The organism is Candidatus Tumulicola sp. (assembly GCA_035601835.1).
GTDB lineage: Bacteria > Vulcanimicrobiota > Vulcanimicrobiia > Eremiobacterales > Eremiobacteraceae > DATNNM01.
Genome location: DATNNM010000015.1, coordinates 1 through 56,936 on the forward strand (window position 1 = coordinate 1; position 56,936 = coordinate 56,936).

The following is a 56,936-nucleotide window of genomic DNA, read 5'->3' on the forward strand; positions in this document are numbered from 1 at the left end:
GGCCGACGGCGAGCACGAGCACGCCGCTTGCATCGGGATCAAGTGTCCCCCAGTGTCCAATCGGCACGCCGCCGAGCAGATGGCGCACCCACGAGCCGAATGCCGTCGAGGTCGGCCCGGGCGGCTTGAAGGCGTTGAGGAAGCCGAACGGTTCGGGGGGCGTCATTAGTCCGAGCTTCGCTCGGAACGCTACATACCCCCGGGGCTAAAGCCCCGGCACTACATTTAAGTTAATCCGACCTTCGGTCGGATCGCTACATACGTTGGGTCGGAACGGTGCAGATCTCCGGGGCTAAAGCCCCGGCACTACATTCATTTCTTTGCGGATGGCGGAGAGGGCCGTCTGCACCGCGGCTTCCTTTGGACCTGCGACCGGGGCGCCCGCTGCGCGGAAGTGCCCGCCTCCGCCGAGCGCTTTGGCGACGTTCATCACGTTGAAGCGCCCGCGCGAGCGCATGCTGACGCGGAAACTGCCGTCCTCCGCTTCCTTGAACAGCGCGGAGACTTCGCACTTGTCGACGGCGCGCAACGCGCCGACCACATCCTCAAGGTCATCGTGCGTCGCGCCGTGCTCCTCAAGCATTTTTTGAGTGACGACGGTGTAGCAGATGCCGTCGGGCGTCAGCACGGCCGTCTGCAGCGCGAGCCCGAGCAGTTGTTGGCCGCCGAAGGGCCGTGTTTGGTAAAGCTGTTCGGTGATGCGATCCTTGTCGGCGCCGGCGTCCATGAGCGCGGCGCCGATGCGCATGGTGTCAGGCGTCGCGTTGCTATACATGAAGCAGCCCGTATCCGATAAGACGGCGCTGAGCAGGCACGAAGCGATGTCCGGCGTGACCTCGATCTTCAGCCCGGCGATGAGGTGCAGCACGAGCACGCCCGTTGCCGCTTCGGTGTCGCGCACGTAGTTCCAACGACCGAAGTGGGTGTTGCTCAGGTGGTGGTCGATATTGACGATGCGTTCCTGAGGTACCCACGCGAGCGCCTCGCCCGCGCGCTTCTGATCGCTCATGTCGAAGAAGATGAACACCGCGTCGTCACTCACGCCCTCGAACGTGCGCTGCGTCAGCCCCGATTCAGGCAGGAAACGAAGGTTCGGGGGAACGTCGTCGTCGAGAAAATAGACGACGCGTTTGTTCATGCGCTTGAGCGCTAAGCCGAGCGCGAAGCCACTGGCCAGCACGTCGCAGTCCGGGTTCTCGTGCGCGCACATGACGAATTGGTCGTGATCGCGCAAGCAATCGAGCACATCAGTCGCGACGGCCGGATCGACGGGCAGCGTGCGACCGTTACTCTTTGCCGCTTGCACGAGCTTCATCTTTTCGCTTCACCTCATCGATCAACGTGCTCATCTTCACGCCGCGTGCAATCGAGTCGTCGCGCACGAAGGTCAGCGTGGGCGTGCGCCGCATGCGCAAGCGCTTCGCGAGCTCCATGCTAAGAAACCCGGCCGCCGACGTCAAGCCGCGCATGGTCTGGCCCGCTTCGCGTGCCTCGCCCATGGGACTTGCGAACACACGCGCGCTGCGCAAGTCCGGGCTCACCGAACACCCGGTGATGGTGACGAAGCCGACCCGCGGATCTTTCAATTCTTTCAGCAACAGCTCGCTGAGCTCGCGCATGATCTCATGCTCGACCTGCTCGAGCCGCTGGCTTTTGGCTCCGGGCCCTGGCGTCAAGCTACTGTATCCCACACAAATGTTTGCTGTCTAGTCCTGGGCGACGTCTTCATCGTCCTCGAGCCAGGCGCGCGCCTTTTCGTCGCGGGCGATCGAGATCGCCCAAGTTCGGATCGCCTCGGCTCGGTCGGCGTCGCCGCATTCGTTCAGCGTGTCCACCAGCTGCGACGCCGCGGCCGCCCACTGCTCGTCCGGGTCGTCCACCCCGAGCAGCACCGACGCCGCGAGGTGCGCGACCGCGTTGGGCCAGCGTCGCAAGGTTGCGAGCGCAGCGCCGATGTCGCCATGCAGACCTGCCGCGCTTGGAAAGCGTTCAAGACCCTGGCGGAGTAGATGCTCCTCGCGCTCGTCGTTGCCCAGCTCCAAACACAGCGACGCCATCAATTGGACGCCGTCGGGCGACAGCTCGCCTGCGGCCTCGACCGGCTCGAGCAATTCCAGAGCGCGGCGCAGCTCGGTGCGCTGGGTAGGCGTCCAAGGTTCGTCGGCGTCTCCGTGCGCGACGATGACGTTGAAGTAGATCTCGTGGGCTTGTTCGACGACGTCGTTATCGCTCATCATTTCACCGAGAGTTTCCGAGCTTCGCTCGGAACGCTACAGAGGTTTTGCGTTAGGCTGGGGCGGCGACTTGCTCCATCGCGAAGGCCTCGATGACGTCGCCTTCCTTGATATCGTTGAAGTTCTCGATCGCCATGCCGCACTCGTAACCCTCCGCAACCTCGCGCGCGTCGTCTTTGAAGCGCTTGAGCGAGGCCAGCTTGCCCTCGTAGATCTGCACGCTGTCGCGCAGCACCCGGACGCCTGCGTCGCGAGTGATCTTGCCGCTCTTGACATAGCAACCGGCAATCGTGCCGACCTTGCCCACCTTGAATATCTTGCGCACTTCCGCCTGACCAAGCACGACCTCGCGCACTTGCGGCTTGAGCATGCCGGCGATGGCCGCTTTGACGTCGTCGATCGCGTTGTAGATGACGTCGTAGAGCCGCACGTCGACGCCCTCGGTCTCAGCCTTGCGCGAAATCGCCGCGTCCGGCCGGATGTTGAAGCCGATGATGATCGCAGCCGACGCGCTTGCCAACATGACGTCGGCTTCGTTGATGCCGCCGACGCCGGCGTGGAGGACGCGCGTGCGCACTTCTTCATTGGCGAGGCCGTCGAGCTGCGTGCGCAGCGCTTCGACCGAACCCTGCGCATCCGCCCGGATGATGAGGTTGAGCTCTTTGATGCCGCCCTCTTTGGCCTGCGCGAGGAATCCGTCGAGCGTCACCGTGCGGCGCGTCGTCGCCATACGCTGCTCGCGCTTGCGCTGCGAGCGCTTGGCGGCGAGTTCGCGCGCATCGCGCTCGTCGGAGACGACTTCGAGCACGTCGCCGGCGGCGGGGACGTCGGAAAGACCCATGATTTCGGCCGGAATCGACGGCCCGGCGCGTTTGATCGGCTCCAGTTTGTCGTCGAAGAGCGCGCGCACGCGTCCCCAGGTCGAGCCGACGACGATGATGTCGCCCGCGCGCAGCGTGCCGTTCTTGACGAGCGCGGTGGCGACGGGGCCGCGCGAGCGATCCAGCCGCGCTTCGATTATCACGCCTTGCGCGCGGCGATTCTTGTTGGCGCGCAGCTCGAGCAGGTCGGCGTTGAGCAGCACCATCTCGAGCAGCTCGTCGATGCCGGTCTTCTGCTTGGCCGACACCGGAATGAATTGCGTCTGGCCGCCCCAATCTTCGGGCTGCAGGCCGAGTTCCGAAAGCTGCTGCTTGACCCGATCGGCGTTGGCGTCGGGCCTATCCATCTTATTGATGGCGACGACGATCGGCACGCCGGCCGCCTTGGCGTGGTTCATCGCTTCAATGGTTTGCGGCATCACGCCGTCGTCGGCCGCCACGACCAGGATCGCGACGTCGGTCACCTTTGCGCCGCGCGCGCGCATCTCCGTGAACGCTTCGTGACCCGGCGTATCGATGAACGTCACTTTGCGATCGCCGTACTCCACGGTGTACGCGCCGATGCGCTGCGTGATTCCGCCTGCTTCTCCGGCGGCTACCTTGGTGGAGCGAATGGCGTCGAGCAGCGACGTCTTGCCGTGGTCGACGTGACCAAGCACGGTGACGACCGGCGGGCGCGGCGTGAGCGAACCGGCCGGATCCGACTCCACGACGATTTCCGGCAGCGCTTCCTCGCCGACTTCCTTGACGATGAGATTGAAACCGAATTTGCGCGCGACCTGGGAGGCGACGTCGGGCGCGATGTGCTGATTGATGGTCGCCATGATGCCCGTACGGATGAGCTGCGCGATCACCTGGCCGGCCGGTATTTCCATCGCCGCGGCGAGCTGCTGCACGGTGATGAGGTCCGGAATCGGCAGATCTTTGAGAATTTCCGGTTCTGCGACGGGCACGCTGACCTGCGCGGCCTTCGTGCGCGGCTGCGACTTCTTGAGCAGCGCCTCGCGCTCGCGCTCCTTGCGATCGCGCTCGAGCTCCTCGCGCGACTTCTTGCGCGTTCCCGGGGCTGGACCGGCGCTCGGCATCGGTGCGGTGCCCGTGCGACCACCCGGTGCGGGCCGGCCTCCGGCCATGCCCGGCCGGAACGTTCCCGGTCGGCTGACGCCGGGGCGCATGCCGGTTCCCGGACCTGCCGGACGACCCGGCATTCCAGGACGTATGCCTGGGCGCATCGGTGCCGGCGGCGGCGCGGATGCGGCGGGTTTGACGACGGTGGGGATCGGCGCGGCCGGATCAGCCGACGCGGCCGGGATGACTTTCGGATGCGGCGCCGGGCGTGGCGCTTTCTTGTCGCGCGTGGGAACCGGCTTGAGTTTGGCGGTCGGCTCTTCCGGTGCCGGCGGCGCTTCGACCTTCGCAGCTGCAGGCGCGGCCGCTTTGGGCGCGGCGGCGGATTCTTTGGCCTTGGCGGGCGCTTTGGTCGCGGCGGCTCCGTTGCCCGTTGCGACCTTCGGCACGACTTTGACGGTGCGAGCGACTTCCGCGAGATTTCCGGACAGCACGCCTTTGACGATGCGCGCGCGGTGCTCGTCGATGGCGCTCATATGCGTGGACGCGCGGATGCCGACCTTGCCCAGCAGGGCAATGGTCTCTGCGCTGGTGAGGTTCAGCTCTTTTGCGAGCTCGTGTACGCGTACGACTGCCATTTAGATTGTTATTTGGTTTCCTTTTCCGGGGCTAAAGCCCCGGCACTACACCACTGAGCGGGCGCGACGTCCGCTGTCAGCAGGCCCTTATATCGTTTGTTTTTCTTCAAGTGCCCCATGCACTCCGGCGAACACAGGTAAGCGCCCCGGCCGGGCTGCCGTGCCGGCGGGTCGACCAACCAACTGCCGTCATGGGATCGGACGAACCGCAAGAGCCGGTGCTTCTCCGCCCGCGTCCGGCACCCGACGCATTGGCGGAACGGCACGTGGCGGCGGGCGTCGCCGTCACTCTGCAGGTCCACTCTTTTCGGAACCGTCTGCCGCATCCCCCGTCGCGGCGGCCGCCTCGGCCGTATCGCCTTCCACCTCTTCGCCGCCTTCGTCCACGCGCTGCAGTTCCTGCAGCCGGCGGATGAGCGCTTCGTCTTCAGCCAACATCTCCGGCGTGAGTTCGACGCCCGCTTCCTGCGCGGCGACTTCCGCCATCGCGGCGACCTCTTCTTCTTCTTTGGCCTCGTCCACGCGCTGCGATTGCAGCTCCACCCAGCGCTCTTCGTTGTGGATGTCGATGCGCCAACCGGTGAGCCGCGCAGCGAGGCGGACGTTTTGACCTTCTTTGCCGATGGCCAGCGAGAGTTGGTAGTCCGGCACGACCGCTTCGGCCAGATGCTGGCGCTCGTTGAGGTGGACTTGGATCACCTTGGCGGGCTGCAGCGCATTGACGACGTAGGTGGCGGGATCGGCCGCCCACTGGATCACGTCGATCTTCTCGCCGTGCAGCTCGTCGGAGATATTGTTGATGCGCGAACTGCGCGGCCCGAGGCACGCGCCGACCGCGTCGATGTCCTCTTCCTCGGTGTAGACGGAGACTTTGGAGCGCGAGCCGGGTTCGCGCGAGATGTCCTTGATCTCGACCAAGCCCTGCGCCACTTCTGGGATCTCGGTTTCGAACAGCCGGCGCACGACGTTGGGATGCGCGCGCGAGACTACGATCTGCGGTCCCTTGTTGGTGCGACGCGCCTCCATGACGTAGACGCGCACGCGCGTGCCGATGCGATACGATTCGTGCGGCACCTGTTCGGACAGCGGCAGGATCGCCTCGGCCTTGCCGAGGTCGATGAACATGTTGCGCTGTTCGTAGCGCAACACCGTGCCGCTGATCAGGTTGTCGATGCGGTCGTTGTATTCATCGAAGATCATGTCGCGCTCGGCCTCGCGGATGCGCTGCACGATGACCTGTTTGGCGGTCTGTGCGGCGATGCGGCCGAATTCTTTGGGCGTGACCTCGATGTCGAAATTATCGCTGGCCTTGTATTGGGGCCCGGCGTCTGCGAGGCTGATCTCGATCGACGGATCGGCGACTTCGTCGACGACGCTGCGACGCGCGAAGACGCGATACGAGCCGTCGTTGCGATCGATGATGACGACCGGATTGCCGTGCGTCTCGGCCTCGCGCGCGAAGTTCCGCTTGTAGGCGGAGACGAGCGCGGCTTCGAGGGCCTCGATGAGCACTTCAAAGGAAAGGCCGCGATCGCGCTCGAGGTCTTGCAGCGCGGCGATCAGTTCCGGGTTGGCGGTCGCGGGCGCGGCGACGGTCGAGCCGTTCCCGCCGGCGGCAGCCTTCTTGAGCGTTTTGCGAGGAGCCATTTGGTTTGTCGATTTACCTTGACAGAAACGAAAGGAGTGGGCTGTCCCACTCCTCTCGGAGATTACACTCGGTATCCTACCATATGATGGGCCTAAACGCAATATTCAGGGGGTCGGGCCCCGGCACTGCATCACGGCTTCTTTCGGCGCAGGTCGGCGGCCGGCTCGTACACGAGGTGCGCTTTTTTGATCGCTGCGTGCGGAATTTCGACGGTGCCGGCGTAGCGATCGGCGATCGTCACGCTGACCTCGTTCGCGGATTCGATACGCCCGGTGAACTCGACGCGCTTGGCGATGGGCAGCCGTGTGATGATGCGCGCGTCGCGCCCGGCGAAGCGGCGGAAGTGCTCTGGCGTCAGCAGCGGACGATCCAGACCTGCCGACGCGACCTCGATGCGGTAGGAACCGATCGTGGGACCGAGCGCTTCCGCTCGCCGCTCGATGATGCGAGAGACCTGCTCGCAGAGCGTGGTGTCGACGCCGCCATCGCGGTCGATGGTCAGCGCCAATACGTATTCGCCTCGTTCGCGGCGCACGGTCGACTTGAGGATCTCCACGGATTTGAATTCCGCGCCGAAATCGCCGAGCAGCGCTTCGAGTTTTTCTAGCGCGCCGCTATCCTCAGGCGCCTTCATGGGCCCCGCCCTAGGGCTTTGATGGTAGCGCCGCTTTTTTCCAGCGCTGCCCGGACGGCGCGCGCGATCCCCGCCGCGCCCGGCGTGTCGCCGTGAATGCACAGCGTCTGGATGCGCCCGGATTGCGCCAGCTTCAGCGCCTGCTCGGCGGCTTGGACCGGATCGGTGAACACCGCGCCCGCTTTCTCGCGCGCGCGCAGCGATCCGTCCGCCTCGTACGCGCGGTCGCAGAAACCCTCGGCTGCGGTTGGGAGCCCGGCGGCGCGTCCCGCCTCGATCAGCGCCGAGTCTGCCAATCCTACTAAAGTCAGTGTTGCATCGTGGCGTTTGATCGCCGAGGCGATCGCGTCGGCAAGCGCGCGGTCTTTCGCGGCATCGTTATAGAGCGCGCCGTGCGGCTTCACGTGGGCGAGCTTGCCGCCGTTCGCCTCTGCCATCCCCGCGAGCGCCGCGATCTGATACAGCACGATGCGCTCGAGTTCGTCGGGGGCGATGCGCATGCTGCGCCGCCCGAATCCGGCGAGATCCGGGTATGAAGGATGTGCGCCGATGGCGACCCCGCGGCGCAGGGCGGCCTTGACGGTCGCTTCCATCACGGTCGGGTCGCCGGCATGGAAGCCGCACGCGATGTTCGCTGAGGTGACGATATCGAGCAACGTCTCGTCGTCGCCCATGCGCCAAGCGCCGAACGATTCGCCCATGTCGCAGTTGAGATCGATCCGCATGCCGGTCAGGCGCCTTCGAAAAATCCTTGAGCGAGGCTCGCAGCCGCGTCGATGCGCTCGCCGTGCAACCGGCGCATCGTAAGAGCAAGGGCGTGCGCCGCGTCGACCAGCGTCACGACCTCGAAGCGCACGATGTCGCCGGGACGCAATTGGCCCGCTCGCGGCAGATCGGCCGTGATGACGCCAAGCGCGTAGGCGTACCCGCCCGTGGTCTGATGTTCTGCGAGCAACACCACGGGCAAGCCGTCGCTCGTCACTTGCACGCAGCCCGCGCACGCACCCGCCGATGGGATATCGGTCGCACCGTCGAGCGTCAGCGGCTCGCCTTCGAGCCGGATGCCCTGGCGCGTGGAACGGCTCGACACGGTGAAGGAGTGCTCGGTCAGCTGCTGGAGCGCGTTCGTTCCGATACGTTTTGCGTGCGGACCCGCAATCGCTCGCAAGACGGTCGGCGAGGTCCAGTGCGGGATGCATTCCTCGGGGAAGGGGTCGGTTGTTGCGCGGTTAGGTTGGGGGGTAACGGCGAGCGTGTCGCCGGCGCGCAACGGCCGCCCTTCGAAGCCGCCGAAGCCTGCGCCTAGGTCCGTGCTGGCGCTGCCGAGCATCGGAGGCACGGCGAAACCGCCGGCGATGGCAACGTATGAGCGCAGTCCGCGGCGCGCCGCGCCGATCGTGATCTGGGCGCCTTTGGATACTTCGTGCGCTTGCCAGAGCGCCGCCTCGCCGCCGTCGATCTGCAGCGCTCCGTTGGCGCCGGTGACCGCGATCAGTCCACCTGACTCCGCCGCGAGTTTCATACTGCTCAGCGTCGCCTCGATGACGGCGGCACATTCGTCGTTGCCGACCAGCCGGTTTGCGGCGCGCGCGCTGAACCAATCTGCCACGCCGGAGGGCGAAACGCCTAAACGCGCGCAGCCGCGCCGGCCGCAATCTTGCACGCTGCTAAGCGCACCCGGTTCCACGATGCGCAAGCCCTTCATCGGCGCACCAACTCGGCGCGCGCGTCGGACACTTTTCCGACCGAGGCGAAACGCACGCCATCCCCGGGCAAGAGCAGCGTTGCGGGATCGTGCGCAGGATCGAACAATTTCGCGGAGGTCAGCCCCAGCAGACGCCAGCCGCCGGGCGACACGCGCGGATAGATGCCGCATTGCAAGGCGGCGATCGCCACCGAGCCCTGCGGCACGCGGTCGCGCGGCGTGGGCAGCCGCGGTGCCGCTAAGGCTTGAGGCAGCCCTATGAGATACGGGAAGCCCGCGAGAAATCCGAGGAACGCGACCTCGTACTCGGCGCGGCAAAACTGGTCGACATACTTTTTGGCGCTGAGTCCGCACTCGCGCGCGGTTCGTTCGAGATCTTCGCCATGCTCGTCGCCGAAGCGCACGCCGATGCGAAATCGGCGCGGGGTTTGGTCGTGGACCTCAGCCTGCTCTTCTGCTGCACCGCGCAACACCGCCATGACGTAGGCCATCGGCGTGGCAAGTGGATCGAAGCGCACGAGCACCGAGGCGTAAGCAGGCACGACATCGAGGGCGGGGCCGGGGAGGCGTGCTCGCACACGAGCAGCGATGCTGCGTGCGCGGCGAACGGTGGCGGCATCGGGTTGCTCGGCGTCCAGCAGGGCGATGAGCGCACCGTCACCGACGGGCTGGATATCGAATCGGTCCCGCAATAAACTCACTCCCAGCGCGTCTGGCGTGACACGTAATATGCGAGCGCATCTTTTCTGGTCAGGGCTACGGCGATCCATACGCAAACGAGTATCCAGGTGGTGGACAACATCGATACCCAGAGCAAGAACTTTGGCGGCAACTGGAGTGGCCCGGAAACCGCCAATGTGAAAACCTGCCCTACAAACACGGCAGCGGCGAGGACGATCGCCGCTATCACAGCGACTTTGCGTAGTCGTGGATTGAACCGGAGCAAGCCGAGGCCCACGTATACGATCGTGGCTCCAACCAGATTCAGCCGGAGCGCAAAACCCTCCCACCCAACCGTGAAAGTGAGGCCGGGCAACCCGGTGAGAGTTTCAAGGCCGAAAGCGGCGCTAACCAAGCCAACTGCTCCTATTCCTATAAAATTCCATGCCGCAAGCCTATGAGCCACGACGGGGTCCTCAGGAAAGAGTCGCCGCATCTGCTCTACGCTAGAGTTAGCCGAGCTGTAGCTACTACCCCCGGGCGGCGCGACCTGAAGGTCGCGCTCCACACGAGGAGTCAGCGGGATCTGAAGATCCCGCTCCACACAGCAACTCCGGGGCTAAAGCCCCGGCACTACATCCGAGCTTCGCTCGGAACGCTACATTTTCCGGGGATAAAGCCCCGGCACTACATATACGGGGGTAAAGGTCCGTGGCTACGTTCAAGCCTATTAGTAACGAGATGGCCACCAAGCTTCACTTTTCCCCGCGTCCGAATCGCGCTGCGGAGATCCGCTGGCGAGATTGGGACAGCGCCGCATTTGACGAAGCGACCGCGCAAGGCAAGCCGGTATTGCTGGCGATATCGGCGGTGTGGTGCCATTGGTGCCACGTGATGGATGAGACGACCTACTCCGACCCCGGCGTCATTGAACTCGTCAACGAGCGCTTCGTGCCCATCCGGGTGGACAACGATCAGCGACCCGACGTCAACACGCGCTACAACATGGGCGGCTGGCCGACCACAGTCGTGCTGACGGGCGAGGGCGAGATCCTCAAAGGCGGCACGTACATCCCGCCGGAGGCGATGCGCGGCTTCCTCGAACAGGTTTCGAAGATCTACGCGGAGCCCGCCAACCGCTTGGACATGGCGCAGCGCATCCGCGACCTCAAAGCCAAGCGTTCGGAGGTTCGACCGCAGCCCAAGGGCGAGTTGTCGCTCGAGCCCGTGCAATACGTAGCGGCGGCGCTTTCGGAGGCGTTCGATGACGACTTCGGCGGCTTCGGAACTGAACCGAAGTTCCCGCAAGTCGAAACGCTGCATTTCCTGCTCGATTATTGGACCCGCAGCAGGGACGGCCGCGCGCAGACCATGGTCCAAATGACGCTGCGCGGCATGGCGGGCGGCGGCATGTACGACCACGTTGAGGGCGCCTTCTTCCGCTATTCCACGACGCGCGATTTCAGCGTTCCGCATTTCGAAAAGATGCTCGAGGACCTTGCGGGGCTGATGTTGGCATGCGCGCGCGCGGGCGCGCTTTTCGGCGACGTCAGTCTCAGCAAGGTGGCCGTGGACTGCAGACGCTACCTGGACGCGACCCTGTGGAACGCCGAGCACGGCGCGTACGGCGGGAGTCAGGATGCCGACGAGGCTTACTACGCGCTCGACGCCGAGGCACGCAAGGCGAAGACCCGGCCGTACGTCGATCCCATCATTTACACATCGTGGAATGCCGAGATGGCCCGAGCGCTCATCTTGAGCGGGCCGCTGCTGGGCAACGTCGGTGTCGATGCGCGCGAATGGATCGAGCGCGGCGTGTCCTTGCTGGAGATGCTGTGGTCGAAGTCACATGCCGACGGCCTGATGGTGCGCTATTACGACGGCGCGGCGCACCTGCGGGGTCTGTTGGGCGATCAGGCGTGGAGCATGAATGCGGCGTTGGCGGCATTTTCGGCCACGGGCGAGCTCGTTTGGCTGGACCGCGCGCTGTCACTGCTCGAAGCGACCCGCGCGCTATATGATGAAGAGCTCGGCGGCTACCTGGACCGCTTGCCGGACCCGCAAGAGCCAGGCCGCGTCTCGGAACGGGTCACTCCGCTGGTTGAAAACTCGTTGATGGCGCGGGCCTTGTTGGACTGCGCGGCCTTGAACGGCGAGGGCCGCTTCGAAGAACGCGCGCGTGCGGTGCTTGCTCGCTTCATCTCGACGTACAAGCGCATGGGAGTCTTCGCTGCGGGCTTCGCGTCGGCCGTGCTGCACGCGCTCGAGCCGCCGATCGACGTGAAGATCGCCGGCAGCGCCGATGCGGTGCGCCCGCTGCGCGACGCTGCGCTTCGCGTGGCGGCGCCCGCTGTGCGGGTCAACACGGTAGAGGCTCGCGATGCGGAACGTCTCGCGAAGCTGGACGTTGCATCGAGCGACGGGCCGCTAGCCCTCCTTTGTCGCGGCACCACCTGCTTTGCGAAAATCGAGTCGGTGGACGAATTGCTGCCCGCGCTGTCACACGCGCGATGATGTCCCACGAAAAAAAATATTTTCTTTCGAGGTGACGAGGAAAAGCGAACTCGTGTGACCGAAGTCCGCCGACTCGAATTACAAGCGTTGATGCGTTGCACTGCAATGCGCACGCTCTTGATGGTTCTTCGATCAGCACAGAGATCGAGAAAAATTTTTGAGCCCGGAGGCGACACGCGTGCTTCAAGAATTGCGAATCGATGTTGACGTCAATGATATTCGCTGCGCAGTCCGCGAGCGATTGCGCGAATACGATGACGGCGGACGCGAGGCGCGCACAAAACAGGAACGCTGCGACCACGCCTGGCGCGTCGTGCAAAATTTACTCGCCGAGGAACTGGCTCAGCTCAATGAAGGGCTAGCCGCGGACGCCCAGATCCAGGAAAAAGACCGCCTGGCACTGCCGGACGGCGGCCAGGCAATCGATATCATCTACCGCGATCAGAAGTTCTCGATCGTGCGTCCCAAGGACCGGCGCACTGTGTCGCTCGTGGACGCGTCCGCGGGACACCTGCCCATTGAAAACCTCGGGAGCAAGCTGTTCGTGGCCGGTGAGCCGATCGCGTCGGGACTTCTGCGCGCCATCACTCGGCTGGTCGAGCGCGCCACCGCGGGCGTGAACAGCCGGACGCAGGGCGAGGCGCCATACATGGCGATCGAGCTGCCCTCTACCAGCGCTTCCAAAGTGGAAGCTGCGCTGAATCTCGCGCATGAAAACGGCTATCGGTTCTTGGAATCCTATCGCGGGCAGCAGAAAAACCGCCGGCTATTCGTCTTCGAGCGAGTTTGAAAAAATCCGGGGCTAAAGCCCCGGCACTACATTTAGTCGTAGTTGGGATTAAGAGCTCTTCGGGGTGACGTTCTTCATGGCCGCCGGATCCGGCATGCGCTGCACGGGGGCGTTGCCGCCGCTCAATTCATCGACGATCGCGCGCGGGCTCAGCCAGACGAAGACGTTGACGAGCAGCATGAGCAGCGCGATGTCGTCGAGCGGGCCGATGATGGGGATGTCGCTGAGCAGGTCCAGCGGGGAGACGATGAAGAGGGCGGCCGCCGCGGTGGCGAGCTTGAGCCCTCCCGACACGCGGTGGTCCATGAAGAGCCGCCATGAAAGCGACAGCAATTTCGGGAGTTGCAGCGCGTGACGAGCGACTTGTGCGACACTGGCCCAGCTCATATAACTCCTGATACCGTTGAGTAGGTACTCGAGTTTCACCTGGTGTAGGCAACGCCGGTGACCAGGTACGACGCGATTGTCATCGGCGGCGGCCATAACGGGCTTGTGACCGCTTGTTATCTCGCTCGGGCGAACTGGAAAGTGCTCGTGCTGGAGCGCCGTTACATCGTCGGCGGCGCATGCGTTTCCGAAGAGACGTTCAAAGGCTACAAAGTCTCGACCGCCGCGTACGTCAACAGTCTTTTCCGCCCCGAGATCGTCCGTGACTTGCGCTTGGCCGGCTACGGTTTTGAACTCGTCGAGCGCAATCCGTCGTCGTTCACGCCGTTTCCGGATGGACGCTACTTGCTGCTTGGTCCCGACAAAGAGATGAGCCTGCGCGAGATCGCCAAGTTCAGCCGCAAAGACGCCGAGAATTATCCAAAATACGAAGCGATGCTCGAGCGCGTGGCCTCGGTGGTTGAGCCGACGCTGACGCAGACGCCGCCCAATGTCGCGCATCCCGGGCTTGGCGATCTCTTGAGCATGGCGCCGCTGGGCCGAGCGCTGCAAAAACTCGGGCCCCGCATGGGCGAAGCCATCGAAGTACTGACCGGGCCGGCCCGCGCCATCCTCGATCGCTGGTTTGAAGCCGAGCAGTTGAAGGCCGTGCTCGCGACGGACGCGATCATCGGCGCGTTCGCGTCGCCCTCCATGCCGGGCACCGCGTACGTGCTCTTCCATCACGTCATGGGCCAGACCAACGGCAAGCGCGGCGTGTGGGCGTACGTCAAGGGCGGCATGGGCGGGTTGACCCAAGCGCTGGCCAAAGCTGCGACGGATCTCGGGGTGGAGATCCGCACCGATGCTGAAGTGGCCAAGATCCTGACCAAAAACGGCGCCGTGAGCGGCGTCGCCTTGAGCAACGGCGACGAGTTTCATGCGCGACGGGTGGCGAGCAACGTCGATTGCCACGTCACCTTCATGAGGCTGCTCGATCCTGCGACCTTGCCGCCCGATTTTCGCGCCGCGATCGAGCGCATCAACTACGACAGCGCTTCGTTGAAGATCAACGTCGCGCTCGCGAGCTTGCCGAATTTCACCGCGTGCCCGGGTGCGAGCGCCGGGCCGCAACATCGCGGCACCGTTCACCTGGTCCCGGATCAGGATTTCATCGAGCGCGGTTACGACGACGCCAAGTATGGCATGCCTTCGAAGGAGCCGATCATCGAATGCACGATCCCGTCATCGGTCGACCCGACGGTGGCCCCGCCCGGGCGGCATGTGATGTCCATGTTCGTGCAATACGCGCCGTACAAGCTCCGAGAGGGCCATTGGGATGACATCAAGGACGCGTTTGCGGACCGCTGTTTCGATCTGATCGAGCGCTACGCACCGGGTTTCAAAAACTCGATTCTCGAGCGGCAGGTTTTGAGCCCGCTGGACCTCGAGCGCATGTTCAATCTGACGGGCGGCAATATTTTCCAAGGCTCGATGTCGCTGCATCAGCTCTTCATGTTCCGGCCGGTGCCCGGCTGGGCCGGCTACCGCATGCCGGTGCGCGGCCTATACCTGTGCGGCGCGGCCGCCCACCCGGGCGGCGGGGTCATGGGGGCTTCGGGCTGGAACGCCGCGCGCGCGATGTTGCGCGGCTAGCATCGAGTTGCGACAAAAACGTTTCTAACGCCGTTCTCATGGAGGGCGCTGGGCTAAAACGTTCTTCCGGCGAACACGACCTTGCCAGACTAAAGTCTGGCATACCACATCCGGGGCTAAAGCCCCGGCACTTCAAACCCAGCATGCCACATCCGGGACTAAAGCCCCGGCACTACAGATCCAGCCCTACAGGGGGGACTGCATGCCAGTCAACATTCTAACGGGTACCGGCAACGAGTACCGGCCTGAAGGCGACATCGATGTCCGCCTCGCCCTGGCGCCGTATCAGGGACCCTGGAATGCGCGCCTGGCCGCGCATCTGCTGCGCCGCGCGGGCTTTGGCGGCACGCCGGAGGAGATCGCCACGGCGGCCGACGCCGGCATGCACCTTTCGGTGAACAAGCTGCTCGCGATTTTCCCCGAGTCGCTGCCCGAGCGGCCACAGGCCGATCTATCCTTCGGCCCCTTGACCACACCGCAGCAGCGCATCGCGGCGGTGCTAGCCACGCAGCTGTGGTGGCTCAATCGCATGCTCCTCTCGCCTAATCAGCTGCGCGAGAAGATGGTGTACTTCTGGAGCACGCATTTCACGAGCGTGATCTACGACAAAGGCATCACGCCGGACATGATGGTGCAGCAGAACAACCTGTTCCGAACCTATGCGCTCGGCAATTACGACGCGCTCACACACGAGATCGCCAAGGATCCGGCCATGCTGCGATTCTTGGACGGCGCGTTGAATCGCAAGCAGCATCCCAATGAGAATTTCGCGCGCGAACTCATGGAGCTGTTCACCATGGGCATCGGCAACTACACGGAGGAAGACGTGCGCGAGACCGCGCGCGCCTTCACGGGCAACAGCCTCGACCGCAACGGCAAGTTCATTTTCTACCCGACGGTGCACGACGACGGCGTCAAGACCGTGCTCGGCAAGACCGGCACCTTCACCGGCGACGAGGTGATCGACGTCATCATGCGCCATCCCGCGACCGGTCGATACATCGCGCGAAAGTTTCTGCGCGCGTTCGTCTACGACAACCCCGAACCGGCGCTGGTCGAACTGGTTGCGGAGCGTTTCCGCGTGAGCGGCTACGACGCGAAGAGCGTGTTGGACGTGCTGTTGCGCTCCAACGTTTTCTACTCGGGTCGCGCCTATCGGTCTTTGGTCCGCAGTCCTATCGAGTTGGCGATTGCGACGCACCGCATGTTGGGCGCCACGCAGCTCGGTTTGCCGGTGCTGTACTCGGTCGCGGCCATGGGGCAGGCCGTGATGCAGCCGCCCAGCGTCTCGGGCTGGCCGGGCGGCGCGATGTGGCTCAACTCCAACAGCATCTTGCAGCGCCTGAATTTCTTGAATCGCGTGGTGTTCACGCGCCCTCCGAAGACGCCGACGCCTGCTGCCGCCGGCGCTGGTCCGATGATGAGCAGTTCCACCATGATGGGTTCAGGCGCGGCGACCGCAGCGCAGACGTCAATGCCGGATCCGCGCGGCTGGATCGCGGGCGTCAGGCTGGACGATGCCAACGCGGTGGCCGATCGGGTGCTCTCAGCGACGGTGCAAAACGACTACACGCCGCAACAGCGTCAGACGCTCCTGCAATATCTCACCACTGACGGCGTTGGAAATCCCGTCGCGCTCTCGACTGAGAATATCGACGAGAAGGTGCGCGGCGCGATGAGCCTTGCGATGGCCCTGCCCACCTATCAATTGATGTAGGCTTAGCCAGACTAAAGTCTGGCATACCACATCCGGGGCTAAAGCCCCGGCACTACATCCGAGCTTCGCTCGGAACGCTACATTACGAGAATATCGACGAGAAGGTGCGCGGCGCGATGAGCCTCTCGATGGCCCTGCCCACGTATCAATTGATGTAAGCGCCCCCGGGGCTAAAGCCCCGGCACTACATCCGAGCTGCTCGGAACGCTACACCCGAGCTAGCGCTCGGGTCGCTACATTTATTTCCGGGGCTAAAGCCCCGGCACTGCTTTAATCTGGCGGCGGTGGGTTCATTCGGCTCTCACGTGAGAGCGATTTCACGCATGGCTCACACCTACCTCATGATGCGCGGAACTTTTTCGGATTATGCTTGGCGCGTAGTCGGAGTTCGCTCCGACCTCACACGCGCAAAGTCACCGAGAAAGGGTGCATCATGCGAACGCGCTTATGGTTAGCGATTGGGGCAATCATCACGTTGGCGGGCTGCAGCGGCGCAGGCGGGGGACTCGGAGCCGGCAACGGCGCCATACCGCCTGCTCCGACGACGCAGACGCTCTCCCAACAGGAAGTCGCACAGGCTGGCGCCGAGGCGGCTTTCTCTCCCATCGAATCCGGCCAGGAAGACGCCGGTCTCTTCAACGGCGCCTACGGAACCGCGGTCTCCAACAGCATCAAGCCGCTGGCGAGCCTCTCGACTACCGGCTCGTGCAACAATGGCCGGGAGTTCACGGTCACCGTCATCAGCCCGACTCAGACCCAGTACGAGCTGAAGCTCTTCTACGACAACGCGTGCACGGAATTGGCTCGCGATGCCGTGGCGCTCGTGACCAAGGCGTCGAGCTCCAGCGAGACGATCGCCCGGACGGTCACCAACTACAACCTCTCCGGCATCGTGCTCTCCACGCGCAAGACGAACTTCGCGGTCACGGGTTCGCCCGGCAACTTCTCGGCGATCGCCACCGGGTCGCTCTTCATCGGCACGTCGACGAGCCCCGAAGCGCAGTCCGGCCGGCAATTGACGGTCGCGCCGCAGAACTCGACGACCTCCACGATCTCGGGTAATTCCGGCCACATCGAAAACGTCGGGATCCCGAGCATCGACGAGTCGTTCGGTCACAGCGGCGTGCTCCAGAACACGACGGAAACCACGGACGTCAGCGGCAACGTCACCTTCGCGGGGACGCATGTCGGCACGTTCGTCAAGGGTCCGCTCGGCAGCTTGAGTCTGCCTGTCAACCCACCGTTCGCGGTGAGCGGCGGCACGCAGATCGGTCAAGCCACGATCAGCGGCTCGGTCGAGTTCGACTCGAACGATCAACTGATCAACGTGACCCTCAACGGCACGCTGCTCAACGGCAACACGCTTGCGGTGACGACGTCGGGCACGCCGCCCACGATCGCCATCAACGGCGTCATCACGAGCCCCAGCAGCCAGCCGGTGGCGACGTTCACCGTCGACAAATTCGGCAACGGCGTCATCACCTACGCCAATGGTCAGCAAGCGCTGATCGTGGATTGGCACGTGGTGAAATAGACCACTCCGGGGCTAAAGCCCCGGCACTACAATATCCGGGGCTAAAGCCCCGGCACTACAATAGCTAATGCTACGGTGCAAGCGGCCCGGGTATACTGCCCGGGTCGCTTCTTAACTCGATTCTCATGGCCGGTTCAAGTCGCCCTCACGCTGCCCGTCGTATAATGACTTCAATATGAGTGTAGATCCCCTCACCGGCACCGGGGCGGAGTACCGCCCGGCCGGTCCAGCACTTGACATCAATGTGGCCCTTGACGCATACAAGGGTCCTTGGAGCCCCCGGCTCGCCGCACATCTCCTCCGGCGCGCGGGATTTGGGGGCTCTCCATCTGAGATCGCGGCGGCCGGACAAGCCGGCATGGGGCATGCCGTCGATCGCCTCGTGCATTTCGTCCCCGATTCGCTGCCCGCGCAACCGCAAGGCGACATCTCCTACCAGTTCGGCCCGAATGCCGATGTGATGCAGCGCCGCCGCGCGTATGTGCTGACCGGTTTGTGGTGGGTCAACCGCATGCTCCAGACGCCCAATCCGCTGCAAGAGAAAATGGTGTATTTCTGGAGCAACCATTTCACCAGCGGCATCGGCCAAGGCGGCATCTCGCCGCAGATGATGGTCAATCAGAACAATTTGTTCCGAAGCAACGCGCTGGGTGATTACGCGCGTTTAACGCACGAGGTCTCGCGCGACCCAGCGATGTTGCTGTATCTCAACAACAACCAGAACAGGGCACAACTCCCCAACGAGAACTACGCGCGGGAGCTGATGGAGCTCTTCAGCCTGGGCGTCGGCAACTACACCGAGGCGGACATCCGGGAGAGCGCCCGCGCGTTCACCGGCTGGACGGTCAACCGGCGTTTTGGCGAGACGGCCGTCTTCAACCCGCGCTTCCACGACGACGGCAGCAAGACGTTTCTCGGCCGAACCGGCAACTTCACGGGCGACGACATCGTTGATATCATCATGCAGCAACCCGCGACGGCCAAGTACATGGCGCGCAAGTTCGCGCGCGCCTTCATCTACGACGATCCCGAGCCCGAACTGGTCAACGCGCTTGCGGATCGCTTCCGCGCTGCCCGCTACGACGTCGGCGTATTGATGAACGTCATCTTGCGCTCCAACGTCTTCTACTCGGATCGCGCGTATCGCGCGATCGTGAAGACGCCGCTCGAGCTCGTCATCGGCGCGCACAAGTCCCTCGGCGCCACGAGGGTTGAGCCGGCCGCGTTGGCAGCGCTCGATCGCATGGGCCAAACGCCGATGCGCCCGCCGAACGTCGCGGGGTGGCCCGGCGGCGCTTTGTGGGTCAATACGGGCACGCTGCTCATGCGCGTCAACTATCTCAACCAGCTCGCGTTGGCGAAGTCGGCGGCCGCGGCAGCCGGCAACACCGCGATGGGCGATGGCGCGACGATGATGGACGACATGGCCTCGCAACAAGCACTGCGCATGCCGGCGAACGTCGCCGATCCCTCACAATGGGTCTCCGGGGTCAAGATGGACGATCCCGCGGGCCTCACCGACCGCGTGCTGTGGATGACGGTGCAAGGCGATGCCACGCCGCAGCAGCGCCAGACGATCCTGTCCTACGTGCAGACCGACTCGGTCGGCAACAAGGTCTCCCTGTCCATGGAAAATTTCGAAGAGAAGGTGCGCGGTGCGATGAGCCTCGCGTTCGCCTTGCCCGCCTATCAGCTAAGTTAAGGATGCAATGATGTCAAACAGACGGCAATTCATCGTCCAGAGCATCGGCGGGTTCGCCGGGTTCCTCGCGATCGACTCGATCTTTGCCAGGGCAGCGCGCGCTGCTGCGGCGAGCGGCGCGGCCGCCGGTGCGGGGCGCAGCCTTTTGGTGGTCAACCTGCAGGGCGGCAACGACGGTTTGAACACGCTTGTGCCATTCGGCGATCCGCAGTACTATCGCGTGCGGCCGACGATCAACGTCGCGGCCAGCGACGTCGTGAGGCTGGACAGCGAAATCGGTTTGAACCCCAAGCTCGCGCCGTTGAAGCCGCTGTTCGATCAACAACGCATGGCGATATTGCAGGGCGTGCATTACCCGAACCCCAACCTTTCGCATTTCCGCTCGACCGAGATCTGGCAGACGGCCGCTCCCGACAAGTACGTGGACACGGGCTGGGCAGGCCGCTATCTCGATTTTGCGGGCCGGGGCACCGCGCCCAACCTCTTCGCGGGCGTTGCGGTCGGTCCGGTGCTGCCCAAGATCATGGTGGCGGACAAGACCGACGTTCCGACCATCGGCGATCTGCGCGGTTTCCGATTCAACGGCACTCGTGACGAACAGGCCGAAGCGGATAAGATCCTCGGCGGCGACGGTTATAAGTATCCGTTCCAATCACCGTATCTGTCGCTGGTGCAAGACGTGGAGAATCACGCGCATGCGGCCTCGACGCAGTTGCCGCACATGGTCGCCGGCTACAAGCCTGCGATCGAGTATCCGAAGACGCCCTTCGGCCAAGGCTTGAATCTCATCGCCGGGATCATCAACGCCAACGTCGGCACGAAGGTGTTCTACATCAGCCTCGGCAGCTTTGACACGCATGTCGGGCAGCGCGCGGCGCAGGATCGGCTGCTCGATCAGCTCGCGACCGGCATCTCGGCGTTCTATCAGGATCTCGCGGCGCATAAGGTCGACGATCGCGTGCTGACGATGACGTTTTCGGAGTTCGGCCGCCGCGTCGAGGAGAATGCCAACCGCGGCACCGACCACGGCACTGCGGCGCCGATGTTCCTGTTCGGCGGCGGCGTGAAGGGCGGGCTTTACGGAGACCATCCGAGCTTGACCGACCTCGATTACGGCAATTTGAAATGGCACACGGACTTCCGCTCGGTCTACGCGACCGTGCTCGAGCGCTGGCTCGGCGTCGGCTCGCAGCCGGTGCTCGGCTCGCAATTCTCAACAATGAATTTCGTGTAGGGACGGATTCCGGGGCTAAAGCCCCGGCACTACAAGATCACAAAAGGTGTCCGGGCCGACTGCCCCAGTCGGCCCGGGCGCGAGCGCGGGGCAGTTCGCACTGGGGTGTAAGGGGCTCTTCTCACCGCACTGAGATAAGGAGAACTCGAACACCATGGAACGGAAGACCTTTCTCACGTCCGCAGCTGCGATCGGAGCCGCGCTCGCCGGCACTGGCATCGCGGCGGCCGACGTGTTCCCGTCACCAACGCCAACGCCATCCTACTACCATCGCCGGCGCGGCGAATTGGGCAGCGCGCGGGATATCAAGCATGCGCGCATGGCGCTGGAACGGATCATCGATCGTCTCCAGCGCGATCAAGCCGATTATGGAGGCCATCGCGTCGGTGCGCTCAACGACCTGGTGCAGGCGCGCCAGCAGCTCGACCTCGCGTTGCAGTGGGATGCGACGCACCCGAACAGCGCGGTTACGCCAAGACCGCAGTAGGTACGACACGTAGAGCGGGGCCTGAAAAGGTCCCGCTTTATTGTGCGCCGATAGTAAGATTTTATCCCGCGTTTCGGTTGCGTTCGTCGCGCCGGAACATCCAGTAAATTGCGGGCATCATCACGTTGTTGTACGTGAACTTCAAGATCGCCGCCTTGAGGCCGGGCCGAAGCCGTCCTTCGTCCGCTTCGAGAAGCACAAAGTCAAAGTTTCTTCGGCGGAACGTCTTATTGAAAGCCTCGCACTCAGCAGGACTGCGCCCGCTCCGGTCGACGAGCATTCTCGCAACGTCGATGTCGGCCGGATGCTCTTTTACGAGTGTGGAGATGGTAGCGTCGTTCGTGCGTAAAAACGCAATGAGCTGTTTATCGATGAAATCATTGTCGCCATAGCAGTAGCCGTCGACGAGATGTCCGTTCTGCGTGGTTTCGCAGCGACGAGCTTTCTCCAACAATCGCGGTAGCCACACCAGTCCGGCCACTGAATTGAGACCAGAACATGGAATCCAGCCCATACTCACCTCTTGACGCCGCGGGCCGATCCTCTTAATCTTCTCGGCCTTTGATGTCGGCGCTCGTGCGCCACGCGGTTTCGATCAGGCTGTCGAGCATTTGCGCTCCTGAGGCGAGCCGCTGGCGCGTGAACTCCAGTCCTTGCCTGTGCGCGGCCGAGGTGCTGTCGTCCAACGCGAACGCGCCCTTCTTCTTCAGTTCGTAGAACGGCACGACTTGCGAGTCGGTCGCCTTGAGGTAGGTCTGGATCTCCTGGAGCGGGGTGGCCGAGAAGGTCACGGCCGGTGCGACCAGGGGCGTTACCTGGCCGGCGTCCATGAACTTGTCCACGAAGTCCGATTCGAATTGCGCATGGGTGGTATTGTCTTGTGAGTAGTTGTTCGGATTTGGGTACTTGCCCCAGCCGTTGTAGTGCACGCTGACGTGCAGCGGCTGGCTGCCGTCGCCTACGAAATGGGAGAACAGGCCGATGTCGTGCAAGATGAGCGACTCGCGCAGTGCGAGTGTTTTGCGAGCCTTCGCGAGTTGGTCGCCGCTCAATCCTGTTTGTGCGGCCTGCGCTCGCCGCCACAATGCAAAGTCGAGCCGAACTTGCTCGTAGCCCTCTACGATCGCGTATGGAAGGAAGCCGATGTCGTACGGGTCGACCGGCGGCGTTGCGCGCATGAGCGCGAGCATGAATTTCTCGCGCGTCGGCGGCAGGGCGTCGATCGAAACCGCGCCGCCGATCGAGAGATCGTCTGTGATGTCGATGTAATGATCCGTGGTCCACTCCCGCGTCCAGGCATCCGTGTCGCGGCCGCCCAGTTTCAGGCGATCCTCCTCGCTTTGGAGGTAAATGATCTCGTCCTTGGCGGCGTCGCTGCGCGCGAAGGCCGGTAAGTCGGCGGGCAAATGCGCAACCGCAGCGCGCCCGATGATCTCATGACCGTGAAGGCCCCACGCTAAAGCTGCGTTGGGCAACAAAAGTGCGGCCGCCACGGCCGCTAGCATGATGCGTTGCATTGGGCTCCTCCCGGAGCTAAAGCTCCGGCACTACACACGGACCTAAAGGTCCGTGGCTACATCAAGGTCGCTTGTAGGTCACTTTGTAGATCGCGCCGCTGAGGTCATCCGAGATGTACAGCGAACCGTCCTGCCCGACCGCCACGCCTGCGGGCCGGCCGCTGACGCTTTGATCGGCGCTGAGCCAGCCGGTGACAAAATCTTCAGCGTGGTCGGGCTTCCCGCCCTTGAAGAATATGACCACGACCTTGTAGCCCGTCTTCGTCGAGCGGTTCCACGAGCCGTGCATGGCGACGAACAGCGCGCCGCGATAGGCTTGCGGGAATTGCTTGCCGTTGTAAAAGGCGATCTGCAGCGGCGCCGAGTGGGCCTGATATAAGAAGCCAGACTTGACGGTGCCGGCGCATTTCGAGGGGTCATTGTACTCAGGGTTTGGCACGCGAACGCCAGTGCCGGGGTAGCAGTACGGCCATCCGTAGTTGCCGCCATCCTTGATCTCGACTAGCTCTTCGGGCGGCAACTCGTCGCCGATCATGTCGCGTTCGTTGATGACCGCCCATAATCTGCCGTTTGCGTCAAAGGCGAGACCGGACGCGTTGCGCAGCCCGCTCGCGTAGATGCGACCGTTGTGGCCGTTGGCGTCGTAGCGGAGCACGGTGGCGAAGCGCGGGTCGGGCTCCGCGCAGACGTTGCAGTTCGAACCGCTGCTGACGAAAATACTTCCGTCTTTGGCGAGCGCCAGCGCGCGATGATTGTGATCTCCGCCCTGCGGCATGTTCGAGAACAGCGCTGTCGGTTGCCCGCCCGGGTATGTGAGGCGAGTGACGCCGGTCCAGCCCGCGATGTAGAGGTCGTTGCCGCGAAAAGCGAGTCCGTGCGCGAGGGGGATACCTTGCGCGACGACGCGCGGCTGGGTTTCGGGCGTTGCGTTGGCCGGCAGAGACACGACCTGGCCGCGATTCAGCTCGGACACGACGATGTCGCCGTTCGGAGCCACGGCGAGGAAGCGCGCGTCGGGGATCCTGGCGTTGACGAGCGTGATCGAGAAACCCGGCGGCACGTGGAGGTTGCCGTCCGATGCGCGAGCGGAGCAGGCGGGTAATGAAAGTACCATCAAGGCCGCGAATATCAAAGCCAGACTAAAGTCTGGCATACCACATTTAGATTTAACCATAGGTGATGCGGTAGACGTACCCGAGCTTGTCGTCGCTGATATACAGCGAGCCGTCGGCTCCGACAGCAAGCCCGACGGGTCTTCCCAAATACGACCCGCTTTGCAGCCAGCCGGTCACGAAATCCATAATGCTGCTGGGCTGTCCGCTGGTGAACGTGATGAATACGACTTTATCGCCGGTCGGAACCGAGCGATCCCACGAGCCGTGAAACGCGACGAACGCGCCGCCCTTGTACGACGACGGGAACATGGAGCCGTTATAAAAGACGATGCCGAGCGGTGCGGAGTGCGCCTGCATCGGGAACGTGTCCGCCTGTTGACCGGCGCAGCTTTGCGTGCCGGTGCCGTAGTCGGGATTAGCCTGCCGGGCGCCGGTGCTATCCGGGAAGCAACTCGGCCAGCCATAATTGCCGCCGTTGACGACCTTGTCGAATTCTTCGGTCGGCAAGTTCTCGTGATTGGGCGGCAGATCGTCGCGCTGGTTAACCACCATCCACAATTGGCCGCTGCCATCGAAAGCCAAACCGCTGCCGTTGCGCACACCCGAAGCATAGATTTGAGGATTCGTGCCGTCAGCGTTCATGTGCATCACGGTGGCGAGCAGATTTGAACCCTCGCTGCAGAGGTTGCAGTCGGATCCCGATGACTCGAATACGGTGCCGTCGGGCGCGATCGCGAGCGAGCGGTTGTTATGATCCCCATTTTCCGCTAAGCCGCTGTAAAGCGTTTGGACTAGCGTGCCGGTCGGGTAGCTCCGGATCACGCTGAGCCCCGTCCATGTCGCGATGTAGAGATCATTCCCGTGGAAAGCAAGGCCGTGTGGGCGCGGCAAGCCACTTGCGATGACTTGCGGTGCGGCGTTGACCGCGGTGCTCGGCTTGATGGCCACGACGGTGCCGTTGTCGGTTTGCGACACGATGAGATCGCCGTTTGGCGCGTACGCGAGAAAGCGCGCGCCTGGAACGTTCGTGTTGACCATGGTGACGTGAAAGCCCGCCGGGACGCTCAAGGTCATGGGTGGGGTGGGACCGGGAGTCGGCGTCGGCCCCGAAGGTCCAGGGCTGGGCAAGGGGCTGATGGCGCCCGTTGCGCCGCTGCCGCTGCACGCCGCGAGCGAGCCGGCCATCCCGAGCATGGCTGCGGCCGCGAGGGAGAACCCAAGGAGTAGGGTCCGATCGCGATGCGTGCGATTCATGGCGACGTTTCTCCGGTGCCCCGATTTCCGGGGCTAAAGCCCCGGCACTACACCCCCGGGGCTAAAGCCCCGGCACTACATATTCAATACCCTTATTTCGGATGTTTCGGCGTTAAAATACGAGGAACCCGCGCCCTAAGGCCCGGGTTCCGCCCCCATTTGTCGTCAGCGTGCGCTATATCGTTCGAGCGCTACGCGTACTATTCTCTTCCAACCGATTCGTCGCGATCGTGCACGTTGCGGATGGGATTGTTTGGGCAATACCCACACGCATGCGCTGCAAGGTTGCGAAAAACGGCGGTCGTGACTTCCCGGCGAGCGGTTAGTCGGAATCGCGTGTAAGCGTCCTCGAAGGCGGTGTGATCGGTCACACGTTCAAAGAGGTCGCCGGTGAAGTGGAGGCAGCAGGCGCCGCACATGCTATCCGTCTTGAATAGCGGGCAGCGCTGAGTCAGCTTGCCGTGGTCCCCGAAGCGATGCCACGCCTCAGGACTAGGTTCGCTAGGACCTGTGATCAGGGAATCGAGCAAACTGTCGATTGCGTCGGGCATACAGGTATGACGAGCGTAGGAGTGTTTTTGTGTCGCTCGGCAAAGCCCTCAGGGTGGACGAGGCGACCTTCGTCGTAGGCCAGCTTGCGGGACCCGGGACCTACCGTTGCGACACGTGCGGCAAGGAGACGGTCGAGTACGCCCTTTCCTTTGTCATCGAGCCGTGTTCGTGCGGCGGGACCGTCTTCCGCAGGGTCGATTGAGCGGTTTCGGGCTCCTTAGAGTGGATTCACGTATGCATTTCCGCGATGCGGGTCATGGGAGGACCCTCCTCCTGCTCCACGCGCTGCCGCTGGACGGGCGGATGTGGGACCACCAACGAGTCGTGCTGCAAGGCGATCTTCGCGTGATCGTGCCCGACTTTCCGGGTTTCGGCTTATCGCCTGCCCCGGACGGGTCTCCCAGCCTCGACGACTGGGCCGGCGAGCTTTTGGCGGCGCTGCGCGGGACCGGCGTGGAGGAGGCAGTGATTGCGGGAGGCTCGATGGGCGGCTACGTCGCTTTGGCGATGCTGCGGGCTGCTCCGCAGTTCGTGCGAGGGCTCGCGCTGGTGAATAGCCGCGCAGCCGCCGACAGCGACGAGCAGCGCGCGGCTCGGCTCGCCGCGATCGAGAGGATCAAGGCCGAGGGTTTTACTTTCGTGATCGAGGGCGCGCCGGCATCGGCCCTCTCGAAGACCTCGCTCGCCGGACGGCCTGCCGCCGTGGCCCGGGTGCGAGCGATGGCCGCAGCCGCGACGCCGGCTGGGATCATCGCGGCTCAACGTGCGATTGGGGCGCGCCCGGACTCGCGAGTTTTGCTCGGCCAGGCAACGGTTCCGATCGCGATCATCCACGGGGAAGATGATCCGGTGGTGCCGATCGCCGAGGCGCGCGAGCTTGCGGCCTCGCTGTCGCATGCGACGTTCACGCCGATTCCGGAGGCCGGGCACTTGCCGAGCGTCGAGCAACCCGAGGCGGTGACGGCGGCGTTGCGCGAGTTGTTGCGGCGCGCGGGATGATTTCCGGGGCTAAAGCCCGGCACTACTTGCGTGCACGGACCTAAAGGTCCGTGGGTACGATTATGCCGTGATTTTTTTCCCGGATTTGAATTCCCACGGCAAGGCTTGCTCGTTGGCGTAGCGACGCCAGCCTGTCGGCTTTATGCCGCCGAACTTCGCCAGCACGTGCACACCGACGACGGCTTTGCCTTCGCCAAAGCCAGGCAAGGCGCGCAACCGTGCGTATAGATCATCCGCCGTCTTGGCGCGCTTCCACACGTTCGCGCCGCGATTGCCGTAATCTTCAGCGATGATCTTGCACAGCTGGCGCACGCGCTTGGCCATCATCCCGGGAAAGCGATGCAGCGCCGGCGGTGTCCGGAAGATCTTGTCGAGCTTGGCCGGCGGCGTGGCAGCGATTTTGCGCGCGTCGATGTGGCCCAGCCGTTCGCGCAGCACGAACGGCGAACTGAAGGCTTTTTCGGTGCGCACCTGCTGGTCGAGGCACATGCCGATCAGCAGTGCGGTGCCGTCGCGCGCGAGCAGCGCGTTCGCCGCGGCGTCAGGGGTGAAGGGAAACGAGGACTTTGCCATGAGGCGGCGCACTTTGTCCCCGTTGTCATCTTTGCCTCCGAGCTTCGCTCGGAGCGCTACACCCGAGCTTCGCTCGGGTCGCTACATGATGGAGCGTTAATGCGTCTATTCTCTTTGGCCCTCGTCGCGCTCGCGACGCTCGTCATCTCGGCGATGCCGGTGCGGGCGGCTGCGGCCGGCGGCGATTTCAAACAACTCGTCAGTCAATACCTGGATGAGTCTGAGGCACAAGATCCGCTGTTCGCGAGCGGCATCGGGATCCACACCTACGACGACAAGTTGCCCGATCTGTCGCCGACCGGACACGCCGCATCGCTGCGCTGGGAGCAGGGCTGGCGCGCGCGCTTCGCGGCGCTTGACGCAGCGCAGCTCAGCACCGACGACCAGGCAGACCTTCGACGTTTGAAAGATCAGATCGACGCGGATCTCTTCGAAGACGCCGCGCTTCGCCCGTTCGCGAACGATCCGGGGATTTTCGTGGGCACGATCGGCGACGGCGCCTACTCGTTGACCGGCCGGCCCTTTGCTCCCCTCGAGACGCGACTGCGCCATCTCGCGTCGCGCATCAAGCTCGTTCCCGACATCGTGCGCGCCGCCGAAGCCAACTTGAACCACCCGCCGCGGGTCTTCACCGAGCTCGCGATCGATCAAAACCTGGGCAACATCGACATGTACGAGCACGACCTCGTCGCATTGGCGAAGCAGGCCTCGCCGGAGACGCGCAAGCGCATGCTCGCGGCGCTGCCGGCGGCGATCGCAAGTCTCCACGACCTTCAAGCGTTCTTGAGCGGTCCGCTGCTCGCGCAATCCACCGGCAACCCGCGCGTCGGCGCGGCGGTGTTCGATCGCGAACTGCAGCTCGTCGTCGGAACCGATACGCCGCGACCCGTGCTCGTCGCGCGGGCGCGCGCGGCCTTCGCCGCCACGCGCGCGGAGATGTTGCACCTGGCGCTGCCGCTGGACCAGAAATTCTTCGCCGATCGCCGGCACCTCGAAAGCGGCGATGCGTACACCAACGCGGTCGTCGGCGAAGTGCTCGATCGGCTCGCCGACAACCACCCGAGCGCGAACGCCGTGTTCGCGACCGCCAAGGCCGATGTGGCCAAGCTCGAGGCGTTTCTGCGCAGCCATCCGGTCGTGCCGCTGCCAAAACCCGACACGCTCTCGGTCGTTCCCACGCCGGCGTTCATGGCGGGCGTGGCCGGCGCGAGCATGTCGCCGCCAGGACCGTTCACGCCCCTCGCGGGCTCGTATTACTACATCGATCGCATTCCGGCGACGTGGTCGGCGGATCGCGTGCGCTCGTACTTGCGCGAGAACAATGATTACGAGATGCAGATCCTCTCGCTGCACGAGGCCGTGCCGGGCCACTACGTCCAGTTCCGTTACGGCGCCAACGTACCGTCGCTGGTCCGACGGGTATGGACCAGCGGATCGTACGACGAGGGCTGGGCCATCTACACCGAAGGCATGATGCTGGACTCAGGCTTTGGCGCGGGGGACGTCGGCCTTCGCCTCTTCCAATTGAAGTGGCGGCTGCGGGAATATGCCAACGTGATCATCGACGCCGAATACCACGCCGGTTCGCTGACCAAAGCGCAGTGCATGAACCTGTTGATGAACGGAGCGTTTCAGGAGCGCGCGCAGGCCGAGACGAAGTGGCATCGTTTGGAGTTGTCGCACGACCAGCTCACGACGTATTTCGCGGGCTATTACGACATCATGCAGGCCTGGCAGGCGCGGCACGGCCGCTATGGCGTGGCCGAATTCAATCGCAAGCTTTTGGAGATGGGATCGGTGGAGCCGCGCTTCATCGATGGGTTGCTCGACCGGCAGCGCTAGCACGGAGCTAAAGCTCCGTGGCTACAAGCGCGCGATCGTGCCAGGCGCAATCGAGCAGGTGATCGTTCACCATGCCTACGCCTTGCATGAACGCGTAGCAGATCGTGGGGCCCACGAAGCGAAAGCCGCGCTTGCGCAGGTCCTTGCTCAACGCCTCCGCGCGTTTCGTGGATGCGGGCACTTCGGAGATGCGGCGCCGCTTGCCGTCGATCGGGGCTCCGTCGACGAAACTCCAGACATATGCGTCGAAGCTGCCAAACTCGCGCTGCGCTGCCAGAAACGCTCGGGCGTTGGCTACCGTCGATTCGATCTTCAAGCGGTTGCGCACGATGCTGGCGTCGCCCATCAGCTTCTTGATCCGCGCCGGCGTGAAGCGCGCCACGCGCGCGGGATCGAATCCGGCGAAGGCCTTTTGATAGCGCGCGCGTTTGCGCAGGATCGTCTCCCAGCTCAGTCCTGCTTGCGCGCCCTCCAACGTGAGAAACTCGAAGAGGATGCGATCGTCATGCGCCGGCACACCCCACTCTTCGTCATGGTAGCGCATCATGGGCTCGCTTCTCGCCCAGGGGCAGCGTTTGAGGGTCATGAATGAGCGTTCACCGCCCTTTCGAGCGGCTCCCGGCAAAGAACTAAAGGTCCGAGCCGCTAAGTGTAGGGTCCGACACCGGGGCTAAAGCCCCGGCACTACACCCGAACTTCGTTCGAGTCGCTACATCTTGGAGGCTTTTTCGATGCTCGTAGGACTTCTCGCCGCCGGCACGCTCATGGTGGCCGACGCCACCGCGCCGCCCGGCATCACGCCTTTGCGCGAGGTGGTGTATAAGGTCAAAACGTCGCTTCAGGTCAGCGGCAACTCGCAATCATACGAGGGTATGGGCAGCACCAACCAGTTCGTCACCGACGATGGCACGGTGCGGATCGACATCATGGCCGTCCAGAGCAACGTGCTCGGCATCGACGTCACGGAAATCATGAACAAGAAGGGCACGCCTTCGAAGTATCAGGGCAACGTGACCCCGGACGGCACGGTGAACTTCGGGCCATCGACCATCAGCGACGCCACGCGCGAGCTGCTCCAATTTTTCGGCACGCAATTCTTGGCGACGGATAGCGTCAACGTCGGTTCGAAGTGGCAGACGTCGCTCACGCGCGGAGCCGCGAAAGTCGATACCGATTTCGCGGTCACGAAGATCGATGGGCTGCTGCTCACAATCAACGAGGATCAGCGCATCAGTGTCAAGACGACCGGCGCCAACGGCACGACCAGAGGCACGATCGTCTTCAAGCCGAGCCTGCTCGTGCCGGTCAGCGGCGACCTCAGCAAGGTCTTCACGCAGTCCACGCCCGAGGGTTTCGTCAAGCAGACGCTGTCGCTGCATTTCGAGCGCGTTTCTGATTCGCGCGACAAATGAATGACCGCTGTCGGCCTTGACGCGCTGCTCGAGTTCGCCGTTGAGATAGCGCGCAGCGCCGGCGAGCGCACGTTGCCGTACTTCCGCAACCAGACCAAGATCGAACGCAAGGCTGACGGCAGCTTCGTCACGCCGGCCGACCTCGAAACCGAGGAGTATCTGCGGCAACGCATCGCCGAGCGCTTTCCGGACGACGCTATCGTGGGCGAAGAGTTCGGCGAGCGCACGGGCGCCTCCGAGCGCACCTGGATCATCGATCCGATCGATGGCACGTTTTCGTTCGTGCACGGGGTGCCCATATACGGCGTGCTCGTGGGCCTGGAGACGGGCGGCGACGCGGTGTTGGGCGTCGCCTCGTTTCCGGCGCTCGGCGACACCGTGTGCGCGGCGCGCGGCCAGGGCTGTTTCCTCAATGGCGCGGCGGCGCGCGTTTCGACAATCTCGACGCTGGCCGATGCGCTGGTGCTCTTCAATTACCCGGCCACTAGTGCGGGGCAAAGCGACGAGAGCGCGTTTGCCGCGGCGGAGAAAGTGCGGCGACGGGTCGGCGCGCAACGCGGATGGGGCGATTGTTACGGGCACACCCTGGTGGCCACCGGGCGTGCCGAGATCATGCTCGATCCCAAGGTCAATGTCTGGGATCTGGCCGCGCTGTTGCCCATCATCGAAGAGGCGGGCGGCACGCTCACCGATTTCGCCGGCCGGCGCACGATTCGCGGCAACAACGCGGTCACGACGAACCGCGTGCTCCTGCCCGAAGTCTTGAAAATTCTTGCCGAGCCGTAGTCTTCGATGAGCAAGCGAGTCGCTGCGAATCTTTACTTCGTCTTGCTCTGTTGGATCTGGGGCTCTACGTGGCTGGCCATCAAGTGGGGCTTGGTGGGCGTGCCGCCGGCGACAGGCGTGGCCTTGCGTTTCGTCATCTCGGGCGTCCTCCTCATGGCGATCGCGCTGCTGTTCCGTACGGCGTGGCCTCGCGGGCCTGAGTTCCGGGGGCAGGTGCTGCTCCAGGGCGCCACGATCGCGGCGAACTATTTCCTCATCTACTGGGCGGAGCAGACCGTGCCAAGCGGACTCACCGCGGTGTTGTTCGCCGTGACCCCGATCCTTATCAGCGTCATCGCGGCGTTCGTGTTCCGCATCGAGCGCTTCAACGCGTACAAGGTCGTGGGATTGCTCGTAGGCTTTGGCGGCGTCGCCGTGATCTACTGGGCTGAGGTCGTTCGCGCGGCTCACGCGCCCTGGCAAGGCGTCGCGGCGGTGCTGCTCTCTGCATTGATCGCCGCCTTCAGCCTGGTTGCGATCAAACATTGGGGCGCCGATTTTTCGCCCTTGGCGATCGCGGCGCCGAGCCAATTGCTTGCGGGCCTGTTGCTGACACTGCTCGCTTTGATGCTCGACCTTCATACGCCGGTGCACTTCAGCGTGCAGGCCGTCGCCGCGCTGGCGTATTTGACGATCTTTGGTTCGGCGATCGCGTTTCTTGCTTACTATTGGCTCTTGCGCGTCATCCCCGCCACTAGGGTCTCGCTCTTTTTGTACGTGACGCCGGTCGTCGCGGTCGTATTGGGGACCTTGCTTGGGCACGAGCAGCTCGCCGTGCAGACTGGGATCGGAGCGGTGCTCGTTTTTGCGAGCATCGCGTTGATGCGAATAGAGCCGAAGCGTTAGGCTAGGGCTTTGGCGAGCTCCGTCAACGAGCGGTCGTAGCGATACCAAATCGCCATGTGCGTGTCGTCGAATTCTTCATAGGTGTATTTGACGCCGAGCTCGTCCAGTCGCGAGCAAAAGATGCGTGCGCCGATATCGAGAGAGAATTCGTCGCGCGAGCCCGCGTCGATGAAGATCTTCTTCAGCGATTTCAACGCCTGCGCGTGGCCGCGGGCCATGAACACCGGATCTTCTGCTTCCCAGCGCTTCCAGACGTCGGCTCGGACTTCTCCGGTCTTGAGATTCACCGGTAGGTCGATGCCGAGCGGCTCCTTCGGGTTGGGTGAATAGCACGCCGCCATCGCCAAGATGTTGAGGACGCCCATGGCTTCGTCCGTCTTTTTCGGCATGGCTTCGAAATTGTGGAAGAATTTTTCGACGCCGCCCGCCTTTTCGATGCCGCGCACGAATTTCGGGAAGTCGGCTTTGTAGCAATATTCGAAATAGGCATCGCCGGCATGCGAGCCGAGCGCGCCGAAGACGTCCGGATGGCGCATGGCGAGCCGGAACGCCCCGTAACCGCCGCTAGACTTGCCCGTGACGCCGCGATGGTCGCGGCCCGCGAGCGTGCGTAGCTGCGCATCCACGAACGGCACGATCTCGTCGATCAGATAGTCCTCGTAGCGGCCGGTCGCGGACGAGTTGCAGTACTGGCTGCCGCCGAAGCGCGTGAAGCAATCAGGCAGCACGCAGATGGCGGGCGGCATCGCGCCCGATCCGATGAGGCGGTCTAGCCGCAGGTCGATGCTCTCGGCAAAACCGTCCGCGTTGAACATCATCCGGCCGTTGCCGGTGAAACCCGCAAGAAAGTAGATGACCGGATAGCGTTCCTTGCCCGCTTCGTATCCGGCCGGCAGATAGCACCAGACATCGCGCTCGTGCGGATCCCCAAGCGCGTTGCCCCGCAACACGGTCGAGGAATGTCGCAGCGCCTTTGCGATTCCGCGTTCATACGTCTTCATGCTTTCGGCTTGGTGATTTTCTCGGGATAGTCCTCGCCCGTGCGCACGCGGGCGGAGGAACCCCGCGCGGGCGGCGGTAATCCGGCGGAGATGATAAACCGCGACCGCATGACGCAGTTCGTCCGAGACCTGATCTGCATCGACAGCCTCTCTAAGGAAGAGCGATCCGTCGCCGAGCGGCTTGCGCAGGCGTTGCGCGACATCGGAGCCGAGGTGCGCATCGACGACGCCGGCAGTGCGGTCGGCGGTGCGACCGGCAATGTCCTCGGGAGGCTTGCCGGCACGAAGCCCGACGTGGCGCCGCTGCTGCTCAATGCGCATATGGACACCGTCGGACCGGGGAAAAGCGTGAAGCCCTCGATTTCGGACGGGCGCATGCGCGCAGACGGCACGACAGTCTTGGGAAGCGACGACAAGAGCGGCATCGCGGTGATCGTCGAGGCGCTACGCGCGCTGGTCGACAGTCGCGCGCCGCGCGGAGACATCGAGATCGCGTTCACGATTTGCGAAGAGATCGGTTTGCTGGGCGCCAAGCACTTGGAGTGGGATGGTTTTCGCGCGCGCGAGGCGCTCGTGCTCGACGCGCCATTCTCCACGCAGCTCGTCACGCGAGCACCGTCGGCCGATCGCTTCGAATTCGTTGTGCACGGGTTGGAGGCGCACGCGGGCATGGCGCCGGAGCAGGGCATCTCCGCCGTGCGGGTCGCGGCCGAGGCGATCGCGGCGGCGCCGCTTGGGCGCGTGGATGCGCAGACGACCAGCAATCTGGTGATCCTCGAGGGCGGCACGGCGACCAACGTCATCCCGAACCGCTGCGTCGTGCGCGGCGAGGCGCGCTCGCACGATCGCAATCGTCTGGATGAGGTGACTGCGGCGATCCGACGCTGCTTTCAAGACGCCGCCGCGCGTGCAACGGCCGAAGTGGGTGGGAAATTGGTGCGCGCGTGGCTCGAAGAAACCAGCGAGCGGGAATATGAGAGCATGCACGTGCCCGACGACGCGCCGATCGTGCGTCTCATGCGCCGTTCGGCGAGCGATCTCGGCAAGCCGATGGAGACGGTGTCGATCCTCGGCGGCTCGGACGCGAACGTCTTCAACCAACGCGGCATCACGGCCGTGATACTGGGCACCGGCATGCGCGACGTCCATACCGTGAGCGAGTGGCTTGATCTGGAAGACTTCTATTCTAGCGCGGAGGTCGTGTTGCGAGCGCTGACGCTCGCTGCCGCTTAAGCTGTGGCGATGCGCTACAACCCGTACGCGGGATCGGACACGCCGGCAATCTGGGCGCTCTTGAGCCTCATGCTAGCGTTCTTCGTGATCGGTTTCTTCGGGCTGATGCAGGATCTGGTCGATTGGCTCGGTTGGCCGACGGTACCGGATTGGTTCTTGCACTTCCGCTTCTGGCAGATGCTGACGTTTCCGCTCGTGCATGGCAACATCTTGGGCTTGCTGTTCGATGCGCTCGCCATCTACTTCTTCGGCAGCCCGCTCGAACGCGCATGGGGAACGCCGCGTTTCGTGGCGTTCTTCTTCTTGAGCGGCATCGCGGCGGGCATGACCGTCATCGGTTTGAACGCGCTTTCCCCGGCGTTGCCCGGCGGTTTCTTCGCCGGCGCCGTCACCCACTTCGTCTCTTTGGGCATCGCGTTCGGCGCGCTCAATCCGTCAGCGCGCATCTACATCTACTTCGTGATCCCGATCGAGGCGCGCTGGCTCGGCATCATCAGCGCCGCGTTGGAGTTCTTCCTCAACTACGCGGCGTACGGCAACAAGTTGAGCGCGCTGATCGCAATCGTCGTGACCGCCGTCTTCTCCTATGCGTTCGCAGCAGGGCGCTTTGACTTTCGCCCGCGCGGCGGCGGGGGCGGACGCGGTCCGAGCATCAAGGAGCGCTTCGACCACTGGCGGATGCGCCAACGCATGCGCGGGTGGCAAAAGAAAGTCTCGCGCATCGATAAGCCCGACGACTTGTTCAAGTCGTAGTCGGGGACCAGACGCGTTGGAGGACCGTTAAGTTTGCGGAGTTCACCAGTTACCTAGCGCGAGCGCCGGTGGTAGAGTGAGGGCGCAGGCTCTCGGGAGGGTCAATATGCCCATATCTGCCATCATCGCAAGTCGGTTCTGCCACGTACGCCTATACGCCGCGCAATATCCTTGCAAGCGGCGATGGACTGAGCTATGCCTCGGATGGCTGGAACAGGCGCACCGTCACTTCGGGCATCAGCGGTTCGAAGACGCGCTATTCATTCTACGACCCGACTATGAATCTAATCGCCGAGTCGGCGCTCACGACCTCTGGGAAGCCGGCAATCGCGTTCGACTACCTTTGGTTTGGCGGGCGTTCTGTCGCGCAACTTGATAGCGGTGGCGCACACTATGCGTTCGGCGACCACCTTGGAACGCCGCTGGCTCAAATGGGCTCAAGCGGTACGATTTCCTACCAGGCAGAATACGAACCCCATGGGAAAATCTTTGCGTTGCGCTCAGGCGATGTGCACCAGCCGCTGCGCCTGCCCGGGCAGGTGGCCGAGCAATTCGACACGGGAGCTAACGGCGCGACGGAGCGAAGCTACAATGTGTTTCGATGGTACCGCCCTGGGTGGGGCAGGTACTGGCAAGCCGATTCGTCTGGGATTGCTGGCGGGCTGAATCTGTTCGGTTACTCGGGTGCCAATCCAATCGCTCTGACCGATCCTCTTGGGCTTCAAGATGTTTACATAGGTGAAAAGCGCGTGGAGAAGGTGCGTTGGGAGTTTCGGCCGTTTCGCAATTGGCCAACGCCAGTGCATGTGTTTCTAATTGTCGATCCGATGAACTGGTTGCGCACACATCCGAGAGATTGGGGGTATCGTTGCCTCTTTTTCATAGCGGGCACAGGCGAACCGCAGAGGCTGTGGGGTGGTTTCCTCAACTACAGTAACAATCCAGAGAAATCGATGATTCCGTTGGTCAGAATAAATCCGCCTGAGAACGAGTCACCAGCGGCGTTCGGTACAGATCTCATAACCAGGGCCGAGCATTATCCGAATGGCTACTTTGCTTACTTCGCCGTTCCGAATCTCTACCTCCCAGGCCTGGGCTACATTGACAAGTGGGGAGCCTACAACACTTACAACAGCGCCGGCTTTGTTGTGGGGCTGCTCACGGCTGCTGGTGTCAGCGACGCACGAGGCCTCGTGAACGGACTACCATATCATCAGTTCGGCGCGGACTACCCCGTCAGTCCGGGGTTTTTCCCCGGAGACGCGGAACCAAGCAAGACTATATCCCGCAGCGGTTGCGATTGCCACTGATGATGAAAGAGCGAGCTAGATCGCCCGGTCAGAAGCGCACAGTCGTCCTCCTAATCGTGGTGACTGTGGCTATCGTTGCGATCATTCTTGGAGCGGTGCTGATTCGCAATGGTTCGCTTTTCGGCATGATCGTAACCTGGAGCAGCGCAGCGAGACGGGAATGTGACGATCCTCGGTTGCCCTCTCGTAGAGTCGGCCAGGAGGGGTTGGAGCGCCGCGAGGCGAGCCAGCTACTTTCCTCGATTGGACATCCTGCGCATCTGACGTGCAACGCCACCTGCGTAGCAACATTGACTAAGCACGCTGGTGAGTACCTTGCCGCGCGAGTGGAAGGCAACACAGCAATCATCACCACCTCTATTGGAAACCCCAGCCTGGTGGATCCAGACAAAACATATCTGCTAGCTTCGTTGTCGCAAGTTTGGAGATTGCAGTATGCCCGCGCCCAAAACAAGCAACCAGACGAAGTTTGCGCACGGATTATCCTCGAAAGTCACGGGAATGAAATCGGCAGCAGATACTGTTGTCTTACCTCATTTTAGACTGGAGCTCGGTCCAGTCGCTCACTATATTCGGAAAAGCGACCTTACGATACTGACCGTTCGTTGGCTGCATTGAAGACGTACGTCGCGGGCGGGCTGGTACTCGCGTGCTTTCTGGCGGAGTCGTGCGCGCGGCATCAGCCGCCGCCACACTCTGACCGGGGCTAAAGCCCCAGCACTACAAATTGCACGGACCTGAAGGTCCGTGGCTACATATTAGTTGCACGGAGCTAAAGGTCCGTGGCTACACATTTTGGGTCGCTACGTTTAGTTTGAGACTTTGCCTTGGCGGACGATCTCTTCGAGTTTGGCTCGGTTGAGCTGCACGACGCGCCCGCGGCGCAGCGCGATTGCGCCCGACTCTTCCAAGTGCGCGAGCGCGCGGCTGCCCATGTCGCGAACTGTGCCGACGCGCGCCGCCAAATCCGATTGCGTGATACGCTCGACGCCTTCGATGCCGCCCGCCAGTCCGGCATCGGGCGAGGCGTAGTCCAGCAGCACGCGCGCGATTCGCGTCAGCACTCGGCCGAACGCCAAGTTTCCTGCGGCCCCCGCCAGCCGGCGTTGGCGCTGCGCGAAAAAGCGCGCCACGCCAAGGGCCACCTCAGGGCTGCGCTGCACCAATTGGCGCATGAACAGCGCGGGGATCTCGATGATGTCGACGTCGCCGCGCGCGATGACGGTCACGTCGGCCGTGCCTTCGTCGAACACCGCGGCTTCATTGAACATGCTGTAAGGCGAGACGTCGTAGAGCACGATCTCGCGGTCCTCATCGGTCGCGCGCGTCACTTCAACCACGCCGCGGCGCACGATGCCCAACTCATTCCAGTCGGTGCCCTCGGCGGCGATCACCATGCGATCGTGGTAGGTGCGCTCCTTCGCGATGCGATCGATTTCGCGCATGATGTCGTTCGGCGCCGTGCGGAAGATTCGGCAGCGCCGCAGAAACGCGACGCGCGGCGGCTCGCCCGAAAGCGTGGGTTCGGGCAGACGCATCAAGCGTATGATCCAGCGACCATCACCGGCGTTGCGCACATCCCACAGCGAGATATCCTCGCGCTCGGCTTCGACCGTGGCGCGCAGCGCTTTCGGTTCGTGATCGTTGATGAATTCGACGACCTGATTCGGCGCGAGCCGGTCGAAGGCGCTCAGCATGCGATCGTGACGTTCCCATGTCGGCTCTTGACGCAAGTCGATGCGCTCGACCGGTTCCGGCGTCGTGCTCATGGAACGCGCGCGCGCATCACCAGCGGTATGCCTCGATGGCAGCCCATTGATCGTCCGTCGTGCCGCGCCAGTTGAAGAACATCTCGCCGATAGCGCCGGCGGACTTCGCCGCGCCGAGGCACCAATCCAGCTCGTCCGCTGACGGCGTGCCGGTGCTGCCCAGGTCTGTGCTTTGGCCTGCCACGTTGACCGGCAGCTGGCGTCCTGCCAACGATTGCGTCAGGCCCACCACGTCTGAGCAGTGGCCGGTGACGTCGGTGCGCGCGTACTCGTGGTGCGCGTCGCCGCGATAGTGGTGCCAGTACTCCATGGGCTGCATCGCGCTGGCGTAGCGAGCGATGCGCGAATACGGATAGTCGTCGTTGGTCCAGCGCGTGAGGCGCGGTGACATGACGGTGGCGACGAGCAAATAGTCCGGCCCCACCGCTTGGCGCGCCATCTCCATGTAGCCGGCCATGCGATCGCTCGCCATCGGGCGGGGGCCCATGTACTGGTCGCCCGGCTCCAAGTCGAGGGCCAAGCCGGCGAAGCCGTTGCCGGCGGGCGTGCGATAGCGCGCGAGCATCACCGACTCGGCGACGTCTTCGGCCGTGTTGCGCCGCGGCACGGACCAGGCGAGCAATTTGATGCCGGCGGAGGCCGAAGCGTCGATCAAACGGTCAAGCCACGCTTGCGACTCGCTGCTTGCGGCTTCGAAGAAGGTGCCGCGCGACATGCGCAGCTCGAGTTCGCCGACGCCGGCTTTTGCGGCTTTGGCCACGACTTCGTACGGATCGAACTGCGCGTAGCTGTTCGGGTCGTTGGTGTCGGGCGAGAAGAACAAGAACATGCCTTTGCCCGAAATGGTGGTGAGCGTCGTGAGCGGCATCTCGCCCGGTGTCTGGAGCGGCTCGGCGACCGCGATGAGGTCTCCGCCGGGGCGCTGCGCCACGACCGAGTACTGATACGGTTGGCTGGACGAGACTGAAGTGTCGCGCCACGCGTGGCCGCCCGGCGAGACCACGGCCATGAGCGCGCGCGTGCCCTCCGGATGGCGCCGGTACACGCGATATTCGCTGACGCTTTCTCCCTGGGCAAGCGGCGACCAGCCGATCGACACGAGATGCGGCCCGATGGCTTTGGCGACAGCGACGAATGAGGAGGCGTCGTCCGGCGGCGCCGGCAGCGTGAGGTTCGCGCTTCCGACGTCGGGCAGGATGGAGGAGGCATTGACGTCCACCTGGCCGCTATGCGCAAGCGTGATCAGAATCGCCGGATTCTGATACAGCCACGGATCCAGTTCGAGCGTTTCACCATCTGACGTGCTGAAATCCACTTTCGCGCGCGGTTTGTTCTCGCTCTCGCCGGCGACGCTTTGGTAGGCCGCCTGCACGGTCGCGACCCACGTGCCGTCGGCGGTCAGGCGCCACGGCTGCGCTTCGAGATGGAATGGCGGCAGCGGACCAGCTTTCTTTGGAACGAGGGTGAACGTTCCAGCGCTCGTGATTTGCGCGCGCTGTGCTCCGAGCTTCGCTCGGAACGCTACATACGTCGTGGATGCCGTGGTGCGTGACGTTATCGATGACGTCGCGCGTGCGGTCAGGGATAAGGTCGTGGATGAGGCCGCGGATGCATTCGTGGCGGCGATGAGGCGCGAGGGGTCGGGCGCAGCGTTTGTGCTTAAGAGCAGACCAAGGCCGAGCGCTCCGCCGGACATCGCGATCACCATTGCCGCAAACCCGCGCGCCGCGCGCGAGTATGGGCGCGCGACTGGTCCGGCTTCGCCCAAGTATTCTAGGCGCCGGCGCTCGATCGTCGAGAGCTCCGGCCGCCTTTTGGGCAAGGTGGCGCGCCGTTGCCGCATGGCCTTCACTAACACACTCGTTTTGTTCCGAGCGGCGCATCCCTTCCGCGGGGCGAGGGCGTGCGCGGGAGCACATATCCGAGCTTCGCTCGGAACGCTACACCCGAGCTTCGCTCGGGTCGCTACATTTCCGGGGCTAAAGCCCCGGCACTACAATTATCGACATGTTTCCGGGCTGAAGGCCCGGCACTACATCAAGCTGCGTGTGAGGTTTCCATTAATAGGGACAAAGCGCGCGACTTTTGAGCGGGTCGGGTCGTTTGGTTAATGGAAAGAAAAACATTAATGCACCCATGTTTTCGAACCTGGATCGCCGCGCTGGCCGCGGCGCTCGCCGTTGCGAGCGCGGGCGGCAGCTTGGCTGCTGGCTCCTCAAGCCCAGCCGGCGCGACGGTTGCGACGTCGGCGAGTCCTGATGCCAGGTCTATTCCCGACGTCATCTCGCTCGTGGTGAATCGCAACCCCGGCATGTCGTCGTACATCGCCCACGCCGTGCTCGACCTGCGTCAACTCAATTTCCCGTATCTGCATCCGGTGCTCGAAGGCACGTTGTTCTACGGCAAGCCCGGTTATACGATCTTCGACTACCCGCACACGCCGTTCTATATGAAGGGCATCACCAAGGTGCAAGGTTCGTTCAGCAACGCGACCAATTGGCCGCACTGCTTCAACATCACGATGAGCGTGGCGCCCGACGCGTTTCAGATGCACATGGTGCCCAAAGTGCGCGGCGAGATCGCCGCGCTCGACGTCTTCGTCGGGCGGAGCGACGGCACGCTCAAGCACGTCGACTGGTACTATTGGGAAAACCCGGCCGACCACATCCGCCTCACGCAGACCTACGCTCAAGTCAATGGCTACAACGTGGTGACCTCGCAGAGTTCGGACGTCAGGCTGCACCATATCCGGGCCGTCGGCACGCAGACCTTCAGCAACTTCCAGTTCAACGTGTCGGTGCCGACGCCGCAACCGACGCCGACCGACCCGCTGCATCAGTGCGATAACCCTCAATAGAGCAGATACTTCGCGCGCACCTCGAAGAATTCCGGATCCGGCACCCAGAGGTCATCGAGTTCGTGCGCTTGATCCTCGATAGCCTCGATGAGGTCTGGGCGCGCTAACAGCGCTTCCAGTTTTGAATACTCCCACTGCTGCGGATACAGCCGGCGCAGCGCTTTGACGAGCGCGAGCGCGAGAGCGGGCGGGGAAAATGCTTGCACGTCGTCGATCGTGAAGCGCAGCCCGCCGCAGCGCTGACCGCCGAAGACGATCTCTTTGGGGTCGGGCGTGAACTCACGCGGCTCCGCCTTCAGCCCCGCGAGGTTCGCCTCGTGCAGCTCCGTTGCGAGGCGCGCGCCGTCCAACCATGGCGCGCCGAACAATGATAGCGGTTCGCTCGTGCCCGAGCCGGTCGAGATGTTCGTCTCTTCGAAGAGGCCGAGCGCGGGGTACAGCAGCGCGGCGCGCTGCGAGCTGATGCCGGGAAGCGGCTCGACCCAGCGCTGACCGGTGTTCTCGAAAAGATACGCGCGCTGCCAACCGGCCATGGTCACGACGCGCAGATCAGCATCGATGGCGCGTTCGCGGTTGAGCAGGCGCGCGAGCTCGCCCAGCGTCAGGCCGTGACGCAGCGGCAGCGGCTGATAGGAGAACAGCGACTCGATGGACGCGTCGTTGGACGGGCCTTCGACGTTGAAACCATCGAGCGGGTTTGGTCGATCGAGCACCCAAACCGGTTTTCCGGCGTGCGCGCATGCTTCGAGCACGTGACCGAGCAGCGCGATCATCGGCGTGAGGCGGCTGCCGCAGTCCGGAAGATCCACGAGCACTCTATCAATGCTCTCCAACTGCGATTCGGTGGGGCTTTCGTCGCTGTCGAGTGCGATGATCGGCACGTTGGTCGTCGCGTCGGCGGCTCCGTCGGGATTCGTCTCGCCGCTGAAGTCGGGTTCGTAGATGAAGTAGAGCGATGCGCCGTCGAGGGCAGCCAGCACGTCGATGCTGCGTCTGCCGTCGAGCATCGTGGTGCCATCGGTCGTCACCAACGCAATGCGATCTTCGCGCAGCGCCTCGAAGTTCTCGGCCGCAAGCGTGTCGATGCCGTTGGCGACGGCCTCTGGAGCCGTCGCTCCGGGGGTTATTTCCACCGCGCGGACGTTGGCGTTTCCGGGGCTAAAGCCCCGGCACTACATCCGAGCTTCGCTCGGAGCGATACATTTTCCGGGGCTAAAGCCCCGGCACTACATGAGCGTTCGAGGCGGTTGTCGAAGTTGGCGGCATGGAAGTGGGGAAGCCCGTACGACTGCTGCGGCCCCTCGATCTCGGCGCGGACGGCAAAGTCGAACAAGGCGCCATCGGGATTTTGGAGAGCATGGACAACAGCCCATACCTGCCGTATCTCGTGAAGTTCCCGCAAGGTTCGTTCGCGTTTGAAGACGGCGAGATCGAGGACGTCGAGGAGGGCGCCGACGCTCGCTGAAAAACGCGTGAAACAGTGCGCCAGCCAACGCAGGCAAGCGTTTTCGCGCGCGGCGAACTAACCACTATGCGACTTTTGCTTGTTGAAGACGACCCGAGCCTGTCCTCCTCGCTGCGGCGAGCGTTGGAGGCTCAAAAATTTGTGGTCACGACCGCCGGTGACGGCGACGTGGGCCTCACCGAGCTGTGCGGCAACGATTACCAGCTCGCCATCTTGGACGTGCTGCTGCCGAAGCGGGATGGCTTCTCGGTGTGCGTTGAGGCGCGACGCCAAGGCATCACAACGCCCATCCTGATGTTGACCGCCCGCAACGCGGTAGGCGATCGCGTCGCTGGACTCAACAGCGGCGCGGACGACTACCTGCCCAAACCGTTTGCGTTTCCCGAGCTGCTCGCTCGCGTGCACGCACTGCTGCGCCGGCCGCATTCCGATTTTCGGCCTCGCGTGGTCACGGTTGGCGATCTTTCGATCGACGTGCTGCGCCATCAGGCGTCGTTGCGCGGCCACGTGCTGCAGTTGACCAAAACCGAATATCGCCTGTTGCTCTACCTTTTGGAGAACGCGGGCATCGTGCTCAGCAAGGACGCGATCCTCGACCGCCTGTGGGGCGCCGACCACGAGGGCAACAGCAACATCCTTGAGGTGTACGTCAAGATGCTGCGGCGCAAGTTGGAGGCGGGCGGCAGCAGCACGACCATTCGCACGGTGCGCGGCGTGGGGTACACGATCGACAAATCATGAGGATCGTCCAAGCGGGTTCGGAGATCGGCAGGCTTCCGCGACTGCGCTTGACGCTGGCGATCAGCGGAGTCCTGGTGCTGCTGCTCGCCGCTTTTTCGATCGCGGTGTACGCGCTGCTGCGCATCGTGGTGCTGCAGGACATCGCGCCCTTCCGCGAAGACGATCCGGTGATCTTGGCGGGCGCGCAGCGGCAACTCGAACTGTACGCTTGGCAATTGGTGCTTGTGAATCTCGGCGCGCTGGTCGTCGTCTTGGTCGCCTCGTTTTTCATCGCGAAGGTTTCATTGCGCCCGCTTGAACAGGCGATCGAGCTGCAGCGTCAGTTCACGAATGACGCGTCTCACGATTTGCGTACCCCGCTCGCGGTCATCCGCATGGAGTCGTCGCCGCACGGGGACGAACAGGTCTCGCCAGAGGTGCGCGAGCGCTTGCGCATCATCGACGAACAGGCGCAACGCATGGAGCGGCTCATCGAGCAGCTGCTGGTGTTAGCGCACGTCGATGCCGACAGCGCGCTCACCCGCGAGCCCACCGATCTCTCGCACGTCGTCAATGGCGTGGTCCGCGATCTGCAGCCGCTCGCCGAGGCGCGCAGCATCGATCTCAAAGTCTCGCGCGGCGAAAGCGCGCTCGTGCTCGGCGACGAGCTGAAGCTCTCGCAGATGGTGGCCAATCTCGTCGACAACGCCATCAAGTACAGCCCGGAATCTGCGCCGGTGTCCGTCGCGGTTTGGCAGAATCGCGACAACGCGTACGTGGCTGTGGCCGACGCCGGCGACGGCATCCCGGCATCGGAGTTCAACCAGATCTTCCAGCGCTTCCACCGCGCCGACGTGGTGCAGCGCAACGGGCGCGGCGGGCACGGCTTGGGGCTGCCGTTGTGCCGCTGGATCGCACGGGCGCATGGGGGCGATGTCACGGTGTCGAGCCGGGTAGGGGAAGGCAGCATCTTCACGGTGCGCCTGCCCGCTCTCGTGCACTAGTCGCATCTGTGGTATGCTCAAGCTTAGGGCTCAGAAAGATAGCTAAATGAAAACGGAAATTATCAAACTGGCAGGGCGGCTCACAACGGGCGTTGTGGCGCTGGCATTCGCAGCGCTGGTCATCACGCCGGTGCCGGGCGATCGCGGTGCGGCCGCGAGCGCGGCCGGGCCGGGCGTGTTCACGCTCGTGGATCGCGCGATCAACGGTCCGGCCGGTCCGGACGATGAGGGCACGTATCGGCTGATCGATCCCATCGGGCCAGGTGGAGCGACGTCGAGCGCCGCCGCGGACGAGGTCTTCGCGCATACGATGGTCGGCGGCATCTACACGAGGTGGGAGCCGTACCACGATCCGTTCAGTTTCCCGGGTCAGTCGCCGCCGCCGGGTCCCTATGGTCCGCACGTGCCCGAGTACGTGCTATGAAAAAATCGGCTGCGTCATTGCTCTTCGTGGGTCTGCTCGCGAGCGCACTCGTGGCCGGTGTGGCTTCTCGCGCGTGGGCTGACAGCTTCTTCCGCCAACTGCGCGTGGATTCGCTGATCGGCGAGGGCATCAATCTGTACCATCGCGGCGACTACTCGGGCTCCATCGCAAAATTGGATGAAGCGCTTTCCCTTGCGCCGGAGGACATCAAAGCGCGCTACGATCGCGCGCTCGACCTCTACGCGCTTGGCAAGTACTCCGACGCCGCCGACCAGTTCCGCGCCTGCCTCAAACAGCAACCCGACTTCGTGCCGGCGCTCTTCAACTTAGGAGTGACCGACCTCGCCTTGGGCGATGTGCCGGGCGCCAAGACGATCTTCTCGGAGATCATCAGCGATCACCCCAATTCGGTGCGCGCCCACTTCGATCTCGGGCTGTCGCACTATCTTGAGGGCCGTGTCGATCAAGCTGCCAAAGATTTCGCGGTCGCCGCGTTGTTGCACCCGCAATACTCGCAGGCGCATTACGATCGCGCGTTGGCTGAGTACCGCACTGGAAATTTGGTCGCGGCGGATAGCGAGTCGCTCGAGGCGATCAAACTCAACAGCACGTATGCGAAGGCCTTCTTCTTGCGCGGCGCTATCCGGTTGCGGCAAGGCAACGAATCCCAGGCGAAGGGTTTGTTTGAGAGCGCGCAGCGCTTCTCGAGCGATCCGGTGCTGAAGTCGCTCTGCCGCCAGATCATCGACCAGCTCTAAAAAAATTGGGGCGCGACCGGAGTCGCGCCCGTGACGGCCAGACCGAAGTCTAGCTTACCACATTTTATAAATTCTTTAGGGTTTGCGGAACAGCAAGCGCGGGGTCGTGAGGATCGCGATGTAATAGGCGTGCATCTCGGCCGTCGTCAATTTGGACTTCTTCGCGTCCGCCTTCTTATTGATGATTGCTATCTTGGACATGGCTGGCTCCTCAGCATGGTAACGAACCAGCATGAAAATTAGTGCCTACGTCAAAGCGCGGGACGCCCGGCCTCAGCTGTTCGGGACGTCGGATTCACCGTTTCCGGGACGTGAGTCCACCCTGCATGACCACCGGCAACGTTTCTGGCATTCGAACCGCTACAACGACGCCCGACGCAAATGTAATCGCAGCGATGACTATGACCGCGGCCGACATTCCCGCGAGGTCGGCGATGACGCCCGAAAGCAGTGCGCCGACCGCATAACCCGAATCACGCCATAAGCGATACACGCCCACCGCTGAGGCGCGCCAGTTCGGATGCGCGACGTCGCTGATCGCAGCGAGGAGCGTCGGATACACCATCGCCGTGCCGACACCGAGCAGAACCGCCGCCGCGAGCCAGAGAGAATACGAAGTATAAAGTACGAACCCGGCGATGGCGGCGGCCTGTAGCATCATGCCTCCTGCGATGAGCCATTTGCGGCCTACCGCGTCTGAGAGCGCGCCGGTGAACAATTGCAGCAGCCCCCAGACAAACGGGTAGGCAGCGACCACGATGCCGACCTGCACTAGCGAGAACCCGGCCGCTGACGCCATCAACGGCAGCAAGCCCCATACCATCCCGTCATTGAGGTTGTTTACGAGACCGGCCTGGCTGCACGACGACAGCGCTGGGTCTCGAAAAGATGTGCGCACAACGATTTCCGAAAAGCGCGGCTGCTCGTCCGCGGCGTGCGCTCTAGCCTCCTGCTTTGCGTATCCATGGGTTTCCCGAACGAACAAGAGCGATAGCAAAAAGCCAGCGATAGCGATGCCGATGCCGACCTCAAACGGCAGTGGTCTGAGCCCATGAGCCTGCGCGAGCAGCGCGGTCACATACGCTGTCACGGCGACCGCCATGTATCCGGCCGCCTCATTGAATCCCATCGCCAGTCCGCGCGACTTTGGCCCAACAAGATCGATCTTCATAATGACCGTCATCGACCAGCACAAGCCTTGATTGATGCCAAGCAGGACGTTAGCGAAGATGACCCAGCCCCACGTCGGCGCGAACAGCAGGATGACCGGGACGAATAGGCCCACGGTCCAACCGATAACCAAGAGGCGTCGCCGCCCGACGCGATCGCTTAGTCTTGAGCCCGCGAGGTTCGTGAGCGCCTTGACAATGCCAAAACTGACGATGAACGACAAGACGACCGTCGTCGATGCGATGTGGAACACGTCGCGACCGAGCAACGGCAAGATCGAGCGTTCGAGACCCACCATGCCACCGACGAACGCGTTGATGAGGACGAGGAGTAAGAATTGCGCGAGGTTCTCACGCAGTCCCAGTCGTGGACCGCCGGCGCCTGTGACCATGATTCGTCTAGGCAGAGCCCCGACCGAGGTTAGCTTCGACGATGTGCTCGAACTCAGGTGGCTTCGGAGGCAGCGAGTCCATGACGAAGCGTCGGAACTCGTCGAGCGAACGAGGCGCAAACGCGGTGTTGTGGCGCCGCTCGAAGCCGAGCGTGCTCGATGGTTTGCCACTCAGCGCGCGGCCGCACACCGAGCCTGAAAAATGTGCTGGAAACACTTCGATATCGTCAGCCAACGGCGCGAGGCGTTGGTGCAGCGAGTCGTAGATCGCATCGGCATCGCGCTCGGGACTCAAATCCGGACGGCCCGCATCCCCGACGAGCAACGTGTCGCCGGTCAAGACGAACCACGGTTCGTCGCCTCGTGTCCGGTCGATCACCGCGAGGCAGACGCTGTCGGGCGTGTGACCAGGCGTATGGAGCACGCGTATCGCGACGTTGCCGAGGTCGAGCACTTCTCCGTCTTTTATTCGCCGAAATCCGAACAGCGCCGGCGCGCTCTCGTGGAGGCAGTACTCGGATCCCAGCGCCGCCGCGAGCGAACGACCTCCGGAAATGTGGTCAGCGTGCACGTGGGTGTCGATCACGTAGAGAATCTTGAGCCCGAGCGACTTGGCGATCGCACGATAGGTGTCGAGGTCAGCGCGCGCGTCAACGACGGCGCCGATGCCGCGACTCCCTCAGCCGAAGACGTAGGACGCGCACGCCTTATCCTGATGCAGTATTTGCCGAAAGAGCACAGCGTTGACTCCCTTACTAGCGGTTCACGATGCGGTCGCCCTGTGCTTTGACCTTTCGACCGGTAGACCGGCGGCGTGCCACTCCAGCACGCCGTCGTCCAAGCGCATTGCTTTGAACCCGCGCCTGCGCAAAAACTCCACGGCTGCGTGCGAGAGCACGCAGTATGGCCCTCGGCAATACGCGACGATCTGCTTGCTGCGCGGAAGTGTTCCGAGTCGCTGCTTCAATTCAGAAAGTGGCAGCGAACGAGCATGCGGTAAATGCCCCATTGCGTATTCATCCGTGGGCCGAACGTCCAGCACCACGACATCCCCGCTCCGCGCCTTTGCCAAGAGCGTCCGCCGGTCGACTGGATGCATGCGCTCAGGCTCCGCGAAATAGGATTGAACGACTTCCTTAATCTCGGTAAGTCGACGCTCAGCTAAAGACCGAAGCGAGAGCCAAAACGACCCGACGGCCTCATCCGCTAGCCGGTAGTGAACGTATTTTCCGTCCCGTCGCGAGTCAAGCAACCGCGCCGTGCGCAGAACTTTGATATGAGCGCTCGCGTTCTTGATGTCGATGCGAGCGTGCTCCGCCAGTTCTTCGACGGTCTTTTCCCCTTGACACAGCAAATCAAGAATCTCAAGCCTACGGGGACTTGCAACCGCCTTGCCGATTCGAGCGAAGTGTTGATAGATCTGATCTTTGAAATCTGCGGCTTTGTCCATGTTCCCTCAATCTATAGAATGATAGTATATAGACATCCGCCGATGCTCCTCCTTCCGCCGTGTAAGATCGGCGCTAGCGCATCATCCCGCGCATCATGGCAGGCATGCCGTCGCGCACAAACCCGCTCACCTCGTTCGCGTGGCGCAGAATGGCGGCAAGCACGACGGGGTCGCTGCTCGTTTCGGTGACGGAAACGCCCTTCGGTGTCAGTGCCAAATGCCGCTGGTATTTCTTCGCGTTGCGGAACATGATCGGAAGACTGTCGCTCATGCACCGCACTTCTTGTCCGTCGTTGACGTGCTTGTACATGCTCGGCACGTGCTCGTGCAAAAGTTTCACGAGATGCAGGTTGTCCGATTCAGTCGTAGTCCGGATGCCATTCGGTAAATGCTCGACTTTGCGGCGCAGCTCCGTGTGATGGTCGAACATCTCCATATAGGTGCTCATGTCGTGCTGCGACACGTTCATCATGCCGCCCATCATGCCGCCATCCATCATGCCCTTTCTTACTTGGCTGACGCACGCAGCGATGAGCAGCGGGACCCCGCTCGCTATCGAAACGAGGATCGCGAAGAAGCCACCGCGTTTCATTCTAGTGAACGTCCGCTTTGAACTCGGCCTTGCTCGCGTTGGCACCTTGCGTCGCCGTCAGGTCGAAGACCCAGTTCGTTTTGTAGTTCAAGTTGGCGACGGCTGAATAGGTGCCATCCCCGTTGTCCTGAAACGTCATTGAAGGGCCGGTCATCCCCATGCTGGGCATGTGAGCAGCTGACTTTACGACGGCGCCGGTCACTGCCTTCCCACCCGAATCTTTGAGCGCAATCACGATCGTTTCATTCCCTTGCTTTGGAGGCGTCGGATCAAACGAAAGCGACATCGTGTACTCTCCCGACGCAGAAACGGGAGACATCCCAGCCGGTGCCTCCGCGGTATGGCTGGAGCTGCACGCCGTCACAAAAATCGTCATGAGACCGGCGACGAGAATATTCCTCATGTGTCACTCCTTACTGCTGGAATGGATCGCCCGCGGCATGATGCACGCCGGCGATCGCCACGTCGTAGCGTTCAAGGGCTTGAAGCAGGGTGATGCGGGCGGCGGCAGCCGTCGAGAGCGCATCCAGTACCTCGAGCTCGATGGCCTTGCCAGCTTTCTGCCGCAAACTCGCGACGCGAAGATTTTCTAGCGCATCGTTCGTGGCTGCTCGGGCAGTTTGCAGGTTCTGGCGCGCTGCGCTGAGCTCGCGCAACGCGTTGGCCACATCGTCTTGCACCATCAACTGCTGGCGCTCGTAGTCTGCCTGTGCCTTTTCGAGCGCTGCGCTTGCCTGCAGTACCGCTGCGTGGCGCGCGCCGCCTTCGACGATCGGCAACGTGACGGCCACGCCGACCTGCGAACCTGAAGCACCGAGCGGCGGATTGGAGCTGCCGTTGTAGGTTTGCGCCGTAAGTGCGGCCGTCGGCAGGTATGCGGCTCGCGCTTGGTCCAGACCCGCGCGCGCAGCATCGATGCGCAGCCGTGCCGCGGCTACCGCCGGCCGTTGGCGTAGCGCTCGTTGACTTGCGGTCGCGAGCGTATCGTTGAAGTCCGGTGTCGAGAAGCTGTTCGGGAGTTCGAGATTGGACATCATGTCGAAATCCAAGAGCAGTTTCAGGTCGTTGAGCGCCTCATCGCGTTCGGCGGCCGCGTCCTCTGCCATCTGTTGCGCGCCGGCCAGAGCGGCCCGCGCGCGTGCCAGCTCGTAGCGCGGCGTCTTGCCTGCCTGCACGCGAAGCTCGACCAGCCGGACGTTAGCTTCTTGATCGCCGACGCTGACTTGTTGCGCCAGCGCCACGCCCGCGCCGAGCACCGCTCGGTCATACGCCTTCACGGCTGCGAACGCCGCGTCGTCGACAACGCCGCCGAGATCCGCCGACGAAGCGTCGGCCAAACGTCGTCCCATGCGCACGCCGGAATAGCCGGCGACGTTGATGATCGGCACGCTTGCCGTCGCTGACGCATACGTTTGCGTCGCCTCGGGCATGCCGAGCTGGGGAAGGTGCGCGTTGATCTGATTGCCCGAAAGCGATACCTGAGGCAACACGGCGCTCCGCTGCCCTAGGGCTTGACCGCGCGCCGCTGAAGCGTCCGCGCGCGCCATACGCACGTCGAAGCCGGCCGCCGTCGCACGCAGCACAGCCTGCTCGCGCGACAGCGGACCGTTCCACACTTGCGGTTGCGCAAACGCGGGCTGTGTCAACGCCGCTTGGGCCAGCGCGACGAAGAGGAGCGACGCGAGCAGTGCGTTACGCATGAGAGGTTTCCTCGGCAGGCCGAGCACCGCGCCGACGCCACCACTCCCCAATGTCGTCAAACGTCGCATGGAGCACGGGCACGATGAACAGCGTCAGCAGGGTGGAGATACCGAATCCACCGATGATCACCGTGGCGAGCGGCGAGAACGCATCCACGCCGGTCTTGGGGAAAAACGCCACGGGCGCGAGCACGATGATGCTGACGATCGTGGTCATCATGATCGGGCGCAAACGGATCGGGCCGGCTTCCAGGATCGCCGCATCACGTGGCATGCCTTCCGCACGCTTACGCAGGATGAGGTCGAGCAACAGAATGGCGTTGCTGACCGCCATGCCGTTAGCGACCACGATGCCCAGGATCGATACCGTGGAGAAGTTTTGGTGCGCGAGCAAGAGGGCGCCGAAGACGCCGAGCAACTGCAGGGGAATCGCCAGCAGCATCTCCAGGGGCAGGACGAACGATCGGAACTGCGCGACGAGCAACAGGTAGATGAAGACCACAGCGATCGCCATGGCGCCGATCAGGCGTTGGAAGCTGCTCATCATCTCCGTCATGTCGCCGCGCATCTCGATGCCGTAACCGACCGGGAACGGCACCTGCGCGCTCGCTCCCATGACGACGTCCGAATCGAGCGCCATCTCGCCGCGCCCGCCCTTGCGGTAGTAACCAAGCACGGACACCGTGCGACGCAGCCCATCGTGTTCGATAGCAGTCGGTGCCACGGCACGCACGATGCGCGCCAAAGCCATCAGCGGCACGACTTGCCCATCTTTGCCCACGATCTGAACTCGCGATAGGTCGCCCGACGTCGCTCTGTCCTGATCGGAATAGCGGACGAGAATGGTGTCGTGACGCAGGTTCTCCGGGTTGAAATACTCCGTGGTGAGGCCTCCGTGGGTAGCGAAGTAGGCCTGCATGAGCACGTCGCTCGGCATAAGTCCGATCTGCGATGCGCGCGTGCGGTCGACGATGACGTTTTCTTCGGGTTGCGCAAGGGTCGTCGAGGCTGCGGTTTGCACGAGGCCGGGAACCTTGCGGGCGATAGCGGTGACCTGGTCGGCAAGCCGATGCAACTCGACTTGATCGGGGCCGCTCAGCAGTAGCTCCACGGGAGCGTTCGTGGTGGACATGACGTCGCTGCCCATCGGATTGAGCGCAAGCCGCCGGATGCCGGGAATCGTCGTCATGGCCTGCTGGTACGCGGCGTCCATGATCTGCCAAATGGTGCGCTTGCGGTCTTCCTTGGGAACAAACGTGATCGTGTACGATGCGGCGTTGACGCCGTTCATCGCACCCCCGGTGAAGTACGAGCCGGCCGGCTCCTCGCCGATTTCCGCTGAAACTCGCTGCACCTCTGGCTGCGCGAGCAGAATGCGTTCGAACGCGTTGGCCTTCGCGTTCGTCGCGGCAAAGGACGAGCCGGGATCAGCTTCGAGGTAGGCGCTGCCCTGGCCGGTATCGGCAAGCGGCATCATCTCGCTGCCGATGAACGGAAGCAACGACACCGCGACGTACGTCAAAATGGCGGCGCCGCCCAGCAGCGTGAGCCGGTTGCCCAGGCTCCAACGCAGGCCGCGGCGATATGCATCGTCGATCTTCGCGAGCACCCCGCGTGCAGGTCCAAGCCAGCGCGTGACCGTTTCGTCGAGGCGCGTGCGCCACGCGAACGGTTTTTGTTCCCCGCCTGTGAACAGATAGGCCGCCAGCAGCGGCGTCAGCGTCACCGATACGACAAGCGACGCCAGCAGCGCGAAGACGATCGGCCATACCAACCCGACGAACATGATCTGCGTGATGCCGCCGCTCGTGAGCAGCGGGATCACCGCAAGCATCATCACGCCCGTGGCAGCCGCAACCGGCAAGATCACTTCGAGCGTGCCGTCAACGGCGGCTTTACGCGGCGGCTTACCCATGGCAAGATGGCGATGAATGGCATGAATGACGACGATCGAGCCATCGACGAGCGGACCGACCGCCAGCAGCAGCCCGAGCAGCGTCGAGCTGTTGATAGACAGGCGCATCGGCGTGAATAGCAGGATGGCTATGCCCAAGCATGTCGGAATCGCGGCCACGACGATCAGCGTTGCGCTCACATCTTCGAGGAAGAGCAAAAGCACGAACCCGGCCAAGATGACGCTGACGAACAGCTCCTCGAACATGTTGGTCTTGAGCGCCTCGACGAACCGGGCGTTGTCGTAGGCCGGCGTGAATTTCAAGCCCGGGTGATCGCGCTGGATCTGCGCCACCTTGTCCATGACCGCAGCGATGATCTGGGGCGAGCCGGCGTCCGGGTTTTCGATGACCGAAATCTCGACGGCGTCCTTACCGTTGAGCCGGTATGCCGAGCGCTGCTCGCCTGCGCCGTCTACGACCGTCGCGACGTCGCGCAAGAACACGGTGCGGCCAGCCACGGTCGTGAGCGGGTAGTCGAGCATTTCGCCCACCGACTTGACCCGCAGGTCCCCGCGCACAAGCGCTTCGCTCGCAGCGCTCGTCAGTGTGCCGCCGGAGCGGCTGACGTTTTGTGCGTCGAGTGCGCCGCTCACATCAGGAAGCGCTAGGCCGTACGAAGCCAGTTTGGTGCGATCGACCACGACCTGAAGCTGGCGCTGGCGCCCGCCAAACACTTGGACGGTTTGCACCCCGGAGATCGCCTTGAGCGCGCTGACGACGTTGTTCGCAGCGAACTGCCGCAACGCGACCGGACTCCAGCCGACACCCGTGAGCGCGAGCTGCAGCACCGGTGTGTTGAGCGGGTCCGCTGGAACGACCCATGACGGCTTGAGATTCGCGCGGTCGTACGGCAGATCGGCTTGCGCTTGCTGGACGAGCTGCTGCACGTCCACCAGCGCGCGCTGCATCGTGTATCCATAGGGGAACTGCAGCGTGACGATCGATAGGTCTTGCTGCGAAACAGACCGGACGAATCGCACGCCGCTCAAGTCGGTCATGCGGTTTTCGATGGGCTTGGTGAAATACGTCTCGACGTCTTGCGGAGCGTAGCCCGGCACCATGGTGATCACGCTGACGAGCGGACTCTCGACGTATGGCATCATCCGGGTCGGCAGGATGAAAAGGGCCGCGCCGATCGCGGCGAAGACCAGAGCAAGGTAGACGACGATGACGGCGTGCGGGTGGCGCAAGGCCCAACCCGGCACGCCGCCGCGCTGGTTTTCGATCACGACGTCCGCTCCGCGATGGGCATACCCTCTTCAAGGTCTGCAGCACCCTCGACCACGACGCGATCGCCGGACTTGAGGTCGCCTGCGACCTGCGCAGTGGTGCCGTCATCCGAGATGATGCGCACCGGCACGCGGTGCGCGGTGGAGTTGACGTCCACCCACACCGCCGCATCGACGCCGGCGCCGATGACGGCGGCCGAGGGGACGCTCACCGCATTGCGCGCGTGCGAAGGCGCGCCGCGGATGATGACACGCACGTACGTGCCGGGGACGAGATGGCCGCCCGGATTATCGACGATCGCCTCGACGAGCGCGGTGTGCGTCGTCGGATCGGCGGCAGGCTGGACGGATGTGACGCGCGCGTGCACGACGCGGCCATCAGGCAGGCTTGCATCGAGCACTGCACCTAGACGGATAGATTGGAGATCGTCCTGAGCAACGCTGGCCTGAATGCGCGCCTTGCCGATGACCGCGAGGCGCAGCACCGGCGTCCCGACCTGCACGTATGTGCCGGGATCCACCAGTCGCTTCACGACGATCGCGTCGTCCGGCGAGACGATTCGCGTGTAGCCGGCCATCACGGCCGCGGCTTGAGCGGAGGCGCCCGACGAAGCCGCGCGTTGCTGGGCTGAAACAGCCTGTTGCTGCGCCATTTCCAGATTGGCTACGGCATCCTGTTGTTGGCGGCGTGCCGACTCGGCATCCGCGTAAGCGGCAGCGGCCTGTGCCTGCTCATCATCGTATTCTTGTTGCGAGACGGCACCATTTTTCAAGAGCATCTGCTCGCGCTGCATCTCGGCGCGCCAATAGTTCGCGCGCTGGGCTTTGGCAGCGGCATCGGCCTGCGCGATGCGGATCGCGTTGGGCGCATGGTGGTGCGCCTCGATCATCGCCGCTGCTGCGGCTGCCGCGTCTGAGCTCGCTCCCGCCTGCGCGGCTACGGCTTGCGCGCCCAGCTCCGGCTCTTCGAGAATGGCGAGCGTCTCGCCGGCGAATACGCGCGTGCCGTTGTAGGCGGTGAAGTCGCGCAAGATGCCAGGCGCGCGCGCGACGACATCCTGCGTGTAGAGCGCTTGAATCATGCCGGGCGCGGCGATCGCTGGATTCTGTGACGAGCCTTGGGCGCGCGCCAGCGTGACTGGAACCGGCGCGGTGCCCGGCACGTTCGACATGGCTGCCATGTCCATAGACGGCGCCGCGAAACGGCTTTGTGCGAGCGCTGCACCGATGACGACGACGACCGCGACGGCGGCAAGCGTCACCGTCGAGCGGTTGAGCCAGCCGGGAAGGCGACCGCTGCGGTTGAGCGATCGGGTCACGAGCCACGCCGCGAGCGCGCCGAGAGCGAGTAGGATCGCAAGGGCGAACGCGGCAGCCCGCCACGCGTCTTCGTGACCGCCGCTCATGGCTGCCATCCCGCCGCCTTGGGACGCCGCTCCCGCCACCGCGAAGTTGAACGGGGCCGTTCCCTTGAGCCCGCCATCGAAGTGCAAGGTGACGATGAACTCGGTCGCCATGCCCGTCGCCAAATCGAAGGTCCATTGACCGGGCTTGCCGGCAACTGCTATCGCGGTGCCGCCAGTGCCCACCATACTCATGGTAGGCATGGACGTGTCGAACCGCATTTGTGTCTTGGTGAGGCGGTCCGCCGGAATCCCGTCAACCGTCACCCGCACGTGTTCGGTGCCGGTTTGCGGCGGGTCGGGCGAAAGCGCCAGCGTCACTCGTGCTTTGTCGACTTGGGCGGTCATGGGCGACGCGGCGGCAATGCTCGGCCAAAGTGCTAAGCAGCTTAGCAGTACGGCGCAAAAAAAAGAGCCGCGGATTATCACCTCACCAACCTTTGCGCGGAAGGCATCGGGCACGCGGCCGGGCCTGCCGCGGAGATCATGGGAGTTGCGAGCGCTGCGACAAAAAGTGCCGCCATCGCGGCCGCGATCAGAATTCGGGTCCGCTTACGATTTGGATGGATCGGCGCCGGCGCGTCCGCGAGCAACGCCTTAAGACGCTGAATCACGCCCGCGTTCTCGTCCGCAAAGCCCGGCGCTCCCGCAACCGCCCGCGCACCCTTTGCGAAACTTAGCAGCGCCCCGGCCAGATGCTCTGCCGAAGTCGACGCAAGCGCGAATTGGTCGGCGGCGAACTCGCGCGCGGACCGGTACATCGCGATGAATTCTGCCGACGGTAATGGCAACACGTCTGCCATAAAGGTGACGAACGTGGCCACGACTTGATCGCCACGGCGAGCATGCGCGCGTTCGTGGTGCAACGCCGCGCGAAGCTCTTCATCCGCTAGGACGGCAAGCGCTCCTGTCGAGACTAGTACGAGCGGCGGAGCAGATCTCGCAAGCGCACACACCGGCGTCGTCTCGTCGAACTCACGCGCCCCGAGTCCGCATGCGCTCGCAGCGAGCGCCAAGCGCGCTGACGGCCGTTGCGAGGCCGCGATAAGCAAACCAAGGTGTCGCGCGCGGCCGATCGCGCATCCCACTGCGCGAACTATGCAGGCCGCCAGGCCCACGGCAAAAAGACCGAAAACAAATTGCCCAACGGGATTTTCCAGACACGCCGTACCTAAGGCGCCTATTACCGCCTGCGCACTGATGACCAACAATGTGGCCCCCGGCAAACTTGCTGCCGCGGCGGCGAGCGACGCCTGCCAGGTAGGATCGTCTTTCATGCCTTGTATGTAAGGAAGCGAAAAGCGGCAAAGCAGCCAGGCGACGGGTGGGACGATGAGAGCCGCACAGAG

General features: G+C 63.4%; 54 protein-coding genes. 24 read left to right on the forward strand and 30 right to left on the reverse strand.

From position 1 onward, the window contains the following. Nucleotides 1-292: 292 nt before the first annotated feature. The 9 genes from VN934_09745 to pxpB all read right to left on the reverse strand — a co-directional run bounded on the left by VN934_09745 (nucleotide 293) and on the right by pxpB (nucleotide 9,500). On the reverse strand, nucleotides 293-1,306 hold the full coding sequence (locus VN934_09745) for a bifunctional oligoribonuclease/PAP phosphatase NrnA (GenBank protein HXM19068.1): 1,014 nt from the start codon (nucleotides 1,304-1,306) through the stop codon (nucleotides 293-295). Further along, complete coding sequence (gene rbfA / locus VN934_09750; protein HXM19069.1) at nucleotides 1,287-1,676, reverse strand: 30S ribosome-binding factor RbfA; 390 nt, start codon at nucleotides 1,674-1,676, stop codon at nucleotides 1,287-1,289. The genes VN934_09745 and rbfA overlap by 20 nt, the downstream gene beginning before the upstream one ends. A 30-nt stretch (nucleotides 1,677-1,706) precedes the next feature. Beyond that, nucleotides 1,707-2,237 (reverse strand): hypothetical protein, encoded by a 531-nt coding sequence (locus VN934_09755; protein HXM19070.1) that lies wholly within the window; start codon nucleotides 2,235-2,237, stop codon nucleotides 1,707-1,709. A gap of 49 nt (nucleotides 2,238-2,286) precedes the next feature. After that, nucleotides 2,287-4,821, reverse strand: a complete 2,535-nt coding sequence (gene infB, locus VN934_09760; GenBank protein ID HXM19071.1) for a translation initiation factor IF-2 — start codon at nucleotides 4,819-4,821, stop codon at nucleotides 2,287-2,289. 285 nt (nucleotides 4,822-5,106) lie between these two features. Further along, complete coding sequence (gene nusA / locus VN934_09765) at nucleotides 5,107-6,468, reverse strand: transcription termination factor NusA (GenBank protein HXM19072.1); 1,362 nt, start codon at nucleotides 6,466-6,468, stop codon at nucleotides 5,107-5,109. 131 nt (nucleotides 6,469-6,599) lie between these two features. Next, nucleotides 6,600-7,103 (reverse strand): hypothetical protein, encoded by a 504-nt coding sequence (locus VN934_09770; protein HXM19073.1) that lies wholly within the window; start codon nucleotides 7,101-7,103, stop codon nucleotides 6,600-6,602. Beyond that, complete coding sequence (locus tag VN934_09775; protein HXM19074.1) at nucleotides 7,100-7,828, reverse strand: 5-oxoprolinase subunit PxpA; 729 nt, start codon at nucleotides 7,826-7,828, stop codon at nucleotides 7,100-7,102. The genes VN934_09770 and VN934_09775 overlap by 4 nt, the downstream gene beginning before the upstream one ends. A gap of 5 nt (nucleotides 7,829-7,833) precedes the next feature. Continuing rightward, complete coding sequence (locus VN934_09780; GenBank protein ID HXM19075.1) at nucleotides 7,834-8,808, reverse strand: biotin-dependent carboxyltransferase family protein; 975 nt, start codon at nucleotides 8,806-8,808, stop codon at nucleotides 7,834-7,836. Further along, nucleotides 8,805-9,500, reverse strand: coding sequence for a 5-oxoprolinase subunit PxpB (pxpB, locus tag VN934_09785; GenBank protein HXM19076.1), 696 nt, complete (start codon nucleotides 9,498-9,500; stop codon nucleotides 8,805-8,807). Before pxpB ends, VN934_09780 begins: the two co-directional genes overlap by 4 nt. A gap of 709 nt (nucleotides 9,501-10,209) precedes the next feature. Here pxpB and VN934_09790 point away from each other — a divergent pair. Further along, complete coding sequence (locus VN934_09790; GenBank protein ID HXM19077.1) at nucleotides 10,210-11,982, forward strand: DUF255 domain-containing protein; 1,773 nt, start codon at nucleotides 10,210-10,212, stop codon at nucleotides 11,980-11,982. A 178-nt stretch (nucleotides 11,983-12,160) separates the two neighbouring features. Next, the gene (locus tag VN934_09795) at nucleotides 12,161-12,772 is read left to right on the forward strand and encodes a hypothetical protein (GenBank protein HXM19078.1); all 612 of its coding nucleotides are present in this window, start codon (nucleotides 12,161-12,163) and stop codon (nucleotides 12,770-12,772) included. A gap of 48 nt (nucleotides 12,773-12,820) precedes the next feature. On the opposite strand, the gene VN934_09800 is transcribed toward VN934_09795, so the two are convergent. Continuing rightward, nucleotides 12,821-13,159, reverse strand: a complete 339-nt coding sequence (locus tag VN934_09800) for a YkvA family protein (GenBank protein HXM19079.1) — start codon at nucleotides 13,157-13,159, stop codon at nucleotides 12,821-12,823. A 57-nt stretch (nucleotides 13,160-13,216) separates the two neighbouring features. On the opposite strand from VN934_09800, the gene VN934_09805 reads away from it, so the two are divergent. The 6 genes from VN934_09805 (at nucleotide 13,217) to VN934_09830 (ending at nucleotide 21,468) form a co-directional block, all read left to right on the forward strand. Continuing rightward, complete coding sequence (locus VN934_09805) at nucleotides 13,217-14,794, forward strand: NAD(P)/FAD-dependent oxidoreductase (protein HXM19080.1); 1,578 nt, start codon at nucleotides 13,217-13,219, stop codon at nucleotides 14,792-14,794. 202 nt (nucleotides 14,795-14,996) lie between these two features. Next, nucleotides 14,997-16,511 carry a DUF1800 domain-containing protein gene (locus tag VN934_09810; protein HXM19081.1) on the forward strand — a complete coding sequence of 505 codons (1,515 nt, stop codon included), beginning with the start codon at nucleotides 14,997-14,999 and terminating at the stop codon, nucleotides 16,509-16,511. A gap of 433 nt (nucleotides 16,512-16,944) precedes the next feature. Further along, nucleotides 16,945-18,045, forward strand: a complete 1,101-nt coding sequence (locus VN934_09815) for a hypothetical protein (protein HXM19082.1) — start codon at nucleotides 16,945-16,947, stop codon at nucleotides 18,043-18,045. Between the two features lie 175 nt (nucleotides 18,046-18,220). Further along, a complete protein-coding gene (locus VN934_09820) occupies nucleotides 18,221-19,747 on the forward strand; it encodes a DUF1800 domain-containing protein (GenBank protein ID HXM19083.1) in 1,527 nt (508 codons plus the stop codon). A gap of 7 nt (nucleotides 19,748-19,754) precedes the next feature. Then, nucleotides 19,755-20,981 (forward strand): DUF1501 domain-containing protein, encoded by a 1,227-nt coding sequence (locus VN934_09825; GenBank protein HXM19084.1) that lies wholly within the window; start codon nucleotides 19,755-19,757, stop codon nucleotides 20,979-20,981. Between the two features lie 154 nt (nucleotides 20,982-21,135). Next, nucleotides 21,136-21,468, forward strand: a complete 333-nt coding sequence (locus tag VN934_09830; protein HXM19085.1) for a hypothetical protein — start codon at nucleotides 21,136-21,138, stop codon at nucleotides 21,466-21,468. 61 nt (nucleotides 21,469-21,529) lie between these two features. On the opposite strand, the gene VN934_09835 is transcribed toward VN934_09830, so the two are convergent. The 4 genes from VN934_09835 to VN934_09850 form a co-directional block, all read right to left on the reverse strand. Further along, a complete protein-coding gene (locus VN934_09835; GenBank protein HXM19086.1) occupies nucleotides 21,530-21,982 on the reverse strand; it encodes a DUF5069 domain-containing protein in 453 nt (150 codons plus the stop codon). Nucleotides 21,983-22,013: 31 nt separating this feature from the next. Then, nucleotides 22,014-22,985 (reverse strand): hypothetical protein, encoded by a 972-nt coding sequence (locus tag VN934_09840; protein ID HXM19087.1) that lies wholly within the window; start codon nucleotides 22,983-22,985, stop codon nucleotides 22,014-22,016. A gap of 61 nt (nucleotides 22,986-23,046) precedes the next feature. Further along, nucleotides 23,047-24,138 carry a PQQ-dependent sugar dehydrogenase gene (locus VN934_09845; protein HXM19088.1) on the reverse strand — a complete coding sequence of 364 codons (1,092 nt, stop codon included), beginning with the start codon at nucleotides 24,136-24,138 and terminating at the stop codon, nucleotides 23,047-23,049. Between the two features lie 13 nt (nucleotides 24,139-24,151). Continuing rightward, on the reverse strand, nucleotides 24,152-25,354 hold the full coding sequence (locus VN934_09850) for a PQQ-dependent sugar dehydrogenase (protein ID HXM19089.1): 1,203 nt from the start codon (nucleotides 25,352-25,354) through the stop codon (nucleotides 24,152-24,154). A gap of 580 nt (nucleotides 25,355-25,934) precedes the next feature. Here VN934_09850 and VN934_09855 point away from each other — a divergent pair. Together VN934_09855 and VN934_09860 are read left to right on the forward strand one after the other, a co-directional pair. Next, nucleotides 25,935-26,108, forward strand: coding sequence for a hypothetical protein (locus VN934_09855; GenBank protein ID HXM19090.1), 174 nt, complete (start codon nucleotides 25,935-25,937; stop codon nucleotides 26,106-26,108). A 32-nt stretch (nucleotides 26,109-26,140) separates the two neighbouring features. Further along, nucleotides 26,141-26,905 (forward strand): alpha/beta fold hydrolase, encoded by a 765-nt coding sequence (locus tag VN934_09860; GenBank protein ID HXM19091.1) that lies wholly within the window; start codon nucleotides 26,141-26,143, stop codon nucleotides 26,903-26,905. Nucleotides 26,906-26,965: 60 nt separating this feature from the next. Here VN934_09860 and VN934_09865 read toward each other — a convergent pair whose 3' ends face one another. Next, a complete protein-coding gene (locus tag VN934_09865; protein HXM19092.1) occupies nucleotides 26,966-27,478 on the reverse strand; it encodes an HhH-GPD-type base excision DNA repair protein in 513 nt (170 codons plus the stop codon). A gap of 99 nt (nucleotides 27,479-27,577) precedes the next feature. Between VN934_09865 and VN934_09870 the strand changes: the two genes are divergently transcribed. Further along, nucleotides 27,578-29,320 (forward strand): DUF885 domain-containing protein, encoded by a 1,743-nt coding sequence (locus VN934_09870; protein ID HXM19093.1) that lies wholly within the window; start codon nucleotides 27,578-27,580, stop codon nucleotides 29,318-29,320. A 7-nt stretch (nucleotides 29,321-29,327) separates the two neighbouring features. Here VN934_09870 and VN934_09875 read toward each other — a convergent pair whose 3' ends face one another. Continuing rightward, nucleotides 29,328-29,906 (reverse strand): DNA-3-methyladenine glycosylase I, encoded by a 579-nt coding sequence (locus VN934_09875; protein ID HXM19094.1) that lies wholly within the window; start codon nucleotides 29,904-29,906, stop codon nucleotides 29,328-29,330. 145 nt (nucleotides 29,907-30,051) lie between these two features. On the opposite strand from VN934_09875, the gene VN934_09880 reads away from it, so the two are divergent. Genes VN934_09880 through VN934_09890 form a run of 3 tightly spaced genes read left to right on the forward strand, consistent with a single transcriptional unit; the run spans nucleotide 30,052 to nucleotide 32,403 of the window. After that, complete coding sequence (locus VN934_09880) at nucleotides 30,052-30,732, forward strand: hypothetical protein (GenBank protein HXM19095.1); 681 nt, start codon at nucleotides 30,052-30,054, stop codon at nucleotides 30,730-30,732. Beyond that, nucleotides 30,733-31,518 carry an inositol monophosphatase family protein gene (locus tag VN934_09885; GenBank protein ID HXM19096.1) on the forward strand — a complete coding sequence of 262 codons (786 nt, stop codon included), beginning with the start codon at nucleotides 30,733-30,735 and terminating at the stop codon, nucleotides 31,516-31,518. Nucleotides 31,519-31,524: 6 nt separating this feature from the next. Beyond that, nucleotides 31,525-32,403, forward strand: a complete 879-nt coding sequence (locus VN934_09890; GenBank protein HXM19097.1) for an EamA family transporter — start codon at nucleotides 31,525-31,527, stop codon at nucleotides 32,401-32,403. Here the strand turns inward: VN934_09890 and VN934_09895 are convergent. Further along, nucleotides 32,400-33,404, reverse strand: coding sequence for an alpha/beta hydrolase-fold protein (locus VN934_09895; GenBank protein ID HXM19098.1), 1,005 nt, complete (start codon nucleotides 33,402-33,404; stop codon nucleotides 32,400-32,402). The two genes, VN934_09890 and VN934_09895, sit on opposite strands and share 4 nt — an antisense overlap. 108 nt (nucleotides 33,405-33,512) lie before the next feature. Here VN934_09895 and VN934_09900 point away from each other — a divergent pair, with 108 nt between their 5' ends. The 4 genes from VN934_09900 to VN934_09915 all read left to right on the forward strand — a co-directional run bounded on the left by VN934_09900 (nucleotide 33,513) and on the right by VN934_09915 (nucleotide 37,242). After that, nucleotides 33,513-34,637, forward strand: a complete 1,125-nt coding sequence (locus tag VN934_09900) for a M20/M25/M40 family metallo-hydrolase (GenBank protein HXM19099.1) — start codon at nucleotides 33,513-33,515, stop codon at nucleotides 34,635-34,637. 9 nt (nucleotides 34,638-34,646) lie between these two features. Continuing rightward, nucleotides 34,647-35,390 carry a rhomboid family intramembrane serine protease gene (locus VN934_09905; protein ID HXM19100.1) on the forward strand — a complete coding sequence of 248 codons (744 nt, stop codon included), beginning with the start codon at nucleotides 34,647-34,649 and terminating at the stop codon, nucleotides 35,388-35,390. Nucleotides 35,391-35,668: 278 nt separating this feature from the next. Next, nucleotides 35,669-36,700 (forward strand): RHS repeat-associated core domain-containing protein, encoded by a 1,032-nt coding sequence (locus VN934_09910; protein HXM19101.1) that lies wholly within the window; start codon nucleotides 35,669-35,671, stop codon nucleotides 36,698-36,700. Nucleotides 36,701-36,759: 59 nt separating this feature from the next. Next, nucleotides 36,760-37,242 carry a hypothetical protein gene (locus VN934_09915; GenBank protein HXM19102.1) on the forward strand — a complete coding sequence of 161 codons (483 nt, stop codon included), beginning with the start codon at nucleotides 36,760-36,762 and terminating at the stop codon, nucleotides 37,240-37,242. A gap of 267 nt (nucleotides 37,243-37,509) precedes the next feature. Here VN934_09915 and VN934_09920 read toward each other — a convergent pair whose 3' ends face one another. Next, nucleotides 37,510-38,469: a cyclic nucleotide-binding domain-containing protein gene (locus VN934_09920; protein HXM19103.1), complete on the reverse strand. Its 960-nt coding sequence runs from the start codon at nucleotides 38,467-38,469 to the stop codon at nucleotides 37,510-37,512. Between the two features lie 16 nt (nucleotides 38,470-38,485). Next, a complete protein-coding gene (locus VN934_09925; GenBank protein HXM19104.1) occupies nucleotides 38,486-40,312 on the reverse strand; it encodes a hypothetical protein in 1,827 nt (608 codons plus the stop codon). Nucleotides 40,313-40,597: 285 nt separating this feature from the next. On the opposite strand from VN934_09925, the gene VN934_09930 reads away from it, so the two are divergent. Continuing rightward, on the forward strand, nucleotides 40,598-41,326 hold the full coding sequence (locus VN934_09930; protein ID HXM19105.1) for a hypothetical protein: 729 nt from the start codon (nucleotides 40,598-40,600) through the stop codon (nucleotides 41,324-41,326). Here VN934_09930 and VN934_09935 read toward each other — a convergent pair. Beyond that, nucleotides 41,320-42,459, reverse strand: coding sequence for a DUF1343 domain-containing protein (locus tag VN934_09935; protein ID HXM19106.1), 1,140 nt, complete (start codon nucleotides 42,457-42,459; stop codon nucleotides 41,320-41,322). The genes VN934_09930 and VN934_09935 overlap by 7 nt on opposite strands. A gap of 131 nt (nucleotides 42,460-42,590) precedes the next feature. Here VN934_09935 and VN934_09940 point away from each other — a divergent pair, with 131 nt between their 5' ends. The 5 genes from VN934_09940 to VN934_09960 all read left to right on the forward strand — a co-directional run bounded on the left by VN934_09940 (nucleotide 42,591) and on the right by VN934_09960 (nucleotide 45,697). Continuing rightward, complete coding sequence (locus VN934_09940; protein HXM19107.1) at nucleotides 42,591-42,791, forward strand: hypothetical protein; 201 nt, start codon at nucleotides 42,591-42,593, stop codon at nucleotides 42,789-42,791. 66 nt (nucleotides 42,792-42,857) lie between these two features. Then, on the forward strand, nucleotides 42,858-43,532 hold the full coding sequence (locus VN934_09945) for a response regulator transcription factor (GenBank protein ID HXM19108.1): 675 nt from the start codon (nucleotides 42,858-42,860) through the stop codon (nucleotides 43,530-43,532). Then, nucleotides 43,529-44,515: a HAMP domain-containing sensor histidine kinase gene (locus VN934_09950; protein ID HXM19109.1), complete on the forward strand. Its 987-nt coding sequence runs from the start codon at nucleotides 43,529-43,531 to the stop codon at nucleotides 44,513-44,515. The genes VN934_09945 and VN934_09950 overlap by 4 nt, the downstream gene beginning before the upstream one ends. Before the next feature lie 46 nt (nucleotides 44,516-44,561). Beyond that, nucleotides 44,562-44,939, forward strand: coding sequence for a hypothetical protein (locus tag VN934_09955; protein ID HXM19110.1), 378 nt, complete (start codon nucleotides 44,562-44,564; stop codon nucleotides 44,937-44,939). Then, the gene (locus tag VN934_09960) at nucleotides 44,936-45,697 is read left to right on the forward strand and encodes a tetratricopeptide repeat protein (GenBank protein ID HXM19111.1); all 762 of its coding nucleotides are present in this window, start codon (nucleotides 44,936-44,938) and stop codon (nucleotides 45,695-45,697) included. The genes VN934_09955 and VN934_09960 overlap by 4 nt, the downstream gene beginning before the upstream one ends. Nucleotides 45,698-45,772: 75 nt before the next feature. Here VN934_09960 and VN934_09965 read toward each other — a convergent pair whose 3' ends face one another. The 10 genes from VN934_09965 to VN934_10010 form a co-directional block, all read right to left on the reverse strand. Continuing rightward, nucleotides 45,773-45,898: a hypothetical protein gene (locus VN934_09965; protein ID HXM19112.1), complete on the reverse strand. Its 126-nt coding sequence runs from the start codon at nucleotides 45,896-45,898 to the stop codon at nucleotides 45,773-45,775. Between the two features lie 94 nt (nucleotides 45,899-45,992). Next, complete coding sequence (locus VN934_09970; protein HXM19113.1) at nucleotides 45,993-47,258, reverse strand: MFS transporter; 1,266 nt, start codon at nucleotides 47,256-47,258, stop codon at nucleotides 45,993-45,995. Nucleotides 47,259-47,265: 7 nt separating this feature from the next. Then, nucleotides 47,266-47,925 carry an MBL fold metallo-hydrolase gene (locus VN934_09975; GenBank protein HXM19114.1) on the reverse strand — a complete coding sequence of 220 codons (660 nt, stop codon included), beginning with the start codon at nucleotides 47,923-47,925 and terminating at the stop codon, nucleotides 47,266-47,268. 96 nt (nucleotides 47,926-48,021) lie between these two features. Further along, entirely contained in the window at nucleotides 48,022-48,357 is a 336-nt protein-coding gene (locus VN934_09980; GenBank protein ID HXM19115.1) for a rhodanese-like domain-containing protein, read from the reverse strand. A 424-nt stretch (nucleotides 48,358-48,781) separates the two neighbouring features. Then, nucleotides 48,782-49,300 (reverse strand): hypothetical protein, encoded by a 519-nt coding sequence (locus VN934_09985; protein HXM19116.1) that lies wholly within the window; start codon nucleotides 49,298-49,300, stop codon nucleotides 48,782-48,784. A gap of 1 nt (nucleotide 49,301) precedes the next feature. Next, nucleotides 49,302-49,703, reverse strand: a complete 402-nt coding sequence (locus tag VN934_09990) for a FixH family protein (GenBank protein ID HXM19117.1) — start codon at nucleotides 49,701-49,703, stop codon at nucleotides 49,302-49,304. 10 nt (nucleotides 49,704-49,713) lie between these two features. Next, nucleotides 49,714-51,000 (reverse strand): TolC family protein, encoded by a 1,287-nt coding sequence (locus VN934_09995; protein HXM19118.1) that lies wholly within the window; start codon nucleotides 50,998-51,000, stop codon nucleotides 49,714-49,716. Next, nucleotides 50,993-54,184 (reverse strand): efflux RND transporter permease subunit, encoded by a 3,192-nt coding sequence (locus tag VN934_10000; GenBank protein ID HXM19119.1) that lies wholly within the window; start codon nucleotides 54,182-54,184, stop codon nucleotides 50,993-50,995. Before VN934_10000 ends, VN934_09995 begins: the two co-directional genes overlap by 8 nt. Next, entirely contained in the window at nucleotides 54,181-55,935 is a 1,755-nt protein-coding gene (locus tag VN934_10005) for an efflux RND transporter periplasmic adaptor subunit (GenBank protein ID HXM19120.1), read from the reverse strand. The genes VN934_10000 and VN934_10005 overlap by 4 nt, the downstream gene beginning before the upstream one ends. Before the next feature lie 77 nt (nucleotides 55,936-56,012). Continuing rightward, nucleotides 56,013-56,639: a M56 family metallopeptidase gene (locus VN934_10010; protein ID HXM19121.1), complete on the reverse strand. Its 627-nt coding sequence runs from the start codon at nucleotides 56,637-56,639 to the stop codon at nucleotides 56,013-56,015. Nucleotides 56,640-56,936: the final 297 nt, after the last annotated feature.

Bases quoted from the DNA above. Each gene is read 5' to 3' on its own strand.
- VN934_09755 (HXM19070.1), bottom strand. From the start codon at position 2,237: ATGATGAGCGATAACGACGTCGTCGAACAAGCCCACGAGATCTACTTC.
- infB (HXM19071.1), bottom strand. From the start codon at position 4,821: ATGGCAGTCGTACGCGTACACGAGCTCGCAAAAGAGCTGAACCTCACC.
- nusA (HXM19072.1), bottom strand. From the start codon at position 6,468: ATGGCTCCTCGCAAAACGCTCAAGAAGGCTGCCGCCGGCGGGAACGGC.
- VN934_09770 (HXM19073.1), bottom strand. From the start codon at position 7,103: ATGAAGGCGCCTGAGGATAGCGGCGCGCTAGAAAAACTCGAAGCGCTG.
- VN934_09775 (HXM19074.1), bottom strand. From the start codon at position 7,828: ATGCGGATCGATCTCAACTGCGACATGGGCGAATCGTTCGGCGCTTGG.
- VN934_09780 (HXM19075.1), bottom strand. From the start codon at position 8,808: ATGAAGGGCTTGCGCATCGTGGAACCGGGTGCGCTTAGCAGCGTGCAA.
- VN934_09790 (HXM19077.1), top strand. From the start codon at position 10,210: ATGGCCACCAAGCTTCACTTTTCCCCGCGTCCGAATCGCGCTGCGGAG.
- VN934_09800 (HXM19079.1), bottom strand. From the start codon at position 13,159: ATGAGCTGGGCCAGTGTCGCACAAGTCGCTCGTCACGCGCTGCAACTC.
- VN934_09810 (HXM19081.1), top strand. From the start codon at position 14,997: ATGCCAGTCAACATTCTAACGGGTACCGGCAACGAGTACCGGCCTGAA.
- VN934_09815 (HXM19082.1), top strand. From the start codon at position 16,945: ATGCGAACGCGCTTATGGTTAGCGATTGGGGCAATCATCACGTTGGCG.
- VN934_09820 (HXM19083.1), top strand. From the start codon at position 18,221: ATGAGTGTAGATCCCCTCACCGGCACCGGGGCGGAGTACCGCCCGGCC.
- VN934_09825 (HXM19084.1), top strand. From the start codon at position 19,755: ATGATGTCAAACAGACGGCAATTCATCGTCCAGAGCATCGGCGGGTTC.
- VN934_09830 (HXM19085.1), top strand. From the start codon at position 21,136: ATGGAACGGAAGACCTTTCTCACGTCCGCAGCTGCGATCGGAGCCGCG.
- VN934_09835 (HXM19086.1), bottom strand. From the start codon at position 21,982: ATGGGCTGGATTCCATGTTCTGGTCTCAATTCAGTGGCCGGACTGGTG.
- VN934_09840 (HXM19087.1), bottom strand. From the start codon at position 22,985: ATGCAACGCATCATGCTAGCGGCCGTGGCGGCCGCACTTTTGTTGCCC.
- VN934_09845 (HXM19088.1), bottom strand. From the start codon at position 24,138: ATGCCAGACTTTAGTCTGGCTTTGATATTCGCGGCCTTGATGGTACTT.
- VN934_09850 (HXM19089.1), bottom strand. From the start codon at position 25,354: ATGAATCGCACGCATCGCGATCGGACCCTACTCCTTGGGTTCTCCCTC.
- VN934_09860 (HXM19091.1), top strand. From the start codon at position 26,141: ATGCATTTCCGCGATGCGGGTCATGGGAGGACCCTCCTCCTGCTCCAC.
- VN934_09865 (HXM19092.1), bottom strand. From the start codon at position 27,478: ATGGCAAAGTCCTCGTTTCCCTTCACCCCTGACGCCGCGGCGAACGCG.
- VN934_09870 (HXM19093.1), top strand. From the start codon at position 27,578: ATGCGTCTATTCTCTTTGGCCCTCGTCGCGCTCGCGACGCTCGTCATC.
- VN934_09875 (HXM19094.1), bottom strand. From the start codon at position 29,906: ATGACCCTCAAACGCTGCCCCTGGGCGAGAAGCGAGCCCATGATGCGC.
- VN934_09880 (HXM19095.1), top strand. From the start codon at position 30,052: ATGCTCGTAGGACTTCTCGCCGCCGGCACGCTCATGGTGGCCGACGCC.
- VN934_09885 (HXM19096.1), top strand. From the start codon at position 30,733: ATGACCGCTGTCGGCCTTGACGCGCTGCTCGAGTTCGCCGTTGAGATA.
- VN934_09890 (HXM19097.1), top strand. From the start codon at position 31,525: ATGAGCAAGCGAGTCGCTGCGAATCTTTACTTCGTCTTGCTCTGTTGG.
- VN934_09895 (HXM19098.1), bottom strand. From the start codon at position 33,404: ATGAAGACGTATGAACGCGGAATCGCAAAGGCGCTGCGACATTCCTCG.
- VN934_09900 (HXM19099.1), top strand. From the start codon at position 33,513: ATGACGCAGTTCGTCCGAGACCTGATCTGCATCGACAGCCTCTCTAAG.
- VN934_09905 (HXM19100.1), top strand. From the start codon at position 34,647: ATGCGCTACAACCCGTACGCGGGATCGGACACGCCGGCAATCTGGGCG.
- VN934_09910 (HXM19101.1), top strand. From the start codon at position 35,669: ATGAATCTAATCGCCGAGTCGGCGCTCACGACCTCTGGGAAGCCGGCA.
- VN934_09920 (HXM19103.1), bottom strand. From the start codon at position 38,469: ATGAGCACGACGCCGGAACCGGTCGAGCGCATCGACTTGCGTCAAGAG.
- VN934_09925 (HXM19104.1), bottom strand. From the start codon at position 40,312: ATGCGGCAACGGCGCGCCACCTTGCCCAAAAGGCGGCCGGAGCTCTCG.
- VN934_09930 (HXM19105.1), top strand. From the start codon at position 40,598: ATGCACCCATGTTTTCGAACCTGGATCGCCGCGCTGGCCGCGGCGCTC.
- VN934_09940 (HXM19107.1), top strand. From the start codon at position 42,591: ATGGAAGTGGGGAAGCCCGTACGACTGCTGCGGCCCCTCGATCTCGGC.
- VN934_09945 (HXM19108.1), top strand. From the start codon at position 42,858: ATGCGACTTTTGCTTGTTGAAGACGACCCGAGCCTGTCCTCCTCGCTG.
- VN934_09950 (HXM19109.1), top strand. From the start codon at position 43,529: ATGAGGATCGTCCAAGCGGGTTCGGAGATCGGCAGGCTTCCGCGACTG.
- VN934_09955 (HXM19110.1), top strand. From the start codon at position 44,562: ATGAAAACGGAAATTATCAAACTGGCAGGGCGGCTCACAACGGGCGTT.
- VN934_09960 (HXM19111.1), top strand. From the start codon at position 44,936: ATGAAAAAATCGGCTGCGTCATTGCTCTTCGTGGGTCTGCTCGCGAGC.
- VN934_09965 (HXM19112.1), bottom strand. From the start codon at position 45,898: ATGTCCAAGATAGCAATCATCAATAAGAAGGCGGACGCGAAGAAGTCC.
- VN934_09970 (HXM19113.1), bottom strand. From the start codon at position 47,258: ATGGTCACAGGCGCCGGCGGTCCACGACTGGGACTGCGTGAGAACCTC.
- VN934_09980 (HXM19115.1), bottom strand. From the start codon at position 48,357: ATGCATCCAGTCGACCGGCGGACGCTCTTGGCAAAGGCGCGGAGCGGG.
- VN934_09985 (HXM19116.1), bottom strand. From the start codon at position 49,300: ATGAAACGCGGTGGCTTCTTCGCGATCCTCGTTTCGATAGCGAGCGGG.
- VN934_09990 (HXM19117.1), bottom strand. From the start codon at position 49,703: ATGAGGAATATTCTCGTCGCCGGTCTCATGACGATTTTTGTGACGGCG.
- VN934_09995 (HXM19118.1), bottom strand. From the start codon at position 51,000: ATGCGTAACGCACTGCTCGCGTCGCTCCTCTTCGTCGCGCTGGCCCAA.
- VN934_10005 (HXM19120.1), bottom strand. From the start codon at position 55,935: ATGACCGCCCAAGTCGACAAAGCACGAGTGACGCTGGCGCTTTCGCCC.